This is a genomic window from Delftia sp. S65 (genome assembly GCF_016516495.1).
Taxonomy (GTDB): Bacteria; Pseudomonadota; Gammaproteobacteria; order Burkholderiales; family Burkholderiaceae_C; genus Comamonas; species Comamonas acidovorans.
The window spans coordinates 1-52,112 of record NZ_JACVUR010000045.1; the positions used below are offsets into that span (position 1 = coordinate 1).

Here is a 52,112-nt window from a genome sequence, read left to right on the forward strand (position 1 = left end):
GTGGCGGGTCGCCCACGGGCGGAACCAGCGGCTCTGTGGGCGGCGGGTTGACGGGGGGCGCGACAGGCGGGGTGACAGGGGGTGCAGGTACCGAAGTGATCATGGGAAGTTGCTCCTGTAGGTGGCAGGCCGGGCCGGCCTTGGTGTTGCGGTGGCAAGCGCCATGCCTGGATCCGGGGTAAATGGCCCGGGTAAAAGGTTGGTTGAAGTCCGGCGCGGTGCCATCTGGTGGCAATGATGTGGCGCACGCCGGGGCGGGGGGTCAGGCCAGCGTTCTCAGCTTCGCTTCGCGGGCCCAGAAGCGCTTCTTGGCGCCTTCGATGAAGGGTTCGGGCTTGTCGATGGGGAACACGCCCTCGTCCGGCGTGATGCCGGCCGTCTTCATGATGTGCTGCGTGGCCTTGCAGGCGGCAATGGCCTTGAGGTGGCCGAAGGCGTCGCGGAACCAGTCCTGCGCGGCTGCCTCATGGGCCAGCGCCTGGCCGCGCTCCAGCGTGATGATGGACACCACGGCATCGAACTGCGCGGATGGCGATCCGGCCAGCTGGCCATCGGCCGGCAGGTGGCTGCCGTCGTCCAGCGTGGCGCCGCCGATCTTGGGCGCAATGATCTTCACGCTGGCCTTTTGCGCCACCAGCGCCTTGTGGAAGGCGGCAACGTGCCGGGCGCTGGAGCCTTCGTCCACCAGGATGGCAACGCAGCGGCCCTGCAGCGTGGGTTTCATGCGGTCGATGATGCGCGTGGCCGGGCTGGGCGGCAGCTTTTGCGGGGGCACGGCAGGCTTGGCGGCAGGCGGCAACTGGGGCAGGCCCAGGCCGTCGGCCACGCGCTTTGCCAGGTCGGCGTCTATCACCTGCAGGTGGCCGACCACGGCCAGGCGCACATGCGGCGTCTGTACCTTGGACAGCTCGAACACCAGGGCGCTGGCGATGTGGGCCTGCTCCTGCGCGCTCTGGCTCTGGTAGAACATGCGCGCCTGGCTGTAGTGGTCGGCAAAGCTCTCGGGGCGGATGCGGCCCTTGGCGCCCTCCTGCGCGGGCTGCGCAAAGTGCCGCAAGCCGCGGGCTGCCGAGGCGCGCGGGCTGTCGGCCTGCAGGCTGGAGGGCTCGTAGGCCACGCGGCCCTTGGGCACCTCGGTCTGCATGTGGCCGTCGCGCTGGTGGTGGGCGAACGGGCATTTGGGCGCGTTGATGGGCAGCTGCGTGAAGTTGGGGCCGCCCAGGCGCGACAGCTGGGTGTCCAGGTACGAGAACAGGCGGCCCTGTAGCAGCGGGTCGTTGCTGAAATCGATGCCGGGCGGGATATTGGCCGGGCAGAAGGCCACCTGCTCGGTCTCGGCGAAGAAGTTGTCGGGCCAGCGGTCCAGCACGAAGCGGCCGATCTTGCGCAGCGGAATTTCCTCTTCGGGGATGAGCTTGGTGGGGTCCAGGTGGTCGTAGGGCAGGGCGTCTGCCTGCTCCTGCGAGAACAGCTGCACGCACAGCTCCCAGGCCGGGTAGTCGCCCGCCTCGATGGCCTCGAACAGGTCGCGGCGGTGGTAGTCGTTGTCTGCGGCCTGCAGCTTGAGCGCCTCGTCCCAGACCGTGGACTGGATGCCCAGCTCGGGCCGCCAGTGGAATTTCACGAAGGTGCTTTCACCCTGGGCATTGACCAGCCGGAAGCTGTGCACGCCAAAGCCCTCGATCATGCGCAGGCTGCGCGCGATGGTGCGGTCGCTCATGATCCACATGACCATGTGCATGGACTCGGGCATGAGGGAGATGAAGTCCCAGAACGTGTCGTGCGCCGTGGCGGCCTGCGGAAAGCCCCGGTCGGGTTCCATCTTCACGGCATGGACCAGGTCGGGAAACTTCATGGCGTCCTGGATGAAGAAGACCGGGATGTTGTTGCCCACCAGGTCCCAGTTGCCCTCTTCGGTATAGAACTTGATGGCAAAGCCGCGCACATCGCGCGGGGTGTCCACCGAGCCCGCTCCACCGGCCACGGTGGAGAAGCGCACAAAGATCGGCACTTGCTTGCCGGTTTCGGTCAGGACCTTGGCGGTGGTGTATTGCTCCAGCGAATCTGTCAGCTGGAAATAACCGTGGGCGCCTGTGCCGCGTGCATGGACGATTCGCTCTGGAATGCGCTCATGGTCGAAATGCGTGATTTTCTCGCGCAGGATGAAATCTTCCAGCAGCGTAGGGCCTTTTTCCCAGGCGGTGAGAGAGTTCTGATTATCAGGAACCGGAATGCCTTGCTGCGTGGTCAATCCGGGGTGCTGTCCGTCGGCCTGTTGCTGTAATTCTCCGCCATGGCCCGTGGGGGATTGCTTGGACGATTTCTTTTCACCAGGGGATTTCTTAGCCACGATTTACTCCTTGAAAGAAAGAGGATGGCCTGTTGTATGAGGCAATAATTATTGGAAGAGGCGATTGGCTGAACCAAAGGGCATCGTCAGCAAAGCTCTGGAGATAAAAAAAGGGCCCAGGGGGCCCTTTGCCAGTTCACGCTATCGGCAGCTTAACGCTGCTGATGGCTGCCCTGCTTTTGCTGTTCCCCTGGTTGGTTGCGCTGGGGATTGCTCTGTTGCTGCTGTTGGTTGGGATTGTTCGGGTTGTTGGGATTGCTTTGCTGCTGCTGCCCCGGATTGTTCTGTTGCTGCTGCTGCTGCTTGTTCTTGTCGTTTTGCTGGTTGCTGGCCGTGTTGCCTTGAGGGTTGTTGGTCTGTTGCGTCATTTCCGTACTCCTTAAGTAAACAGCGATGCCGTCATCACTGCAATTTCATTGTGCGACCGTGAATATGGCCGGCTTGTAGGATATTTGGAAGATTACTTTTGGTAAAGCATTGGAATTTGCTATGGAGTAGCTTTGTTCCATTTTGTCGGTACAAATGGATGTATTTCTTATAATGAAATTGCTTTTGTAAAAAATGCAGCCAGGCCAAATATGGGGTTATTTGGCGGCGGGGCGTTTTGCAGGGGCCCTGGCCGGGGTTTTTGTGGATTTTGTCGATTTTCTGGATGCTGGGGTCTTTGCATTTTTTACCGTTGACGCGGTATTTTTTTCCTTGGCTGCGGTGGCGGATGGTCCGCCTGCGCCCTTGCCCAGGCTGTTCTTGAGCAGGGCCGTCAGGTCTAGCACGGCCGCGTTGGCCGGCACGGCGGGTGGGGTCTCCTGTTTTTCCACGTTTTGGACATCGCCCGCATGCGCCTTGGCCTGCACGAGCTGGTGGATTTCCTCGCTGAAGGAGTTGCGGAACTGGTCGGCGTCCCAGGCCTGGCTCATGTCCTTGATGAGGGCCATGGCCATGGTCATCTCGGCGCTCTTGATGCCGGCGGCCTTGGCGTCCAGAGGCGGCAGGTCCAGCTGCTCGAAGGAGCGGATCTCGCCGCCCCAGCGCAGCAGGTTGAGCACCAGCGCCCGGCCGCAGGGGATCAGGATGGCCAGGTGCTGCTTGGTCTGGATGACCACCTTGGCCACGCCCACCTTGTTGCTCTTGCGCAGGGCCTCGCGCAGCAGGGCGTAGACCTTCTCGCCACGGTGCAGGGGGGCGGTGTAGTAGGGGCGTTCCAGGTAGATGAAAGGGATGTCCTGGGCATCGACAAAGGCCTCGATCTCGATGGTCTGCGTGGTCTTGGGAAAGGCGGCGGCAATCTCTTCAGCGCTCAGCACCACGTAGCGGCCCTCCTCGAATTCAACGCCCTTGACGATGTCGGCCGTGGCCACTTCCTTGCCCGTGACCTTGTTGATGCGCTTGTAGCCCACGGGCTGCATGTTGCGCTTGTCCAGCCAGTCGAAGTCGATGTCCGAGCTGGCCGTGGCCGCGTACAGGCCGATGGGAATGTGCACCAGGCCAAAGCTGATGGCGCCCTTCCACATGCTGCGCGCGGAGGTGGACGGGCTGGATTTGGGGGAGGCGGCTTTCTTCATGGCGGTGCTTTCTTCGATTCCTGCAGGACGGTGCTCAGCGCTGCGACTCGAAGCCCAGCGCCTTCATGGCGCGGCCCAGGCCCACGGCGGCCGTGCCGTAGTGCTCCCAAGGGGAGTTGCCCAGGCGCAGGCGCTGGTCTACCGAGCGAATGGTCCAGTGCGCGCCGCCCGTGAGCCTGTCCAGCTCGTTCCAGGCCACAGGCACGGAGATGCCCATGCCCGGCCGCGCCCGGGCCGTCCACGCGCAGGCCGTGGTGGCGCCGAAGCCGTTGCGCAGGTAGTCCACAAAAATCTTTCCCACGCGGTTGCGCGGCCCGCTTTTGGCCACGAAGCGCTGGGGCACGGCATGGGCCAGGTGCTGGACCACGGCCTGCGAGAAGGCCTTGACGGTGTCCCAGTCCAGCAGCCGCTTGATGGGCACGACCACGTGCAGGCCCTTGCCGCCGCTGGTCTTGAGGAAGGCCGGCAGCTCCAGCTCCTGCAGCAGCACATGCAGCAGGCTGGCGGCCTCCTGCACCTGCTGCCAGGGCACGCCTTCGCCGGGGTCCAGGTCGAAGGTCATGCGATCGGGCCGGTCGATGCGGTCCTTGCGCGCGTTCCAGGTGTGCCATTCGATGGTGTTCATCTGCGCCGCTGCCACCAGGCCTTCGCGCCGGGACACCTCCATCAGCGGGGCATGGCCGGGGTCCAGTTCCGGCGACAGGGCGGCGATGCCCTGCAGCGGCGCCTGGTCGAGGTGCTTTTGGAAGAACAACTCGCCCTCGATGCCGTCCGGCGCCCGCACCATGGCCACGGGCCGGGACTTGAGGTGGGTGATCATGAAGGGCGCCACCGTGGCGTAGTAGCGTGCCAGATCCATCTTGGTGATGCCGGTGGAGGGATCGATGACCCGCTCGGGATGGGTGATGGTCATCGAGGCGGGCAGTCGCGCCGCCCTGGCGTTGCGGGTTTCCGGTCGTGCAGCGCCAGGCGTGGCTGCAGCGCTGGCGGAAGATGCGGTCGATGGCACGTGCTGTGGCTCCTCTTTGACAATGCTGCGTGCAGGCTTGTCCGCACGCAGGCCCTGGAATACGGCATGGCGGACCTGGCCGTCCTCGGTCCACTGCGCGAACGAGACCTCGGCCAGCAGCGTGGGGCGCACCCAGTGCACCCCGCTGCCAAGGCCCCTGCTGTCCGCCAGCGGCGAGGTGCCGGTGGCGAGGCGCTCCAGGCGCTGGCGCAGATCGGCCAGGGTGCGCCTGTTGAACCCCGTGCCCACCTTGCCTGCCGCGCGCAGCTGGCCGTCCTCGCCATGCACGGCCAGGACCAGGGCGCCCAGGCCCGTGCGCGTGCCCTGGGGATCGGTGTAGCCCGCGATCACGAATTCCTGGCGCAGGCCGCACTTGAGCTTGATCCAGTCCGCACTGCGCCGCGAGGCATAGGCGCTGCCGCGCCGCTTGCCGATCACGCCCTCCAGGCCCAGCTTGCAGGCGGCGGCCACCAGGTCGGCGGGTGGGGCGTCAAAGGCCTCGCTGAAGCGAAGGCGGTCCGAAGGCGCCTTGTGCAGCAGGGCCTGCAACTGCTGGCGGCGCTGCTCCACGGGCTGGGGCCGAAGGTCCTGGCCGTCCTGCCACAGCAGGTCAAACGCGAAGAACACCAGGTGGTCGGTGCGCTCGCCGTCAAAGGCGTTTTGCAGGGCCTGGAAGTCAGGGCGGCTGTCGCTGTCCAGCATCAGCACCTCGCCATCCACCCAGCCCGATTGCAGGGGCAGCGCGGCAAAGGCGTGGGCCAGGGCGGGCATTTTGGTGGTCCAGTCCTTGCCGTTGCGCGTGAAAAGGCGAACGGCGCCGTCCTCGATGCGCGTCAGCAGCCGGTAGCCGTCGAACTTGCTCTCGAAGATCCATTGCCCGGCATCTGCAGGTGCATGGTCCATCAAGGTTGCTAGCTGCGGGGCGATGCTCTGCGGCATGGGCGCGGTGACGGGCGTAGCGACGGGAGTGGCGACGGGTGTGGTGACGGGCGCTGTGGCGGTGGGCAGGGGAAGGCCGGCCACGCTGTCGGGCATGTCCTCGACCACGTTGAATTCGCTGGCAGCACGTTCCAGGCCGTCGTGCTCCTTGATCAGCAGCCAGGCGGGCTTTTTGGCGTCGTCCTTGCCGCGCATGCGCACCAGGGTCCAACGACCCTGCAGCTTGTGGCCGCGCAGTTCGAACTTGAGCTTGCCCTTGCGATAGCCTTCGGCCGCATCGCCCTCGGGCAGCCAGATGCCACGGTCCCAGATGATGACCTTGCCCGCGCCGTACTGTCCCGGTGGAATCTGGCCCTCGAAGCGGTTGTAGGCCATGGGGTGGTCTTCCACCTGGACGGCCATGCGCTTGTCGGCCGGGTCGTAGCTGGGACCCTTGGGCACGGCCCAGCTTTTCATGCTGCCGTCCAGCTCCAGCCGAAAGTCGTAGTGCAGGTGGCTGGCCCAGTGCTTTTGAATGACGAATTGCAGGGCGCCCGCGCCGGGCTGCCCTGCAATCGTCTCACTGGAAGGTTCTGCCGAAGGTTCCGGTGTGCGCGTGAAGTCGCGCTTTTGCCGGTACAGCGCGAGCGAGGCCTGGGGTGTCGCCGCCTTGGCCGCCCCTTTGGTGGGGCGGGCCGGGCGGGATGCCTGGGACTTGCTGCGCGTGGCCGGCATGGCGGCATCCGTCAGTGGATGAGCGCAATCAGGATGATGATGGGAATGGGAACGCCCAGGAGAAAAAGCAGTATGGATCGCATGGCAAGCCTCCGTTGAATGGATTGAATTGGATTGATTGGGTTTCAGTGCCGGGGATTATCAAAAGGCATCGCGTTGACGACCACCCCAGGTGGCGCACAGGCTGCCCACAAAAGCGCCCAGCATCAAGGAAACAAACAGCCAGAGCATGGAATGGGCCGTGGCCTTGCGTGCCTCTTCGGCTGCCTGCTTGGCCTTTTGCTTGGCTTCTTCAGCCTTTTGCTCGGCCTGCTTTATCTGCATTTGCACGGAATCAAAGGTGCTACGTACTTTCTTTTGCGCATCTTCCACGGACATATCGGAGTTGCGCGCGATCAGCTGGGCCAGGTATTGCTCGTCGGCTGGAGACAGCTGGCCGGTGCGCAGCGACTGGGCAAAGATCACGCCGGCCTCGCGGGTGGCGCTGGCCAGGTCGGCGGGGGTGGCATTGCTGGTGGTGGTTGCGGCGCCGGAATTGCGGAACAGGCTGCCGGTCCAGTAGGCCAGGCCCTGGGGCGAGGCATCGGCGCCCGAGGCACCGGCCATGGCTGCGGCGCCGCCTGCAGCTGCACCGCCGGCGGCGCCGATCGCGCCGCCCACCACGTTGGAGGCGCTGGTGGCTACGGTCTGCGCTGCCTTGAAGGCGCCGGAGACGGCACCGCCTGCAGCGGCGCCCATCAGGGCCACCATGGCCAGCGTGGCCAGTGCCCAGGACAGAAAGCCGTGGGCCGTGTCGCGGAAGTAGACCTCGTCCGTGTGCACGCCTTGCCAGCGTGTGCGCAGCCGTCCGGCCAGATAGCCGCCCACGCCGGCCGAGGCCAGCTGGGTGAAAGCGATCCAGGCCACGGCCGTCAGGCCCAGGGCGCCGGCATCCATGCCTTCGCCGGACCATACCGACACCGACGACAGGCCCAGGCCCGTGCCCAGAATGAACAGCAGCAGCGACAGCGATGCCGCCGCCATGGCGCCGGCAAATATCGCGGCCCATGAAACGCCGCTGCGTGAGGTATCTACGGTGGCGACCGTGTTGACCACTGGCGCTTCAGCCAGGGGCGCGGATTCGGAATAGGCAATGGACATGGCCGACTTTCTTGGAGTTGAGTGCCCCATTCTTGCCAGTCGCAATAGACGCCGCTGTAGGAGGATTGGAAATGCAGGACTGGCAAACGCAGATGAAAAACGTCATCCTTTGCCAGATGACGATTTTCAAGCGAATGCTCAGGCCGGATATGGAAAATGCTGCCTGCAATCGGTAATTCTTGCAGAACATTTTCCAGGGCGGGTATTTGGATTATTCAGGTCAGTGCGGCGATGCTTTTTCCATTGCCGGATATTCATCGCCGCATTGAATCTGCCATCCGGAAAATGCTCAGGGCTGGCGCACGTCGGCCACCACCTGCTCGCCAAAATCGGCACGCTGCAGCCAGCCCAGCACCAGCGCTGCCGCCTGCTCGGGCGTTGACAGCTTGCCGCCCTCCTTGAGCTGGGCGAAGTTGCCTGCATCGGGGAAGGCGGCGGTATCGGCGCTGCGCAGCTGCACCTGCATGTCGGTGTCGATGACGCCGGGCGCCAGCGAGCAGATGCGCGCGCCGTGGGGCTTGAGCGCCTCGTCCAGCGCCACGCTGCGGCTGAAATGGTCCATGCCGGCCTTGGCCGCGCAGTAGGAGGCCTGCGAGGCAATGGCGCGCCGGCCCAGGCCCGAAGAAATGTTGAGCACCTTGCGCGGCACGGCTGTCCAGCCCTCGGTGGCGGCCAGGAAGGCGGCCGTCAGCAGCATGGGCGCCTCCAGCCCCACGCGCATGGCCTGGGCAATGTCGGCGGGCTGCAGCTGAGACAGCGGCGCAATCTGCGGAATCACGCCCGCGTTGTTGATCAGGGTGATGCTGGCGTAGCGCGCGGCGTCCAGGCCGGCCAGCCAGTCGCCCAGCCTGCGGGCAGCGGCCTCGGGCTCGCCCAGGTCCACGCTCCACTGCTGCAGCGGCGCGCCCGCCGTGGCGGCCGCCTGGGCCAGGTCTTCGCTGGTGGAGCGCGACAGCGTGACCAGTTCATGGCCGGCATCCAGCAGTTGCCGGGCCATGGCCAGGCCCATGCCGCGCGAGGCGCCGGTAAGAATCGTCAGGGAAAGAAGAGGCGATGCATTGTTCATGCGGGCGATGGTATCGCTTGTGCCCGTGCTGCCGGCCCGGCCGCTGCCTGGGCGGCGACAGGGTCCGATGGCAGCAGCAGCTCGGCGCTGTGCGCCTGCCGGGTGCGCTCCAGCGCCTGCACGATGCGTTCGCAGGCACGCTCGGCCGCCTCGTGCAGGCTGGCGCCCTGCAGCCAGTGGCCGGTGAGCGCGGCACTGAACAGATCGCCCGTTCCCTTGGGCACCGCATCCACCCGCGCGTGGGTGATCACATGCACGTCATCGCGCGTGACCAGGGCCACGCGCATGCGCTGGGCAGGCTCGCCGTCCAGCTCGGGCGATGCGCTGGTCACGGCCACCCACTGCGTGCGTCCCTTGAGCAGGCTGCGCGCGGCCTGGACCACATCGTCCATGCCGCGCACAGGGCGCGCGGTCAGCCGCTCCAGCTCGAAATGGTTGGGTGTCAGCCCGTCGGCCAGCGGCAGCAGGTGGCGCTGGTAGGCCTCGACCATGGCGGGGTCCACATAGATGCCGCTGTCGTGGTCGCCGATCACCGGGTCCACCACCACGCGCAGGCCGGGCCGCTGCGCCAGCAGGCCGGCAACCCAGTCCGCCAGCAGCGTGGCCTGGGCCGGCCCGCCCAGGTAGCCGGCCAGCACGGCCTGCAACTGCCGCAGCCCGCCGCGCGCGCCCAGGTCCTGCAGATAGCCCGCAAACCACTCGGCGGCAATCGCCCCCCCGTGGATGCTGGGATAGTGCGGCGTGTTGCTGAACACCACCGTGGGCACGGCCGCTGCCGCCAGCCCCAACGCCTGCAGCGTGGGCATGGCCACGTTGTTGCCAACGCGGCCGTAGACGACCTGGGACTGCACGGACACCACGTCGATGGCCAGGGGTTGCAGCATGTCTTGGGGAGCGCAGGCGTTCATGGGCGTGGGGGAGCAATGAGAGGCAGGGACGTGTTTTATAACGCCTGCGCCCAGGCCGCAGACCCCACAATCGGCCGCGCATGACCAGACCACTGTGCGATCTGCGCGTGAAAAGAAAAAGGCCCGCCAAAGGGCGGGCCCGTGGAGCGCCAGGCGCCTGTGCGTTGTCAGGCGCCCAGGTAGGCGCGGCGCACGGCGTCGTTGGTCAGCAGGTTGGCGCCGGTGTCTTCCAGCACCACCTTGCCGGTTTCCAGCACATAGCCGCGGTCGGCGATCTGCAGGGCGCGGTTGGCGTTCTGCTCGACCAGGAAGACCGTGACGCCGGCCGTGCGGATGGTCTGGATGATCTCGAAGATCTGCGCAATGATCAGCGGCGCCAGGCCCAGCGTGGGCTCGTCCAGCAGCAGCAGGCGGGGCTTGCTCATCAGCGCGCGGCCGATGGCCAGCATCTGCTGCTCGCCGCCCGACATGGTGCCGGCGCGCTGGTGGGCGCGCTCACGCAGGCGCGGGAAGAGGCCGAACACATGTTCGATGCCGGCCTCGATCTGCGGCTTGTCCAGGAAGAATCCGCCCATCTTCAGGTTGTCCGTGACCGTGAGGTCCGAGAAGATGCGCCGTCCCTCGGGCGAGACCGCGATGCCCTTGCGCATGATGTGGTGCGAGGGCAGCTGGGTGATGTCCTCGCCCTCGAACGAGATGCGGCCCGAGCTGGCGCGCGGGTTGCCGCACACCGTCATCAGCAGCGAGGTCTTGCCGGCGCCGTTGGAGCCGATCAGCGAGACGATTTCGCCCTGGTTGACGTGCAGGCTCACGCTGTCGACCGCGCAGATGGCGCCGTAGTGGGTGGAGATGTTCTCCAGTTGCAGCATGGCAGGCATCAGGCTTCTCCCAGGTAGGCCTTGATGACCCGTTCATCGTTGCGGATGGCGTCCGGCAGGCCCATGGCGATGGGCTTGCCGTACTCCATGACGAGGATGCGCTCGGACACGCCCATGACCAGGCCCATGTCGTGCTCAATCAGCAGCACGGCAATGCCGTACTGCCGCCGCAGCTGGTCGATCAGGCCCTGCAGGTCCTTCTTTTCCTGCGGGTTCAGGCCGGCAGCCGGTTCGTCGAGCATGAGCACGCGCGGCTTGGTGATCATGCAGCGCGCGATCTCCAGGCGGCGCTGGTGGCCGTAGGCCAGGTTGCCGGCCTCGCGGTTGACGAACTCGCGCAGGCCCATGACGTCCAGCCAGTGCAGGGCGCTCTCGATCTTTTCCTCTTCGCTGCGGCGGTAGCTTGCCGTGTTGAACAGGCCCGACAGCAGGTTGACGCCCGAGCTGCGGTGCTGTGCCACCAGCAGGTTTTCCAGCACCGTCATGGACTTGAACAGCCGCACGTTCTGGAAGGTGCGCACCACGCCGTGGTTGGCCACGTGGTGGCTGCTGCGGCCCTCGATGGCGCTGCCGTCCAGCGTGACGGAGCCGCTGCTGGGCTGGTAGAAACCGCTGATGCAGTTGAACACCGTGGTCTTGCCGGCGCCGTTGGGGCCGATGATGGCAAACACTTCCTGCGGGCGCACGTTGAAGCCCACATGGTCCACGGCCAGCAGGCCGCCGAAGCGCATGCACAGGTCTTTGACTTCTAGCAAATACTCGCTCATTGCCGGCCCTTGCTGCTTTCTGTTGTCCCAAAAATCATGGTGTCGGCATGCCTCATGAGCGCACCTCCACATGGTGGCGGCGCATGGGCAGCAGGCCCTGCGGGCGCCAGATCATCATCAGCACCATCACCAGGCCGAAGATCAGCATGCGGTACTCGGAGAACTCGCGCGCCAGCTCGGGCAGCACCGTCAGCAAGATGGCTGCGATGATCACGCCCAGCTGCGAGCCCATGCCGCCCAGCACCACGATGGACAGGATCAGCGCCGATTCGATGAAGGTGAACGATTCGGGGTTGACGATGCCCTGGCGCGCCGCGAAGAAGGCGCCGCCCAGTCCGGCGAACATGGCGCCCAGCGTGAAGGCAGACAGCTTGATCTTCATGGGGTTCAGGCCCAGGGAGCGGCAGGCGATCTCGTCCTCGCGCAGCGCCTCCCAGGCGCGACCTATGGGCATGCGCACCAGGCGGTTGGAGATGCACAGCGTGACCACGGCCAGCAGCAGCGCCATCAGGTACAGGAAGATCACCATGTGCAGCGAGCTGAACTCCAGCCCCAGGAACTGGTGGAAGGTCGTGCCGCCCTCGGTGGAGGGGTTGCGCGTCATCTCCAGGCCCAGCACCGTGGGCTTGGGGATGCTGGAGATGCCGTCCGGCCCGCCCGTGATGCTGGTCAGGTTGACCAGCATCAGGCGGATGATTTCGCCGAAGCCCAGCGTCACGATGGCCAGGTAGTCACCGCGCAGCCGCAGCACCGGAAAGCCGAGCACGAAGCCGAACATCGCGGCGGCGGCGCCAGCCAGCGGCAGCGCTTCCCAGAAGGACCAGCCGGCCCAGTGGAACAGCAGCGCATAGGTGTAGGCGCCCACGGCGTAGAAGCCCACGAAGCCCAGGTCCAGCAGGCCGGCAAAGCCCACGACGATGTTCAGGCCCAGGCCCAGCATCACGTAGATCATGGCCAGCGTGGCGATGTCCACCGCGTTGCGGCCCGCGAAGAAGGGCCAGGACACGGCGATCAGCAGGGCGGCCAGGATCAGGCCGTTGCGGTGGCTGGGGCGTGCGTGTGGCAGCGAGGGCAGCGAGACCTTGGGCATCTTCGCTGCGATCAGCGGGCGCAGCAGCTGCACCAGGAAGACCAGGGCGCAGGCCCAGGCCACCACCGTCCAGTCGGGGTTGATGATGGTGCGGGTGCCGGCGCGCTCCAGGTGCAGGCCGAAGATGGGCGTGACGACCACGGCCGTCATCACGGTGGCGATCAGGGCGTCGCGCAGGTTCAAGGTGGGTTTGGCTTTCATCAGACCTTCTCCACTTCAGGCTTGCCCAGCAGGCCCGTGGGGCGGAACAGCAGGATCAGCACCAGCAGGCCGAAGGCCACGATGTCCTTGTACTCGGACGAGATGTAGGCTGCCGCAAAGGTCTCGGCCACGCCCAGCAGCACGCCGCCCAGCATGGCGCCGGGGATGGAGCCGATGCCGCCCAGCACCGCCGCCGTGAAGGCCTTGATGCCGGCCAGAAAGCCGATGAACGGGTTGAGCTTGCCCACGGCCAGCGCGATCAGCACGCCGCCCACGGCCGCCAGCATGGCGCCCAGCACGAAGGTGAACGAGATCACGCGGTTGGTGTCGATGCCCAGCAGGCTGGCCATGTGCATGTCCTGGGCGCAGGCGCGCGAGGCACGGCCCATGCGGGAATGGCGGATGTACAGCGTCAGCAGCACCATGAGCACGATGGCGACCACGATGATCAGGATGCGCGAGTAGGGCACATAGATCTCGAAGCCACCTTCGGCGCCGAAGCGCAGCGCGCCCGGCAGCAGCGAGGGCACGGCCATGTCGCGCGCGCCCTGGCCCAGGGCCACCCAGTTCTGCAGGAAGATGGACATGCCGATGGCCGAGATCAGGGCCACCAGGCGCGGGCTGCGGCGCAGCGGCTTGTAGGCCACCTGTTCCACCACCAGGCCGTAGACGCCGGTGACGAAGACCGACACCACCAGCATCAGGCCGATGATGGCCCACACGGGCAGGCCGCTTGTCGTGCCGATGGCCGACAGCGTGACCAGGCCGATGTAGGCGCCGATCATGTAGATGTCGCCGTGGGCGAAGTTGATCATCCCGATGATGCCGTAGACCATTGTGTAGCCGATGGCGATCAGGGCATAGATGGCGCCCAGGGACAGTCCGTTGAACAGCTGCTGTATCAGCTGAGGTAAGAGTTCTGACATGGTGTAATGCCGCCCCAAAACAGGAAAAGGCCTAAAAGGCCAGGATGCAGACAACCGGGACACGCGCAAGCGTGCCCCGGCCAGTCAACGAGGGGGATTACTTGGCAGCGACCGACTTGCTGCCGTCCTTGTGCCATTCGAACACCTGGAAGTCGAAGGACTTCAGGTCGCCCTGCTTGTTCCAGCCCACCGAGCCCAGAACGGTCTCGAAGTTGGACTTGTGCAGGTGGTCAGCCACCTTGGCGGGGCTGTCGCCCACGGCCTTGATGCTGTCCAGCAGCACTTGCGTGGCGGCAAATGCGGTCAGCTGGAAGGCGCCCGAGGGATTGCGCTTCTTGTCCTTGAAGGCCTTGACCACGGCGGCGTTCTTGGGGTTGGCCGAGAAGTCTGCAGGCAGGGTCACCAGCATGCCTTCGACGGCGTTGCCGGCGATGGCGTTGACTTCGGGGTTGCCCACGCCCTCGGGGCCCATCATGCGGACCTTCAGGCCCTGCTCGGAAGCCTGGCGCAGCAGCAGGCCCATTTCAGGGTGGTAGCCGCCGTAGTAGACGAAGTCCACGCCGGCGCTCTTGAGCTTGGTGATGACGGCGGAGTAGTCGCTGTCGCCGGCGTTGATGCCTTCGAACAGGGCCACTTCCACGCCGGCCTTCTTCAGGTCGTCACGCACGGAGGAGGCAATGCCCTGGCCATACGACTGCTTGTCGTGCAGCACGGCAACCTTCTTGGGCTTGGCCTTGTCCAGGATGAACTTGGCGGCGGCCGGGCCCTGCTGGTCATCGCGGCCGATGGTGCGGAAGATGAAGTGGTAGTTCTTGCCGTCGGTCAGGGCCGGGGAAGTGGCCGAGGGGGTCACGACGACCACGCCTTCGTTGTTGTAGATCGGGGCGGCGGCAATCGATGCGCCCGAGCAGACGGGGCCGATCACGTAGCCGATCTTGGCGTTGACCACGCGGTTGGCGGCCACGGGGCCTTGCTTGGGTTCGCAGGCGTCATCGACGGACACCAGCTCGATCTTCTTGCCATTGACGCCGCCAGCCGCATTGGCCATTTCCACGGCGGTGTTCACGCCTTCCTTGACCATGTCGCCGTACTGCGTCAGCGGGCCGGTGGTGGGAACCACCATGGCGATCTTGATTTGCGCATGCGCTGTGGAGAACAAGGCGGCACCAGCCAAACCCAGGGCGGCGACGACGGTGTGCATGCGGAACGGAATGCTCATGAGTACTTCCTTCAACTTTGGGTAAAGCGTTCTGAAAAACGCGGTGGCTCCTGTAGGGGCGATCCGCGCAAAGAAGCACAGATTAATCTCCTGGTTACCAATGGCAACAGGGTATCCCGGGGCTGGCGCGCATGCAGGCTTTTCGCTAAGGGCTGGATGCCATCGCAGGCCGCTTGTCAACGCCGGTTTTGGGCGACGAAAACGCCTGATGCCGACGGTGCACCCAGACGGTGCTGCATGAAACCAATATGACCGACTGCAAGAAGGGGAAACACGTACACGGAATGTTGCATTGCAGCAACGCGCCAGAGGGCGCCGGTTTGCGTGTTTCTGCGGTGGATCAAAACGGCACGGCGGATTCGAAACGCAGCGTTTGGCCCGACAGGGGATGGGCCAGCTCCAGCTGGTGCGCATGCAGCAGCAGGCGCGGCGACAGGGCCTGCACGGCGGCATCGGCATAGAGCGCATCGCCCAGGATGGGATGGCCCAGCGCCGCCATGTGCACGCGCAACTGGTGGGTGCGGCCCGTCACGGGCTGCAGCTGCACCCGCGTGGTGGGTGTGCCCTGGCCTTCGGTGGCTGCGGGCATGGCGCGCCACAGGGTCTGGCTGGGCTTGCCCTGCAGGGCGTCGATGATGCGCAAGGGGCGCCGCTCCCAGTCGGCGGCTATCGGCAGGTCGATGCTTTGCCAGGCGTCGGCCTGCTGGGCGTCCGGGCGGCCGGCGACCACGGCCACATAGCGCTTGTGCACGCGGCGCTGCGCAAAGGCTTCGCTCAGGAGGCGCTGGCTGGCCAGGCTGCGCGCCATGACCACCAGGCCCGAGGTGGCCTGGTCCAGCCGGTGCACGACCAGCGCATCGGGCCAGCGCTGCAAGGCGCGGCCGCTCAGGCAGTCCTGCTTGTCGGGGCCGCGCCCGGGCACGCACAGCAGGCCGGAGGGCTTGTCCAGCACCAGCAGCTCGGCGTCCTCGTACAGGCAGGAGACACCTGCATCGGTATCTGCATCGGCATCGGCAGCAGTACCAGCACCGGGGCACTCCTGCAGCCGTTCAGCGCTTGAGCCGCTCACCGTTCATTCAGGAGCCTGTGCACGGTGGCGCACAGCTCCTCCACGTCATTGGGCTTGTGCACCAGGGCCCGGGCGCCAGCGGCCATGGCGGCCTGCTCGATCTCGGCGGTGATGTAGCCCGAGGCCAGGGCGATGGGCAGCAGGGGCTGGATGGACAGCGCCTCATACACCAGGTCAATGCCGCTGTAGCCGGGCATGTTGTAGTCGGTGACCAGCAGGTCGTAGTCCTGGGGGGCGGCGCGCAGCGCCTCGGTGGCCTCGTGCGGATCGGTGAAGCCGCTGACCTGGTAGCCGCGACGGCGCAGCAGGCGCTGCACGAGGAAGACCAGGGCCTGGTCGTCGTCCACGTACATCACATGCTGCTGTGCGGCCTGCGGGTCGGGCAGCAGGGCGAACTGCGGGCCGGTCGGGGTTTCTGCGGCTGCCAGCGGCTCCGGCAGGCTGGGCGGCGTTTCGGCTGCGGGCGCCTGGGGTGGTGCGTACTCGGCGGGCGCCAGGGCGTCGGCCGGGGGAAAGTACAGCGTGAAGCGGCTGCCTTGCCCTGGAATGCTGTACACGTCCACGGCGCCGCCGTGGTTGCGCATGACGCCGTGCACCACGGGCAGGCCCAGGCCCGTTCCCTGGCCCACGGGCTTGGTGGTGAAGAAGGGCTCGAAGATGCGCTGCAGCGTGCGCGCATCCATGCCGGGGCCGTTGTCCTGCACCGACAGCGCCACGTAGCTGACGGGCGGCAGGCCCAGGCGCTCGCACAGGCGCTGGTCGGGGCGCACCAGGTCGGCGTCCATCTGGATCAGGCCGCGCCGCTCACCCAGGGCGTGCATGGCGTTGGTGCACAGGTTGAACAGGGCCTGCTCCACCTGCATGGCGTCGGCCAGCATGGGGGGCAGCTGCGGCGGCACATGCACCTGCAGTTCCACGGCGGGCGGCAGGGTCACGCGCAGCAGCCGCGCCGTATCGCCCATGACTTCGCGCGCCTGCACGGGCTTGCGCTGGGGTGGCTCGTTGCGGCTGAAGGTCAGGATCTGGCGCACCAGGTCGCGCGCGCGGCGGCCGGCCTTTTCGATCTCCTGCAGGCTTTCGATGGCTGCGGCATTGCCGCCGCAGTCGGCCTTGGCCAGCTCCACGTTGCCCAGGATGGCGCCCACGATGTTGTTGAAGTCGTGCGCAATGCCGCCGGCCATGGTGCCCAGGGCCTGCATCTTGTGCGATTCGCGCAGCTGGTCTTCCAGCTCGTTGCGCTGGGCCTCGGCCTTCTTGCGGCTGGTGAGGTCGCGCGCGAACACGGTGGTGGTCTCGCCGCCGCTGTGGTGCTCGAAGGAGACACTGACCTCGACCGGAATCTCGCGGCCGCTGGCCGTGCGCGCCGTCATCTCGCCCAGTACGGCCTGCGTGGTCAACGGTGCAAAGGACAGGGCCTGTGCCGCATCGGGCAGGAAACGCTCCAGCGGACTGCCCAGCGCGTCGTGCGGCGGGCACAGGAACAGGGCGGCGGCCGTGGGATTGAAGACGGTGATGCGCTGGTCCGAGTCCAGGCAGATGATGGCGTCCAGCGCCGAGTTGATGACCGATTCCAGCCGCCGCTCGCTCAGGAACAGCTGGTGGTTGCGCTGCTGCAGCGCCAGGCGCTCGGCCAGCAGCGGGCCCTGGTCCACCACGGCGCACAGGTACTGGGCAATGGGCGGGCCGCTTTGCTGGGGGATGGCGATGCAGGCCACGTGCAGGTCGGCGCGCAGCTGGTGCTGCTCGGTGATCTCGAAGCAGACCTCGTGGGCCTCGGTGCGGCCCAGCTCGCGTGCGGCGGAGAAGGTCTCGCGCACGCGCTCGGCGTCGTCCGGGTGCACGAAGGGCGCGAAGTTCACCAGCAGCCGGTCATGCTCGGAGGGCTGGAAGGCGCTGTGCGCCATGGCGTTGGCCTGCACCACCATGTCGTGCTCGTCCACCACCAGCAGGGGCAGGGGAATGCTGGCGAACAGGGCCTCGAAGCGCTCGGAGGCGCTTTCGGCCACGGCCTGGCTGTAGTCCAGCACGCGGTTCTGGATTTCCAGTTCGCGCTGGTAGTTGCGCAGCTCGGCCACCAGGGCCTGCAGCGGGTCGTCTTCGGGCTGGAAGAGGGGAAAGCGTTCGACGGGGGGCAGGTCGGCGCCGGGCGCCAGCAGCGCATGCAGGGGCAGGTGCTCGTCGTCGCGAGGCGGATCGGAATGGTCTGGGCTGCTCATCGCGGGCTGGCGCTGGGGAAAGCGGCACATGCCGCACAAATCCTGGTGGCCCGCGCCCGGCGTCCGGCAGATTACCGGAGCCCGGCGCGGGCAGGGCCGCAGTGTACGCGCGCCAGGCGGGGCGCCACAAGCGCCCCTTTCGGTGGCAGGTGCTTCAGCTCAGGTAAGCGTCCACGGGGATGCAGCTGCAGTACAGGTTGCGGTCGCCGTAGACGTTGTCCACACGGCCCACCGGGCACCAGTACTTGGACTGGCGCAGGGCGGCCACCGGGTAGGCAGCGGCCTCGCGGCTGTAGGGGTGGGCCCATTCCGAGGCCAGCAGCGTCTCGGCCGTGTGCGGCGCGTTCTTGAGCGGGTTGTCGTCCTGGGGCAGGCGGCCCTGCTCGATGGCGCGGATTTCCTCGCGGATGGCGATCATCGCGTCCACGAAGCGGTCCAGCTCGTACAGGCTTTCGCTTTCGGTGGGCTCCACCATCAGCGTGTTGGGCACGGGGAAGGACAGCGTGGGCGCATGGAAGCCGTAGTCGATCAGGCGCTTGGCCACGTCCTCGGCCATGACGCCCGTGCTTTCCTTGAACTGGCGCAGGTCCAGGATGCACTCGTGCGCCACATGGCCGTGCTCGCCCGCGTACAGCGTGGGGTAGTGGTCGCGCAGCCGGGCGCTGATGTAGTTGGCGCTGAGGATGGCGGTCTCGGTGGCCAGGGTCAGGCCCTGGGCGCCCATCATGCGGATGTACATCCAGCTGATGGGCAGCACGGCCGCATTGCCCAGCGGCGCGGCGCTGATGGCACCCGTGCCGCCCGCAAGGCCCGCCGTGGCATGGCCGGGCAGGAAGGGGACGAGGTCCTCGACCACGCAGACGGGGCCCACGCCCGGGCCGCCGCCGCCGTGCGGAATGCAGAAGGTCTTGTGCAGGTTCAGGTGGCTGACATCGCCGCCGAAGCTGCCCGGCGCGGCCAGGCCCACCAGGGCATTCATGTTGGCGCCGTCCACGTAGACGCGGCCGCCGTGGTCATGCACCAGCTTGCACAGCTCTTTGACCTGGGTCTCGAACACGCCGTGCGTGCTGGGGTAGGTGATCATGATGCAGGCCAGGTTGGCACTGTGCTGCTCGCACTTGGCCGCCAGGTCCGCCATGTCGACGTTGCCGTTGGCATCGCAGGCGGTGACCACCACCTGCATGCCCACCATCTGCGCGCTGGCGGGGTTGGTGCCGTGGGCGCTGCTGGGAATCAGGCAGACGTTGCGGTGCGACTGGCCCCGGCTCGCATGCCAGCCCTTGATGGCCAGCAGGCCCGCGTACTCGCCCTGGCTGCCGGCATTGGGCTGCAGGCTGATGCCGGCGTAGCCCGTGGCCTGGCACAGCCAGTCGCGCAGCTGCTTGTCCAGTTCCGCATAGCCCTGCTGCTGGTCGGCCGGGGCAAAGGGGTGCACCTGGGCGAACTCGGGCCAGGTGATGGGAATCATCTCGCTGGTGGCGTTGAGCTTCATGGTGCAGGAGCCCAGCGGGATCATGCTGCGGTCCAGCGCCAGGTCCTTGTCCGACAGCTGGCGGATGTAGCGCAGCATGGCGGTCTCGGAGCGGTGGGTGTTGAACACCGGGTGCGTGAGGAAATCGCTGCTGCGGCGCAGGCCGTCAGGGATCAGCGGCTCCACGCCCTTTTCGAAGGCGGCGAAGCTGGGCAGGGCCTGGCCGTCCCGGGCGAAGATCTTCCACAGCAGCTCGACATCGGCGCGCGTGGTGGTCTCGTCCAGCGAGATGCACAGGTATTCCTTGAAATACACGCGCAGGTTGGCGCCCAGGGACACGGCACGCTCCACGATGGCCTGCGTGGCCGCACCCGTGTGCAGGCTCAGCGTGTCGAAGCTGGGCACCTCGCGCAGCGGCGCGCCCAGCTCGGCCAGGCCGCGCGCCAGGATGGCCGTGTACGAGGCCACGCGGCGGGCGATGCGCTCCAGGCCCTCGGGGCCGTGGTAGACGGCATACATGCTGGCCACCACGGCGGGCAGCACCTGGGCCGTGCAGATGTTGGAGGTGGCCTTCTCGCGGCGGATGTGCTGCTCGCGCGTCTGCAGTGCCAGGCGGTAGGCGGGCTTGCCATGCACGTCCACGCTCACGCCGACCAGGCGGCCGGGCAGGGAGCGCTTGAACTCGTCGCGGCAGGCCATGAAGGCGGCATGCGGGCCGCCCGCGCCCATGGGCATGCCAAAGCGCTGGGTGGTGCCCACCACGATGTCGGCACCCCATTCGCCCGGCGGCGTGATCAGCGTCAGCGCCAGCAGGTCGGTGGCCACGATGAAGGCGGCCTGCTTGCCATGGGCCTTGTCCACGTCGGCGCGCAGATCGTCGATGCGGCCGCTGGTGGCGGGGTACTGGGCCAGCACGGCGAAGTAGTCGCCCTCCATCAGCTGGTTCCATTCTTCCAGCGAGTTGGCCAGCAGCACCTCGATGCCCAGCGGCGCGGCGCGCGTCTGGATGACTTCGATGGTCTGCGGGTGGGCATCGCCCGCCACCACGAAACGGTTGCTCTTGCTTTTGACGGAGCGCTTGGCCAGCGTCATGGCCTCGGCGGCCGCCGTGGCCTCGTCCAGCATGGAGGCGTTGGCAATCGGCATGGCCGTCAGGTCGCAGACCATGGTCTGGAAGTTGACCAGGGCCTCCATGCGGCCTTGCGAGATCTCGGCCTGGTAGGGCGTGTAGGCCGTGTACCAGGCGGGGTTCTCCAGAATGTTGCGCAGGATGACGCCGGGCGTGTGCGTGCCGTAGTAGCCCTGGCCGATGAAGCTTTTGAGCAGCTGGTTGCGGCCTGCCAGCGCCTTGAGTTCGGCCAGTGCCTGGGCCTCGGTGGCCGCTGGCGGCAGCGCCATGGGCTGGTGGCGCCGGATGGAGGGCGGGACGATGGCGTCGATCAGCGCATCGCGCGATGCCGCGCCGATGGCGCTGAGCATGTGGGCCTCGTCTTCGGGCGCAATGCCGATATGGCGGGCCACGAATTCGGTGGCGTTCTCGAGGGCGGCAAGGGGCTGGGTGGAGGACATCAGCATGGAGGGACCTGTCTCAAAAGCTGAAAAGCGCCAGGGCGGGCCCTGGCGCCCGTCCTGGCCGGAAAGTGGCGTCAGTTGCTCTGTGCGAAGGCCGTGTAGGCGGCTTCGTCGAGCAGCGCGGCCAGCTGGCCTGCGTCGCTGAGCTTGACCTTGAAGAACCAGCCTTCGCCCAGCGGGTCGCTGTTGGCCAGGGAGGGGTCGTCGCGCAGGGCTTCGTTGACTTCGACGATCTCGCCGCTGACGGGCATGTAGACATCGGCGGCGGCCTTGACGGACTCGACCACGCCGGCCACATCGCCCTGGTTGAAGCTGGTGCCCACGGCGGGCAGATCGACGAACACCACGTCGCCCAGCGCATCCTGCGCGTGGAGGGTGATGCCGACGATGGCCGCGTCAGGGTTGGCGGCGTTGATCCATTCGTGGTCCTTGGAATACTGGATGCTCATGGCTTGCTCCGATAGAAACTGAAAAGAAACCTGTGAAAGGCGGTTTGAGAAAGGTCAGTGCGCACTGTAGCGGCATGCGATGGCAGGAAAAACGAATCCGCCGAACTCGATCCACGCCAAGCGCGCAGGCTGTCCTCAACCGCGGTGATAGCGGGGCGCCACGAAGGGCGTGGCCTGCACCTGCATGGGCACGGCCTTGCCGCGCACCATGGCCTGCAGCGTGGTGCCGACGGCGGCGCTGCCCGGCTCCACGTACGCCAGGGCCACGGGCTGGTTCAGCGTGGGCGACAGCAGGCCGCTGGTGACCTGGCCGACCTTGCGGCCGCTGGCATCCAGCAGTTCCGTGCCTTCGCGCACGGGTACGCGCTCCAGGGCCACCAGGCCCACGCGCTTGCGCGTGAGCAGCTCGGGCAACTGCAGCTGGGCCAGCACGGTGGCCGCGCCGGGAAAGCCGCCTTCGCGCTCGCCACCAATGCGGCGGACCTTCTGCACGGCCCAGTTCAGGGCGGCCTCGGCCGGGGTGGTGGTCGTGTCCAGATCGTTGCCGTACAGGCACAGGCCGGCTTCCAGGCGCAGCGAATTGCGCGCGCCCAGGCCCACGGGCCTGACTTCGGGCTGGGCCAGCAGGGCACGGGCAAAGGCCTCGGCGTGGCTGGCGGGCAAGGAGATCTCGAAGCCGTCCTCGCCGGTATAGCCGCTGCGCGTGATGTACAGCTCGGCGCCTTCCCAGTCGAAGTGGCCGCCCGTCATGAACACCAGCCCGGCCGTGTCGGGCAGCAGGCGCTCCATGGCGGCTGCTGCCTGCGGGCCCTGCAGCGCCAGCAGGCCCCGGTCGAACTGGGGCTCGATTTCACAGCGCTGGCCGATGCGGGCCTCTATGTGCGCCAGGTCTTCGTGCTTGCAGGCGCCGTTGACGATCAGGAACAGGTCGTCCTCGCGGCGCACGAACATCAGGTCGTCCAGAATGCCGCCCGCGTCGTTGAGCAGCAGGCCGTAGCGCTGGCGGTGTTCGCCCAGGCCCAGCACGTCCATGGGCAGCAGCGATTCCAGCGCCGCGCCGGCATCCGGGCCGCGCAGGCTGATCTGGCCCATGTGCGAGACATCGAACAGGCCTGCCGCCTCGCGGGTGTGCAGGTGCTCGGCCATCAGCCCCTGCGGGTATTGCACGGGCATGGAGTAGCCGGCAAACGGCACCATGCGCGCGCCCAGTTCCTGGTGCAGGTCGAACAGCGGGGTCTTGAGCAGATCGGTGGTGGAGGCAGCGGTCAAGGAGGGACTCTCTTTTCGGCAAGGGGCAAGGCACAACGCCATCCCGGAATCCCGGGATGTCCTGCCCTGCTGTCCGCTTTACCTGAGAGATTCACCCGCACCTTCCATGCGTGGGGCTTGCTCCTTCGGTGGATGGGGCACGCCGCCGTGCCCTGCATCTCTCTCCAGCTAGGAACGCCTGCGGCCGTGGCGGCAGGCGGTGCCAGTCCTTTTGCCTGAGCGTTCGGGACGAACCCTGCGCCTTCGGCGGTGCCGCTGCCTGTGACCATTGCGGCCGGGCGGGCACTCTCTCCTGACCGGCGCATTCTAGCTGCGGCCAGCGCCCGTGCGGCTTCGGGATTTCCGCGGGCCGGCCGCAGCTCCATGCGCTTGCCTGCATGGATGCATTTGCAAATTGCATAACTGTCTAAAAAATCTCCTACATTGAGATGCATCGATATATGAAATCTCGTGAGCGAGAAGGAAGAAGCGCACATGCAGCAGACGCTGGGAGACACATTGGCCTGGCCGGCACGTTACCTGCCGAACAAGGAAGCCCTGGTCGCTTGGGAGGGCGGCGAGCGCCGCGCCTGGACCTACGCCCAGCTCGATGCCGAAGTCAACCGCCACGCCCACGGCCTGGCCGAGCTGGGCATAGGCCATGGCGACGTGGTCGCGGCCTTTCTCTACAACACGCCGGCCTTTGTCTTCACCATGCTGGCGGCCGCGCGCCTGGGCGCCATCTTCAACCCCATCAACTACCGGCTGGCGGCGCAGGAACTGGCCTTCATCCTCAAGGACGGCGCAGCGCGCGCCCTGGTGTTCGAGCAAGAGGGCGGAGAGGTGGCCGCACGCGCCCAGGCCCTGCTCAAGGCCGAAGGCGGCGGCACTGGCACGGGCATCGAGCACTGGATCTTTGCCGACGATGCCCCGGCCGACCCGCTGCCGGTCTGGGCCACGCAGCGCCTGTCCGCACTGGCCAGGGGCCGCAGCAGCGCGCCGCCCCAGGCCCATGTGCGCGAGAGCGACCCCTGCATCCTCATGTACACCAGCGGCACCACGGGCCGGCCCAAGGGCGTGCTGCATACGCACCGCAGCAAGCTGGCGCACAACGCCCTCATGCACCAGACCATGCAGTTCACGCGCGACGACGTGGGCCTGGCCATGGCGCCGCTCAACCACACGGCCGAGCTGCACACCAGCTTTTTGCCGCGCCTGCAGGCCGGGGCCACCCAGGTGTTGCTGCGCCGCTTTGACGTGACCGAGGCCTGGCGCCTGATCCGCGAAGAGCGCGTGAGCTTCTTCTTCGCGGCGCCCACCATGGTCACCATGCTGCTGGCCGACCCCATCGCCTCGCCTGAGCAGGCGCCCGCGCTGCGGCTGGTGGAGTACGGCGGCGCCTCCATGGCGCCGCACCTGATCCGCGAATGGACACGCAAGGTCGGCAGCGACCTGGTCCAGGTCTACGGCACCACCGAGATGGGCCCCTGCATGTCCATCCTCCTGCCGCGCGAACAACTCTCGCACGCGGGCTCGGCCGGGCTGCCCTCCATGGGCCATGACCTCATCGTGGCGCGCCTGCGCGAAGACAACGCCCCCACCGATCCGGCTGAGGCCTGCCTGCCCGGCGAGGTGGGCGAGATCCTGGTGCGCGGCCCCTGCATGATGGCCGGCTACCTCAACCGCCCCGACGCCAACACCCGCGCGCTGGCGCACGGCTGGTACCACACGGGCGACCTGGGCCACATCGACGACGACGGCTATCTGTGGATCCGTGACCGCATCGACTACATGATCAATTCGGGTGCCGAGAACGTCTATCCCCGCGAAGTGGAAGACGCCCTGGTCGAGCACGCCGATGTGCTCGAAGTTGCCGTCATCGGCGAGGCTGATGAGCGCTGGGGCCAGATCGTCGCCGCCCACGTGGTTGCCAAGCCTGGCGCCACGCCCACGGCCGAGGCGCTGGACGCCTTCCTGGTCCACGGCGACCGCCTGGCCGCCTACAAGCGCCCGCGCCGCTACCACTTCCGCGAGGCCCTGCCCAAGACGGCCAGCGGGAAGATACAGAAGCAGTTGCTGCGGGTGGTGGTGGCAGCCTGAGGCTGCGGCCTGCGTTTACTTCTGCGCAGTACAGCACTGCGCCATCGAGTTGCGCAGCCACCGATGCATGGCATCCCCCTGCTTGCGCACATGCCAGGCCTGCTGGTAGGCGAACTCGGGCAGCTCCAGCGGCGGAGCGAAACGGCGCAGCGTTTTGTGGCGGCGCAGGTCGCCAATGGCGCGGCTGCCCACGGTCAGCACGAGGTCGGTGCCTGCCAGCACCTCCAGCGCCGCGCTCCAGTGGGGCAGGGCCAGCACCACGCGGCGGCTCAGGCCTTGGGCGGCCAGCGCCTTCTCGATTTCCTCGCTGGCGTCGGGCCGCATGGCCAGCATGACGTGCGGGCGCTGCAGCCAGTCCTGCAGTGACAGCCCGCCGCGTGCCGGCAGCACGGCCTGGTCGGCCACGCTCACGAATTGTTCCTGGAACAGATCCTGCACCTCGATGCCTTCGGGCAGGTCGGGTGCGTCGGGGAAGGGCCCCAGGGCCAGGTCCAGTTCGCCATCGGCCAGCTGGGCCAGCATCACCTCGCGCGTGGACTGGCTGATGGCCAGGTCCAGCCCGGGTGCGTGCTGGCGCAGATGCCGCATCAGCGGCGGCAGCACGATGCGCGATGCGTAGTCCGACAGCGCCAGCCGCAGCCGTCCGCGTGCGTGGGCCGGGTCGAACTCCGCCTGTGCCAGCAAGCCGTTGAGGCTGCCCAGCGCATCCGCCAGCGGTTGCACCAGGCCTTGCGCGCGTGCCGTCAGCGCCATGCGGCCACCGCGCCGCACCAGCAACGGGTCGCCCAGATGCTCGCGCAGCTGCGCCAGCGAATGGCTCATGGCCGGCTGGCTCTTGTGCAGACGCAGGGCCGCACGCGTCACATGTTTTTCGGCCAGCAGGGCGTGCAGGGCCAGCAGCAGGTTGAGGTCGATCCGGCGCAGTTCATCCATGCCATGAATATAGACCGTGCACACAAACGATTTCCATCAACACGCTGGATGCGAGAGCATGCAGGCATCGATTGACAGAAGAAGAAAGGTCTTGCTGCATGACAGGTAAAAGCACATTCACCGCCCTTGCTCCCGTGGCCCTGGCGCTGCTGGCGGGGGCCATGCTGCCATTCCAGGCTGCCAGCAATGCCCTGGTGGGCCGCCTGCTGGGCCACCCGCTGTGGGGCGCGCTGGTCTCGCTGGCCGTGAGCGTCATGGTCGTGGTGCCTGCACTGTGGGTGCTGCGCGCGCCCGCTCCGGCCATGGCCCAGGCGGCAGCGGGGCCATGGTGGCTATGGATAGGCGGTGTGCTGGGTGCCATCTATGTGGCCAGTGCGGCCGCCGTGACACCCAAGCTGGGCGCGGGCGGCTTCCTGGTTTGCGTGGTGGCGGGGCAGATCGTGGTCTCGGTGCTGGTGGACCATTTCGGCCTGATGGGCCTGGGTGCTCGGCCGGTCAATGCGACGCGCCTGGCCGGCGTGGCCTTGATCCTGGGTGGCGTGCTGCTGGTGGTGCAGGGCGGGACGGCCCGTGCAGCGGCGGCTCCATGAGCGCCGCGAGCACGCCCTGCTTCAGCGGCGAAGGCCCCGGCCTTGCCCGCGTCAGGCAGGCATGCCCGGCGGCACGGCGGCCGGCCTTGCCGCTGGCGGACGTTCCTGGCGGGCATCTGCCGTGCCGGGCAGGAACCGGCCCAGCCGGATGACAAAGCAGGCCCCGCCTCCGGCAGCCGGCTGGAAGAACGCGTCGCCTGCGTGCAGCCTGGCGATGCGCCTCACCACGGACAGGCCCAGGCCATGCCCGTTGAGGTGCCGGGTGGCGCTTGCGCGTTCATAGGGCTCGAAAACCTGTCCTGCCGCTTCGGGCGCAAGGCCCGGTCCCTGGTCGCTGACGGAAATCAGCAGGTCACCGGACGCATCGCAGCGGGCGGCCAGTGTGATGTCGCCCGCCTTGGCATATTTGATGGCGTTGCCGACAAGGTTGGAGATGGCGATGCGCACCAGGACAGGGTCGCATTGCCATTGCTGCGGGCCGTGTTCCAGATCCAGTTTCAGGCGATGCCGCCGGGACCAGCCGACGAGCTCTGCAGACTCCTCCAGGAGTTCATCCAATGGCGTCTGCTCCAGTTGCAGCCGGAACGCGCCCGCGTCCAGCCGGTCGCTGATCAGGCAGGTGTCCACCAGGGTCATCAGCCGGCGCGAGGCCCTGCGTATCTGGGACGCCTGCTCGAAGAGGGAGTCCGCGTCCGTCGTCGGGAACGTCTGCAGCTCGGTCGCGGCGCCGTCCACGATGGTGAGCGGGGTGCGGAACTCGTGGTTGATCATGTTGAAGAACTGGCGCTGTTCCAGCCGCATCTCGCGCTCGCTGTGCAAGGCCGTCTGCAAGGCCTGCTGGGCCGTTTGCAGCTGTGCGGTGCGCTGCAGGACCTTGGATTCCAGCTCGCGCTCGGCAGCCTGGGCGCGTGACAGGGCCTGCATCCGCTCACTGCGCAGGGCGCGCTCCGCCACCCGCGTGCGGTTGGTCACCGCCATTCCCAGCAGGATGGCCTCGGAAACACGCCCGGCAAACCAGAGCATCTGGGCCGATGGCAGCGCAACATCCGGCAGCAGGCCCTGGGTTCTCAGCAGGTTCAGGATGCCCAGGGCGGAAGGCACCGCAAACGCCAGCGCGCCCGGCAGGTATTGCCACTGCCTTCGAACCACCAGCAGGTACAGCACGAAGACCGCGCCGAACGATGTGGACACCAGGGCCGTGAACACCACGGCACGCGAGATCTGCGCATAGCCACCCAACAGTGCCAGGCCCAGTGCGATGGCATTCAGCCAGGCCACCACGCTGAAGAGGTGCGCAGCCCAGATCCAATGGCGGCGGAACTCGAACAATTGGCTGAAAAACACCGTCGCCACCACACAGAAGCTGCAGTAGGCGATGGACAGCGCATGCTGGGGCTGGTCGGCGCCGGGCAGCCACAGGCCTTCGGGCCGGTACCGGAAGGCGGCGTAGGCAAAGCCGGCTGCCAGGAGCGCGGCGCAAAGAATGTAGAGCCTTTCCCTGAGCCAGCACCACAGGATCAGGCTCATCAGCGTGATGGCCAGGGCCGAGCCCATGTACGCGTAAAGCAGCATGGCGGCCGGCGCCATGCTCCTGCCGGGAAAGACCGCAATGCCCTGGGCGGCCTGGGGGCTGGGCAGCAAGCGGGTGAGCAGTGCCAGAAGCGCTGCGGCTGCCAGGGCTTGCACCAGGACCTGCATCAGCCATTGCGCTGCAGCACCCGTTGGCCAGTGCCTCCGGCCGCCCTCGGTGGGATTGTCTTGGGTGTGGATCAAGGGTCCGATTGGTTGATGTGGCGTGCGCCCGTATATGTCCGCCGTGCGGGCTTGCGGGGGGCCATTGTGCACCGGCGGCCATTGCGGGAAAGCGCTGTCTGTCGTCTGCCAGGTGCCCCAATGCAACAGGCCGCCCCGCTGCGGATAAGCGGGGCGGCCTGTAACGGGCTCCTGGTCTGGATCACGCATCCGGGCGCTGGCGGTAGTCGGCGGGGCTGGGTGAATGGTTTTGCTGCGCCGGTAAGCGTGCTTCCATGCAGACAAGTGTGCGCGTTTGGTCTCAGAAAATGCTGCTTTATTTCTTCAAAACAGGCGTTGCTACAGAAAATTATTCTGCGCCTGCCTGTTTTGCAGTAGATTGCCGGCCATGGACATCCTCGACAGAAAGATTCTTTCCGCCCTGCAGGCCAACGCGCGCGCCAGCCTGCAGGAAATCGGCGCCGCCGTGGGCCTGAGCGCCTCGCCCTGCTGGGCACGCATCAAGAAGCTGGAAGAGGCGGGGGTGATCGAGGGATACACGGTGCGGCTCAATCCGCTGGCCCTGGGCCTGGGCGATACGGTGCTGGTGCAGGTCACGCTGGACAGCCATTCGGACAACACGCTGGAGAAATTCGGCGAGATGCTGGCGACCATTCCCGAGGTGGTGGAGGCGCATCTGGTCTCGGGCGAGTACGACTACCTGCTGCGCGTCGTCGTCAAGGACACGCGTGACTACGAGCGCCTGCTGCGCGAGAAGCTCTACAAGATCAAGGGCATACGCCACAGCCAGTCCAGCTTTGTGCTGCGCACGCTGAAGAAGGCCGACCTGCCGTTGGGGGTCTGAAGTCCATGCCCTCTGGCCAGGCGCCGCCGCCCGCTCCCTACCGCGAACACTCCCCGCCGCCCGCCTTGCGGCCGCACTTCCAGTGCCTGTGGAGCAGCACCGTGGCCCCGGACTATGCCGGCGGCTTTCTCGTGGTGCCCGATGGCTGCGTGGACATCGTCTGCAAGGGCGGGCGGCTGCTGGCCGTGGGGCCTGACAGGGTGGCTGCGCGGCCCGCGCTGGTGCCGGGGTCCGAGGTATGGGGGGCGCGCTTCGGCCCCGGTGCGGCCAGCGCCTGGCTGGGCCTGCCCATGGACGAGATCGTGGGGCAGGCGGTGGAGCTGGGCGATCTGCTGGGGCCGCGCGCGCGGGAGTGGGTGCATCGCATCAACGATGCGCAGCCGGGCGCAGGGCAGGCCGTGTTCATCCATGGACTGGTGCAAATGGGCCGCGACGCCCCGGCGCCGGACCGGCAGGCCATGGAGCTGTTCAATGTGGCGGCTGCAGCCGGGCGGGATGAATCCGGTGTGCTGGCCGCCATGCGCGCGCAGCTGGACATGCCGGAGCGCAGCCTGCGCCGCTTGTGCCACGCACAGTTTGGCTACGGCCCCAAGACGCTGGAGCGCGTGCTGCGCTTTCAGCGCCTGCTGGCCCTGGCACGGTCTGACCGGCAGGCAGGTCTTGCGGCGCTGGCGGCGGACGTCGGCTATGCGGACCAGGCGCATCTGTCGCGCGAGGTGAGGGCGCTGTGCGGCATCACGGCGCAGGCTGCCATGGCGCAGCTGCTGGATTGAGCAGTCCGGCTGGCCATTTTGTTCAAGATGCCGTGCCCCTGCGTGGCCGATGATGGCGGCCTACCGACATTCAATGGAGCATCACATGGGCATCAGGGGCAAGAACCACCAGATCGACAACATCGAGTTCAACGTGGCCGACATCGCACGCAGCAAGGCGTTCTACGGCGAGGCCTTCGGCTGGACCTTCACCGACTACGGGCCGGCCTACACCGAGTTCAGCGATGGCCGGCTGACGGGCGGCTTCACCACCGGCGAGGAGGTGCGGCCCGGCGGCCCGTTGGTCATCCTCTACGCCGACGATCTGGCCGAGGCACAGCGCCGCGTGGAAGCAGCCGGGGCCGGGGCCGTGATCAGCCGCGCGGTGTTCGCGTTCCCGGGTGGCCGCAGGTTCCACTTCACCGATCCGGACGGCTACGAGCTGGCCGTGTGGTCGGCAGAGGCCTGAAAGCCAACAGCCCGCATCTGCGGGCTGTTTTTCATGGGGACTGGGCCGGGCGTCAGTCGACGTTGGAACCCAGCTGCATGTCCTTGTACTTCACGATGTGCGTGCCCTTGACCAGGCGGTAGCCGCCCCAGATCAGCAGGAACAGCGGCAGGCCGATGTAGGTGGCGACCACGCCGGTCCAGTCGATGCGGTCGGCCATGAAGGCCTCGTAGTTCTGGCCCAGCGTGATCACCATGCACAGCACGAAGGCGAAGATGGGGCCGAACGGGAACCAGGATGCGCGGTAGGGCAGCTGGTTCAGGTCCAGGCCCTGGGCCTCGAAGCCCTTGCGAAAGCGGTAGTGGCTGATGGCAATGCCCAGCCAGGCGATGAAGCCCGTCATGCCCGACAGATTCAGCAGCCAGATGTAGACCAGTTGCGGGCTGAAGATGTTGGTCAGGAAGCACAGGGCCGCCACCACGGTGGTGGCCAGCAGGGCCAGCGTGGGCACGCCGCGCTTGTTGACATACGAGAACATGCGCGGCGCCATGCGCTGGCAGGCCAGCGTGTAGAGCATGCGCGTGGAAGCGTACATGCCCGAATTGCCGGCCGACAGCACCGAGGTCAGCACCACGGCGTTCATCACGGCGGCGGCCGACAGCAGGCCAGCGCGCTCGAAGACCAGGGTGAAGGGGCTCACGCTGATGTCGCCCAGATCATTCTTGAGCAGGTGCGGATCGGTGTAGGGGATCAGCAGGCTGATGACCAGAATGGCGAAGACGTAGAACAGCAAAATGCGCCAGAACACCTGGCGCACGGCGCGGGGCACGTTCTTGGCGGGGTTCTCGGATTCGCCAGCGGCAATGCCGATCAGTTCGGTGCCCTGGAAGGAAAAGCCCACGATCATGGCCACGCCGATCAGCGCCGAGAAACCGCCCGCAAAGGGCGCGTCGCCCTGGCTCCACAGGGCAAAGTTGCCCCAGACGCCTTCAGGCGCGCCGCCCCGCACGATGCCCAGGATCATGAGCACGCCCACGCCGATGAAGAGGATGACGGTGGTCACCTTGATGGCGGCGAACCAGTACTCGGCCTCGCCGAAGCCTTTGACCGAGATGGCGTTGAGGCCGAACATGATGGCCAGGAACAGGGCGCTCCACAGCATGCCGTTGCCGTCGGGGAACCAGTAGGCCATGACCAGCTGGGCGGCCACCAGGTCCACGGCAATGGTGACGGCCCAGTTGTACCAGTAGTTCCAGCCCAGCGCGAAGCCGAAGCCTTCGTCCACATAGCGCGCGCCGTAGGTGGCGAACGAGCCCGAGACGGGCAGGTTCGCGGCCATTTCGCCGAGGCTGGTCATGAGGAAGTAGACCATCAGGCCCACGATCATGTAGGCCAGCAGGGCGCCGCCGGGGCCGGCCTGCGAGATGGTGGCGCCCGAGGCAACGAAGAGGCCGGTGCCGATGGAGCCGCCGATGGCGATCATGGACAGATGCCGCGCCTTGAGTTCGCGCCTGAGCGCGGTGGGAGCGGCATTCTTGGAGTTGTCTGCTGCCATGGATGTGTCGATTGGTGGATCAGATCCCGCGCGGCCGCTGGCCGGCGCGGGGGCAGGAATGCAAAACAGGAAAAACAAAAGAGCCGCTGTGTCGCGGCCCCATCAAGGTGCATGCACCACGAAAAGGCGTGATTGTCCGAGAACGCTGCCATCGTGGAAAGGCAGGAGTTTAATCCCCCTTCACCCACATAAGCGGAACTGAATCCGAACCCACTGTGGGCATGGCGCCACGCCGTCTGCGGCCCGCCTGCCTGCCTACCACTGTGTCTGCGCCAGCAGCAGCTGGGCCAGTGCCTTGATGCGCGGCGAGGCCTGGCGTGTGCGCGGGTAGACCAGGGACAGTTCGCGGGCGCGGCCCTCGTGCTGGGGCAGCAGCCGCACCAGCCTGCCCGCCTGCAGGTGCTCGCGCACCGCGAACTCCATGACCTGGGCCACGCCCAGGCCGCCCAGCGAGCCTTCCACCAGCGGGTCGCCGCTGTCGAAGGTCACGGTCTGCGGCGCAGGCCAGTCCAGCATCTCGCCATTGCCCGCCAGGAACTGCCAGGGCACGCGCCGGCCCAGGTAGTGGTTGTAGACGGCCATGCAGTTGTGCTGCGCCAGCTCCTGCAGCGTCTGCGGCGTGCCGCGCGCCGCCAGGTAGGCGGGCGAGGCCACGGTCACCCAGCGCAGCGGCGGCAGGGCGCGGGCAATCATGCGGCTGTCGGCCAGCGGGCCGATGCGCACGGCGGCGTCAAAGCCTTCTTCCACCATGTCCACCATGCGGTCGGTGAAGCTGGTGTCGATCTGCAGCTGCGGATGCTCGCGCAGCAACTGCCCCAGCAGCGGCACCAGCACGATGCGGCCCAGCATGGACGGCGCCGTCATGCGCAGCACGCCGCTGGGGGCGCAGCGCCGGTCGCTGACCAGCTGGCGCGCCTCTTCCAGTCCGGCGATCAGCGGGGCGCAGCGGTCCACCAGCGCACAGCCATCAGGCGTGAGCGAGACGCTGCGCGTATTGCGGTGCAGCAGCCGCGTGCCCAGGTCCTTTTCCAGCTGGGCCACGGCGCGCGAGATGCGTGGCTGGCTGGTGCCCAGCAGCGTGGCGGCCTGGGTGAAGCTGCGGCTTTCGGCCACCTTGATGAGCAGGTGCACGGCATTGAGATCCATGGCATGTCTCCAGATTCGATTAATGCAGTTTTGCATAAGAAAAATGAAAATCTGCTGTTTATCTTCACAAGTGCATTAATTAGGATCGGCGCCATGCCAATGACCGATTACCCCGGCGCCCTGCGCCATCCGCGCGCCGCGCTGGCGCTGCTGTCCCTGTCCCAGCTGCTGATTGCGCTGGATGCCACCATCGTCTTCGTCGCGCTCGACGCCATGGGCCAGCAGTTGCAGATGGACGCGCACCATCTGCAATGGGTGGTCAGTGCCTACAGCGTGGCCTTTGGCGGCTGCCTGCTGCTGGGCGGGCGCTGCGCGGACCTGCTGGGCAAGCGGCGCATGTATGTGGCGGGCATGGCGCTGTTCGGCCTGGCCTCCCTGGTCGGCGGCTTTGCCTCGCAGCCCTGGCAGCTGGTGCTGGGCCGCGCAGGGCAGGGCGTGGCCGGGGCGCTGCTGTTTCCGGCCACGCTGTCGCTGATCAACACCTTGTATGCGGCAGGGCCCGAGCGCAACCGCGCCCTGGCCGTGTGGAGCATGGCGTCGGCCGGCGGGCTGGCGGCCGGCGCGCTGCTGGGCGGCGTGCTCACGCAGACACTGGGCTGGAACTGGGTGCTGTGGGTGCTGGTGCCCGTGGCCTGGCCGTGTGCCATGGCAGCGCTGCGCTTTCTGCCGCCCTCGGCCCATACCGGGCGTGCCGCACCGGGCCAGGGCTTTGATCTGGCCGGCTGCCTGAGCGTGACCGTGGGCAGCAGCCTGCTGGTGACGGCCCTGGTGCAAGGCCCTGAATGGGGCTTTGCCAGCGCCGCCACGTTGGGGACGCTGGCCGTGCCGATCGCGGCGCTGGCGCTGTTCTGGCGCATCGAGGCGCGCATCGCCTCGCCGCTGATGCCGCTGTCCCTGCTGCGCGTTCCCAGCCTGCGCGCGGCCATGCTGCTGACCATGATCTTCATGAGCAGCTTTGGCGTGCAGTACTACTTTCTGGCGCTGTATTTCCAGCAGATCTTCGGCTGGAGTCCGCTGCAGGCCGGCATGGCCTTTTTGCTGCCCACGGCGGTCTGCACGCTGGGCATCCGCTGGGCCGAACACTGGCTGCACCGCTCCACACCGCGCGCCGTGCTGATGGGGGGCTGGGCCGCAGGCACCATCGGCCTGGCCTACATGGCCTGGGCGCTGCCGCTGGGCGGCAGCTATGTCTGGCTGGTGCCCGGCTTCGTGGTGCTCAGCCTGGGCCAGGGCGCGTGCTGGACCGCCATGTGGGTGGTGGCCGGCCAGGGCGTGGCGGCTGCGCAGCAGGGCGTGGCCTCGGGCATTGCGGCCACGGCCCAGCAAGTGGGCGCGGCGCTGGGGTTGGCCCTGCTGGTCATGGTGGCCACGGCGCCGCTGGCCGGCATGACTGCGCCCGATGCTCTGCGCGAGGCCACGGCCCGGGGGCTGCAGCAGGCCGAATGGGGTGCTGCACTGATCGCGCTGCTGGGGTGGGTGGTGTCGGCGGGCATGCGCCGCGCACCGGCAATCCAGGCCGTGCCGGGCGCGGAGCAGCCAGCCTGCTCGCCTTGAGGTCACTGGCCCGCAGTTACCATCTGCGGCGTGCTTTGCACACCCCTCACCACCAACCCACATGGCAGAAACGAGCATCTCCAGCGACTGGGTCCGGCATTCGCAACTGGGCGCAGGCCTGGAGCGCATCGAGGCCTACTTCGGCGGGCACGGCTATGCGCCCCACAGGCACGACACCTACGCGCTGGGCCTGACGCTGTCCGGCGTGCAAAGCTTTGCCTACCGCCGCAGCCAGCGGCACAGCCTGCCGGGCGGTGCCATGGTGCTGCACCCTGACGAATTGCATGACGGCCACGCGGGCACCGACGCAGGTTTTCGCTACCGCATGGTCTATGTGGAGCCGGCCCTGATCCAGCAGGTGCTGGGCGGCAGGCCCTTGCCCTTTGTCGAGGGCGGGCTGTCTGCCGATCCGCGGCTCAAGGCCGCGCTGCTGCCGCTGCTGCAGGGCCTGGATGAAGACCTGGAGCCGCTGGCGCGCGACGACGCCATCTACGACCTGGCATGGGCGCTGGACGCCGTGGCGGGCCGGCGCAAGGTCCGGCGCCTGCCCGACCTGGGGGCCGTGGAGCGCGCCCGCGCCTGCATCCACGACGCGCTGGTGCAGGGCGTGACCCTGGAGGACCTGGCGCGGGCCAGCGGCCTGGACCGCTGGCGGCTGTGCCGTGACTTCCGCGCGCTCTACGGCACCAGCCCCTACCGCTACCTGACCATGCGCCGGCTGGACACCGTGCGGCGCCTGCTGCTGGCGGGGCAGGGCGTGGCCGATGCCGCACTACAGGCCGGCTTCTTCGACCAGAGCCACATGGCGCGCCAGTTCGCCATGGCCTATGGCGTGCCGCCCGCACGCTGGCTCAGGCGCCTGGGCGCGGCCTGAGCTGCACGATCGTGCAAGACCGAAGGGAAGGCGCTTCCTAGCATGGAGGCTTCACACGCTTTCATAAGGTCTGCCCATGACGTTCCCCGTTGAAAACCGCCCCTACGAGGCCATCAACTTCCCCGAGAAATTCAGCCGGTTCACCGGCCAGTGGAGCCCCCGCGTCGTCGCCGAGATGAACGACTACCAGTTCAAGATCGTGCGCGTGCAGGGCGAGTTCATCTGGCATTCGCATGCCGAAACGGATGAAGCCTTCCTGGTGCTGGACGGCGAGCTGCGCATCGACTTCCGTGATGGCCATGTGCTGCTGCGCCAGGGCGAGCTCTACGTGGTCCCCAAAGGCACGGAGCACAGGCCCAGCGCCGAGCGGGAAGCCCGCCTCATGCTGATCGAGCCGCGCGGCGTGCTGAACACCGGGGAGGAAGGCGGCGAGAGGACGGCGATGAACGATGTGTGGGTTTAGCCAGCCCGTAGCCATCCCATGAACAAGGGGCGCCGCAGCGCCCCTTGTTCCCGGAAGTGCGGAGCGCTCAGCCCAGCAGCAGCGCGTCGTCGGCCAGCTTTTCGCCGCGCACCTTCTCGAACATGTGCAGCAGGTCGGGCACGTCCATGCGGGCGCGTTCCTCGCCGCTGACGTCGAGCACGACCTGGCCTTGGTGCAGCATCACCGTGCGCTCGCCCACGTCCAGCGCCTGGCGCATGCTGTGGGTGACCATCATGGTGGTGAGCTTGGCCTCGGAGACGATGCGCGCCGTCAGCTGCAGCACGAAGTCGGCCGTGCGCGGGTCGAGCGCGGCGGTGTGCTCGTCCAGCAGCAGGATGCGCGAAGGCTGCAGCGCTGCCATCAGCAGGCTCACGGCCTGGCGCTGGCCGCCAGAGAGCAGGCCGATGCGGTCGGTCAGGCGGTTTTCCAGGCCCAGGCCCAGGATGGACAGGCGCTCGCGGAAGTTGTCGCGCATCTCGGCCTTGACGGCGCGGCTCAGGCGGCGGAAGGTGCCGCGGCGCTGGGCCAGGGCCATGTTTTCCTCGATGGTCAGGTCCTCGCAGGTGCCCGCCATGGGGTCCTGGAAGACGCGGGCCACGCGTTCGGAACGTGCCCACACGGGCAGGCGCGTCATGTCCTGGCCGGCGATCTCGATGCGGCCCTTGTCCACGGACAGGTCGCCCGAGACGGCGTTCAGGAAGGTGGACTTGCCGGCGCCGTTGGAGCCGATGACGGTGACGAACTGGCCGTCGGGAATGTCCAGCGACATGCCGCGCAGCGCCCGCGTTTCGATGGGCGTGCCGGGGTTGAAGGTGATTTCGAGTTGTTGTGCGCTCAGCATGAGGGTTCTCCGGCGATCAGGACTTGCGCTGTGCAAATTTGCGCTTCAGTTGGGGGATCACCAGGGCGACGGTCACCAGCAGGGCGGTGACGAGGTTCAGATCCTGGGCCTTGAGGCCGATGAAATCGCTGTTGAGGGCCGCTGCAATGAAGAAGCGGTAGACGATGGCACCCACCACCACGGCCAGCGTGGCCCAGACGATGCGGCGCGAGGGCAGGATGGACTCGCCCACGATCACGGCAGCCAGGCCGATGACGATGGTGCCGATACCCATGGAAATGTCCGAGCCGCCCTGGGTCTGCACGAACAGCGCGCCGGCCAGGCCGACCAGGCCGTTGGAGATCGCCATGCCCAGCAGGATCATGGCGCCGGTGTTCACACCCTGCGAACGGGCCATGCGGGCGTTGGAGCCCGTGGCGCGGATGGCCAGGCCCCGCTCGGTGGCGAAGAACCAGTCCAGGCCCAGCTTGGCCAGCACGACGATCACGAACAGGATGACCGGGCGCATCACATAGTCAGCCACGCTGTCGGGCTGCAGCAGGGTGAACAGCGTGGTCTCGTTGATCAGCGGCACGTTGGGGCCGCCCATGATACGCAGGTTGACCGAATACAGGCCGATCATCATCAGGATGGAGGCCAGCAGATCCATGATCTTCAGGCGCACATTGAGCCAGCCCGTGATCAGGCCCGCGACGGCGCCCGCGGCCGTGCCGGCCAGCGTGGCCAGCCAGGGATTGGTGCCCGTGGAAATCAGGATGGCGCAGACGGCGCCGCCCAGCGGGAAGCTGCCGTCCACCGTGAGGTCGGGAAAGCGCAGCAATCTGAACGAGATGAAGACGCCCAGCGCCACCAGGCTGAAGATCAGGCCGATCTCGACGGCACCGAGCAATGAGAAAAGAGACATAGGAGGAGCGACAGGCGCGTGGGACAGAAAACGACTTAAAAAAAGGGCAGGGCCATGTTGCCATGGCGCCTGCCACCGTGGGCGCACTGCCCGGGTTGGTCCCGGGCAGGCAAACCCCGGGTATTACTTGATCACCTGGGCGGCCGACTTGACCAGCGCGTCGGACAGCTTGACGCCTTGCTTCTCGGCGGCGCCGGGATTCACGAACAGCTCCATCTTGGTGCTGACTTCGGTCTTCATGTCGCCGGGCTTTTCGCCCTTGAGGATGCGCACGACCATGCGGCCGGTCTGCTCGCCCAGATCGCGGTAGTTGATGCCCAGGGCAGCCACGGCGCCGCGCTTGACGGAGTCGGTGTCCGAGGCCACCAGCGGGATCTTGGCGTCCTGGCCGACCTTGACCAGCGACTCGTAGGCCGAGACCACGTTGTTGTCGGTGTTGGTATAGATCACATCGACCTTGCCGACCAGGCTGCGCGCGGCGCTGCTGACGTCCACGGAACGGGGTGCGGCGGCTTCCACCAGGGTCATGCCCAGCTTGGGCAGCAGGGCCTTGAGTTCCTTGACCACCACGGCGGAGTTGGCCTCGCCGGGGTTGTAGACCATGCCCACGCGCTTGGCGTTGGGCACGACCTGCTTGACCAGATCCATCTGCTTGTCCAGGGCCAGCAGGTCGGACACGCCGGTCACGTTGTTCTTGGACGGCTCCCAGCTGGGCACCAGCTTGGCGGCCACGGGGTCGGTCACGGCGGAGAACACCACGGGCACGGTCTTGGTCGATGCGACCACGGCCTGGGCCGAGGGCGTGGCGATGGCCACGATGGCGTCAGGCTTGTCGCCCACGAACTTGCGTGCGATCTGCGCGGCCGTGCCGGTGTTGCCCTGGGCACTCTGGTACTGCCACTTGAGGTTCTTGCCGGCTTCGTAGCCTGCTTCCTTGAGCGCGGCCTGCACGCCGTCGCGCACGGCGTCGAGTGCAGGGTGCTCGACGATGGCGGTCACTGCGACCGACTTCTCGTCAGCGGCGTGGGCGCCGCCCGCGATGGCGGAAATTGCCAGGGCCAGCGCGCCCAGGGGCGCCCAAGACAAGTGCTTCATACGTGTATCTCCAACGTGCTTGTGTTTGTTCCTGTTTGCTCAGCAGAAGGCCGCACAGGACGGTCGCGGCGCTTCGCGGCAAAGTCTACTGCAGCCGCCCTGTACGCCTTGGCGTTTGGACGACCCGGTTTTCACCTATAGGTTTGTATCTAAAAATTGGCATGAAATCTGCGGGGAATGCCCTAGGTGCAACTTTTTCATGCGTGTTGGACAGGTTTGGCGGTGCAGGTTTGCGTCTTCAGGGGCTTGTTTTTGGCTTTGCCGTGCATTTTTATTGCGTGCAAGCGCCTTTCGGATGGCCTTCTATGCTTTCTGGGCCTGCATGGCTTTGACGGCGCTCAAAGAAAAAGCCTGCACAAGCAGGCTTGGGCAGGCTTCAGAGGAGGGCCGGTGTGGCGTGCGGATCACATGCCCGCGTAGTTCGGCCCGCCGCCGCCTTCGGGCGTGACCCAGACGATGTTCTGCGTGGGGTCCTTGATGTCGCAGGTCTTGCAGTGCACGCAGTTCTGGGCGTTGATCTGCAGGCGCTTGCCGCCCTGGGCCGTGTCGTCCACGAACTCATAGACGCCGGCCGGGCAGTAGCGCTGCTCGGGGCCTGCGTACTTGGCCAGGTTGATGGCCACGGGCACCGAGGCGTCCTTGAGCGTCAGGTGGGCGGGCTGGTCTTCGGCGTGGTTGGTATTGCTGATGAAGACGCTGGACAGGCGGTCGAAGGTCAGCTTGCCATCGGGCTTGGGGTAGTCGATGGGCTTGCACTCGGCCGCAGGCTTCAGGTAGGCGTGGTCGGGCTTGTCGCGGTGCAGCGTCCAGGGAATGTTGCCCTTGAGCACGAACTGCTCGATGCCGTTCATCAGCGTGGCCGTGGTCAGGCCCTTCTTGAACCAGGCCTTGAAGTTGCGCGACTTGTTCAGCTCTTCGTACAGCCAGCTGTTCTCGAAGGCCTCTACATAGGCGCCCAGCTCGTCGCCCTGGCGGCCTGCGACGATGGCGTCATAGGCGGCCTCGGCGGCCAGCATGCCGGTCTTGATGGCGGCATGGCTGCCCTTGATGCGGCTGACGTTCAGGAAACCTGCGTCGCAGCCCACGAGCGCGCCGCCCGGGAACACGAACTTGGGCAGGGACAGCAGGCCGCCGGCCGTGATGGCGCGCGCGCCGTAGCCCAGGCGCTTGGCCGGCTTGATGCCCTTGGACTCGTCGCCTTCCAGGTAGTAGCGGATGTTGGGATGGGTCTTCCAGCGCTGGAATTCCTCGAAGGGGCTCAGGTAGGGGTTGGCATAGTCCAGGCCCGTGATGAAGCCCAGCGTGACCTTGTTGTCGTCCAGGTGGTAGAGGAAGGCGCCGCCGTAGGTCTTGCTGTCCATGGGCCAGCCGGCCGTGTGCATCACGAAGCCGGGCTTGTGGCGTGCCGGGTCGATTTCCCACAGCTCCTTGATGCCCAGGCCGTAGCTTTGCGGGTCCTTGCCGGCGTCCAGCTGGTACTTGGCAATGATCTGCTTGCCCAGGTGGCCGCGTGAGCCTTCGGCAAAGATCGTGTACTTGGCGTGCAGCTCCATGCCCAGCTGGAAGTCGCCCGTGGGTTCGCCGTCCTTGCCGATGCCCATGTTGCCGGTGGCCACGCCCTTGACCGAGCCGTCCTCGTTGTAGAGCACTTCGGCAGCAGCAAAGCCCGGGAAGATTTCAACGCCCAGTGCCTCGGCCTGCTCGCCCAGCCACTTGACCACGTAGCCCAGGCGAACGATGTAGTTGCCATGGTTCTGGAAGCAGGCCGGCAGCAGGAAGTTCGGCGTGCGCAGGCCGGATTTCTCGCCCAGGAAGACCATGGCGTCGTCGGTGACGGGCTGGGTCAGGGGCGCGCCCTTTTCCTTCCAGTCAGGGATCAGCTCGGTCAGCGCACGCGGGTCCATGATGGCGCCCGAGAGGATGTGGGCACCGGGCTCCGAGCCCTTTTCCAGCACGACGACGGAGACATCCTGGCCTTTTTCGGCCGCCAGCTGCTTGAGGCGGATGGCCGTGGCCAGGCCGCCGGGGCCGCCGCCAACCACCACCACGTCGTATTCCATGGCTTCGCGCGGCCCGTACTGGGCCAGGATTTCTTCGTTCGTCATCGGGGTGTCTCGCTTGGATATTGAAAAAACAGGATGTTCGGCAGACCGAACGTTCGTTCGGCTGCAGCGCAAATGCCGCAATGCGGTGGATTCTATGACGTGCGTGGACCCCGTCGTTGCTGATAGGTGACAGCGCGGGAATCCGCCCTGCTGCACAGTGACCGGGGGCTGCGGGGCATGGTGCCTTGCGGTGGCGCTACAACAAGGAGACTGCAGGCATGCGCATAGAGATTCCAGAATATAAAAAATGCGTTCACGAGATGCGATTCAAAGTGCGCTGGGGCGACATGGACGCCATGGGCCATGTCAACAACGCCATGTACTTCCGCTATCTGGAGACTGCCCGCATCGACTGGATGGTTGAAGCGGGCATGGCGCCTACGCCGGGCGGGCAGGGGCCGGTCATCGTCAATGCGTTCTGCAACTTCCACCAGCAGCTGGCCTATCCCGACGAAGTGCTGCTCAAGATGTACGTCAGCGACCCCGGCCGCACCACCTTCGAGACCTGGGGAACCATGGAACGCATCTCCGAGCCCGGCGTCATCTGCGCCGCCGGCGGCGGCACCGTGATCTGGGTGGACTTTCCCAGGCAGAAGGCCATCGAGTTGCCGGACTGGGTGCGGGAGATGGTGGGATAGCGGCCCTGGCGCCCTTCAGATGATGTGCCTGGGCACTGCACGCCAGGCCATGACGCCCGGAGTGCCTGCGGGCGAGGGAGCCTCGCGGATCATCGGATGAACGACACATGCCGTGTCGTCCATGCCCGCATTCCCCAGGAGGTTCGATATGGATTGGTTGCAAAAGCTGCTGTGCCGGCTGTTTGGCTATCGCTGCCCGTTGAGCATCGAGCTCAACGGTGACAGCATTCTCAACGGCTACGGCGTGGACATCACGCCGGTGCAGCGCATCCAGGCGGCACGCCCCTGGTGGACGCTGGATGACAGGTGCATCAACGGCCTGCGGCTGCAAAAACTCATGCTGACGTTTGCCGATGTGCCGCACAACAGCCGCGTCACGGTCATCGCCCTGGGCGCCAATGACGGCTTCGGCCTGGTCCCGCCAGACGAGTACCGGGCCGACCTGCTGGAGGCCGTGCGCATCAGCCGGGAATGCGGCTCCACTCCCGTGTTCACGGGCCTGCCCGGCATGCCGCTGGGGCGCTTTCCCGTGGAATGGACGGACAACCTGGACGCCCTGAACGCGGTGATGCACGACATCGCCACGCAACAGGGCATACCGCACGCCGGCTGGGACGCCGATTTTCGCGGTGACGAGGATCTGAACCCGGATGGCGTGCACCGCACCCAGGCCGCCAGCGACAGGTTGGCGCAACTGCTGATCCAGACGATTGACGGGCTACCGCGCTGAGCCTGCAGAGCCGGGCCAGTTCCGACCGAGCCGCGGTCTTCAGGCTGACTGGCGCAGCACCAGCTTGGGCCTGGCCAACAACTGCTGGCGGGGCTGGCCCGGATGCGCCATGCGTGCCAGCAGCAAGGTGGCAGCCTGTTCGCCAAGCTCGGCGGGGCGCACGTCCACCGTGCTCAGGGGGGGATGGGAATGCGCGGCATCGAACACGTTGTCGAAGCCCATGAGCGCGAAGTCTTTGCCTGCGCGCAGTCCGTTTTCGTCCAGGGCAGACAGTGCGCCAAAGGCCACCAGATCGTTGTAGCAGATGGCCGCCTTGATGGCTGGTTGCGCGGCCAGCAGGCTGCGCATGGCGTCATGCCCTCCCGTGCGCGTGGGGCTGGCGGAGAAAACCAGGTCTTCATCGAAAGCCAGGCCCGCATCGGCAAAGGCGGCCCTGCAGCCGCTCAGGCGCTGCTCCAGCATCAGGCCGTCCAGCCCTCCCAGAAAACCGATGCGGCGATGCCCGGCCGCCAGCAGGTGGCGCGTGGCCGCCATCACGCCATGGGCGTTGTCGGCGCCTGCGAAGTCGTAGCTTCCCTCACCCAGCGTGCGGATCATGACCACCAGGGGAATGCCCCATGACTGCAGGTCCTGCGCCAGCGAGGCCGGCGTGTCCAGCGCCGGGCACAGCGCAATGCCGGCCGCGTTGTGCTCACGCATGGCGGTCAGCACTTTTTGCTGGCGCTCCAGGCTTTCGCTGGTATGGGCCATGAGCGTAATGAAGCCGGCATCGGCCAGCCTGCGCTCCAGCCCTGCCAGCACCTCGGCAAAGAAGGGGTTCATCAGGTCGTTGATCACGACACCGACCATGTTGGACGACTGGCGCCGCAGCTCTCCGGCGCGGCGGTTGTAGACGTAGCCGAGCTGCGCTGCCGCTGCACGCACGCGCTCCGATGTCTCGGCCGGAATCAGGGGGCTGCCCTTGAGCACCAGCGACACCGTTGATTTGGAGACCTGGGCCGCAGCCGCCACGTCAAGGATGGTCACGGCGCGCACGGAAGGGGGCTTGTTCATCATGGTTCGGTGTTTTCCCTGGGTCGGCGCGATTGTGCTTGATCTTCTTTTGGAACGTTTCAATAATCAATTAGAACGTTCCAATAGAAATTATCAATACAAGGAGGGAGACCATGAGCGAGGTCGGTTGGGGATTGATAGGGGCCAGCACCATTGCTGCCGATCACATGATCGGTGCCATCCGCGCGCAGCGCGGGCACACGGTGGCGGCGGTCGCCAGCCGCAGTGCAAAGCGCGCGGCGCAGTTTGCTGCCGAGCAGGGCATTGCCCGCGCCTACGACTCGGTGCCCGCCCTGCTGGCCGACCCGTCAGTCCAGGTGGTCTACGTCAGCTCCGACAACGAACTGCGCCACGCCCAGGTCCTTGCTGCGGCAGCGGCCGGCAAGCATGTCCTGTGCGAGAAGCCATTGGCGCTGACCGTGGAGCATGCGCTGGACATGGTGAGGGCATGCCGGGCCGCAGGCGTGGTGCTGGGCACCAACCACCACCTGCGCAACGCGGCAACGCACCGCAGGATGCGCGAGCTGGTGCGCGATGGCGCCGTGGGCCAGCCGCTGTTTGCGCGCGTCTTCCACGCCATCGAGCTGCCGCCCTCTGTGCAGGGCTGGCGGCTGGAGCGGCCCGAGGCCGGTGGCGTGATCCTCGACATCGGCGTGCATGACGTGGATGCGCTGCGCTTCATCCTGGGGGCTGAGCCGGTGGAGGCGGTGGCGCTGGAGCAGCAAGGACCGCTGTCCCGCAACGGCGTGGCAGACGGCGTGATGGCCGTGCTGCGGCTGGACAACGGCGTGCTGGCGCAACTGCATGCGGCATTCACCGTGGCGCATGCGGGAACCGGCATCGAGATCCATGGCACCTCGGGCTCGCTCATCGGGCGCGATGTGATGACGCAGCGGCCGGGCGGCGAGGTGCTGCTGCGCAATGGGGTCGGCGAGCAGTCCATTGCCGTGGAGCACCACGGTCTCTACGCGCATGGGGTGGCCGCGTTCTGCGCCGCGCTGCGTGGCGAAGGCCTGCCTGCCGCCACCGGCGAGGACGGCGTGCGCTCGCTGGCGGCGGCGGTGGCCATGGCCCAGGCCTGCCGCACGGGCCGGGCCGTACCCATAGCCAATCCCCTTGCACGGGAACGGGGGGCAGCCGCATGAGCAAGCACATCACCGCCGCACAGGCTGCAGCCTTGCTGCGCGACGGCGACATCGTCAGCGTGAGCTCGTCCAGCGGGCTGGGCTGCCCCGACAAGGTGCTGGCCGCCATTGGCGAGCGCTTCGAACGCGAGGGTGCTCCGCGCAACCTGACCACGCTGCACCCGATTGCGGCCGGCGATATGTACGGCATCAAGGGAATGGACCATCTGGCCCGGCCCGGGCTGCTGTCGCGTGTCCTGGCCGGCTCGTATCCCAGCGGCCCGTCCTCGCTGCCCATGCCTGCGATCTGGCGCATGGTGGTGGACAACCAGATCCAGGCCTACAACATCCCCAGCGGCATCCTGTTCGACATGCACCGCGAGGCGGCTGCGCGGCGCCCGGGCGTGCTGACCCAGGCGGGCATGGGCACCTTTGTCGATCCCGCACAGCAGGGCTGCGCGATGAACGAGCCGGCCAGCCGCCATCCGGTAGTGCGCCTGCAGCATTTCGACGGGCGCGACTGGCTGTTCTTTCCCGCTGTGGCGCCCGACGTGACCGTCCTGCGCGCCACCACGGCCGATGAGCGCGGCAACCTGGGCTATGAGCACGAAGGCGCGCTGCTGGGTGCGCTGGAGCAGGCGATGGCCGCACGCAACAACGGTGGCATCGTCATCGCCCAGGTCAAGCGCATCGTCAGGGCCGGCCACCTGAGGCCGCACGATGTCCGCGTCCCCTGCCATCTGGTGGACCATGTGGTGGTCGATGCCGATCAGTGGCAGACCACGCAGACGGTGTACGACCCGGCCATCAGCGGGGAGGTTGCGCAACCGCTGTCCGGCTTCGAGCCCCAGGCCTGGGGGCCCGAGAAGGTGATTGCGCGCCGCGCCGCCATGGAACTGGCGCACGGGCATGCCGCCAACCTGGGCTTTGGCATTGCGGCCAATGTGCCGCGCATCCTGCTCGAAGAGGGCCTGCATGGCGAGGTGACCTGGGTCATAGAGCAGGGCGCCGTCGGCGGCATGCCGCTGCTGGGCTTTGCCTTTGGCTGCGCGGCCAATGCCGATGCCATCGTGGCCTCGCCCCAGCAGTTCACCTATTTCCAGGGCGGGGGCTTCGATGTGACGCTGCTGTCCTTCTTGCAGGTGGATGGCGATGGCAGCGTCAATGTCTCGCGGCTGGGGGCCAGGCCCTATCTGACGGCCGGCTGCGGCGGCTTTGTGGATATCACGGCCCATGCGCGGCGCATCGTCTTCTGCGGACTTTTCACGGCCGGCGCCAGGCTGCGCGTGGGCGACGGGCGGCTGGACATCCTCGAGGAGGGCGGCACGCGCAAGTTCGTCGGCACGGCCGAGCACATCAGCTTCAGCGGCCTGGTCGGGCGCCAGCGCGGGCAGCGGGTGCGCTATGTGACCGAGCGCTGCGTCATCGACCTCGAAGACCAGGGCCTGGTCGTGCGCGAGATCGCGCCCGGCGTGGACCTGCAGCGCGATGTGCTGGAGCGGGCCGGCATGGCGCTGCAGGTGGCGCCCGACCTGCGGCGTATGGATGAGTGCCTGTTCCACGATGCGCCCTTTGGCCTGGCCCTGCAGGCCCGGGAGGTCCGCCGTGGCTGAGACCCTGGTTCAACTGGTGCGCCAGGGCCCCGTGGCCCAGGTCACGATAGACCGGCCCGCGCGGCTCAACGCGCTGACCCCCTGCATGCTTGACGCACTGGAGCACATGGCGCGCGAGATCGAGGCCGATGGCGCCATCCGTGCCGTGGTGCTGACCGGCCGTGGCGACAGGGCCTTTTGCGCGGGCGCCGACATCCATGCCTGGGCCGCGCTGCAGCCCCTGGACATGTGGCGGCAGTGGGTGCGCCGTGGCCACCAGGTGTTCGACCGGTGGGCGCGGCTGCGCCAGCCCGTGATTGCGGCGCTCAACGGCCATGCGTTCGGCGGCGGGCTGGAGCTGGCCATCACCAGCGATGTGCGCATCGCCGTCGATACGGCGCAGTTCGCGCTGCCAGAGGCATCGATCGCCACCTGTCCCGGCTGGTCCGGCTCGCAGCGGCTGGTGCGGCTGATCGGCCCCGGCCACGCGAAGTACCTGGCCCTGGGCGGCGTGCGGCTGTCCGCCGATCAGGCGCTGGCCTGCGGGCTGGTGCATGAACGGGTGCCGGCCAGCGAACTGGGCCTGCGCGCTGCTGCGTTGGCCCACGACATGGCAGGCCAGGCGCCCGTGGCACTGCAGCTGACCAAGCAACTGATCAATGCCGCCGCCGGCGAAGACGCACCCGCCGCACTGGAAGCCATGGCCGCAGCCCTGGCCGCGAGCACGGCCGATGCAGCCGAAGGCCTGCGCAGCTTCAAGGAAAAGCGCGTGCCGCGCTACCTGGGCCGCTGAATCTGCGCCGAACTGCCGATTCGCCGTCCCGCCCTTGCCCCCTGAACCACCCAAGGAGACCGCCACCATGACTGCCGCGAACCCGCCTCCAGCCCATGCAACTGCAGTGAATGCAGGGGCCATGGCCGGCCTCATCCACAGGCCCCCGTTCCATGGCCGGCTGCTCATCGATGGCGCCTGGGCCGATGCGGCCGACGGCGCGACGCTGGAACGCCGCTCCCCGGCCCACGGCACCGTGGCCAGCATCCATGCGCGGGCCGGGCGGGCCGATGCCGCGCGTGCCATTGCCGCAGCACGCCGCGCTGCGGACCACGGGCCCTGGCCCCGCATGAAGGGTGCGCAGCGCGCCAGCGTGCTGCGTGCCGTGGCCGAATGCCTGCTGGACCGCAGGCAGGAATTGGCGCGGATGGAGACGCTGGAGACCGGCAAGCCGCTGGCCCAGTCGCTGGACGAGGTGGGCGCGGCGGCCGACCTGTGGCACTACGCCGCCGCACTGGCGCGCAACCTGCATGGCGACAGCTATGACACGCTGGGCGAGCAGACGCTGGGTGTGGTGCTGCGCGAGCCGCTGGGCGTGGTCGGCATCGTCACGCCCTGGAACTTTCCCCTGCTCATCGTCAGCCAGAAGCTGCCCTTTGCGCTGGCCGCCGGCTGCACGGCCGTGGTCAAGCCGGCCGAGGAAACATCGGCCACCACGCTGATGCTGGGCGAGATCCTCATGAACGCCGGCCTGCCGCCCGGTGCCGTCAACATCCTGCCAGGCGGCGGTGGCGCTGTCGGCGAGGTCCTGGCCGCGCACCCGGACATCGACATGCTGTCCTTCACGGGCTCCACGGAAACAGGCCGGAAGGTGGCCGCAGCATCGGCGCCGACGCTCAAGAAGCTGTCCCTGGAGCTGGGCGGCAAGAACCCCCAGATCGTCTTTGCCGAATGCGACTTCGAGGCGGCCGTCGATGCCACGGTGCTGGGCATGCACTTCAATGCCGGCCAGTGCTGCAACAGCGGCAGCCGCGTGCTGGTGCAGGCGGCCATCGCCGAGCGCTTCGTGGCCGCCGTGGCCGAGCGCGTTCGGCAGGTGCGCGTGGGCGATCCGCTGGACCAGGGCGTGCAGGTGGGCGCCATCACCACGCAGCGCCAGCTGGACGCCATCCTCACCCACATCGAGGCCGCGCGCCAGGCCGGCGCTCGCGTGGTGCTGGGCGGCGGCCGCATGGCGCGCCCGGGCCTGTATGTGGAGCCCACGGTGCTGGCCGGCGTGACGCCGGACATGGCCATTGCCAGGCAGGAGGTCTTCGGGCCCGTGCTCGCGGTGCTGGTCTTCGAGGACCTGGACGATGCGATCGACCTGGCCAACGCCACGCTCTACGGCCTGTCGGCCGCCGTCTGGAGCCGTGACTTCAGCACCTGCCTGGCGGCGGCGCGGCGCATCAAGGCCGGCACGGTCTGGGTCAATACCTTCCTCGAAGGCCATGCCGAGCTGCCTTTCGGCGGCTACCGCCAAAGCGGCCTGGGCCGAGAGCTGGGCCGCCGTGCCGCCGAGGACTACACCCAGGCCAAGACCCTGCACATGCACCTGGGTGCGCGCAGCCACTGGTATCTGCCCATCCACGAAGGAGACACGGCATGAAGCGGCCACTGACTGCCATGGCGCTGGCCATGGCCCTTGCCACACCGCCGGCCGCCATGGCCGGGCAGAGCGTCGAGGTCCTGCACTGGTGGACCGCTGGCGGCGAGGCCGCCGCGCTGAACCTGCTCAAGAGCGGGCTGGAAAAGCAGGGCGTGCGCTGGAACGACATGCCCGTGGCCGGTGGCGGCGGCGAGGCGGCCATGACGGCGGTGCGCGCCCGCGTGACCTCGGGCAACCCGCCCACGGCGGTGCAGATGCTGGGCTTCGACATCCTGGACTGGGGCGGCCAGGGCGTGGTCGCCGACCTGGATGCCCTGGCCGCGCGCGAGGGCTGGGACAAGAGCGTGCCGCAGGAGGTGCAGAAATTCTCGCGCTACCAGGGCCGCTGGATCGCGGCGCCGGTCAACATCCATTCGACCAACTGGCTGTGGGCCAACCGGCAGGTGCTGGCCCAGGCGGGCGTGACGGCCGAGCCAGCGAGCTTTGACGAATTCATCGCGGCGGCGCGCAAGGTGCGCCAGGCCGGCCTCATCGCCATCGCCCATGGCGGCCAGCCCTGGCAGGAGGCCATCGTGTTCGACAGCGTGGCCCTGTCCACGGGTGGCGCCGACTACTACCGCAAGGCCTTCATCGAGCGCGATCCGGCCACCATCCGGTCGGCGACCACGCGCAAGGTATTCCAGCGCATGGCGCAGATCCGCAGTCTGGTGGACAAGGATTTTTCGGGGCGCGACTGGAACGTGGCCTCGGGCATGGTCATCGCCGGCAAGGCGGGCTTCCAGATCATGGGCGACTGGGCCAAGGGCGAGTTCCTCAACGCCGGCAAGCAGCCCGGCAAGGACTTTGCCTGCTATCGCTTCCCGGGCACCCAGGGCATGGTGGCCTTCAGTACCGACCAGTTCGTGATGTTCAGGCTGTCCGATGCGGGCAAGGCGGCCGCTCAGCGCAAGCTGGCGGCCGCCATCATGGAGCCGGCCTTTCAGTCGGCGTTCAATGTCGTCAAGGGTGCGGCGCCTGCGCGCCTGGACGTGGCGGATACGGCCTTCGACGAATGCGGCAAAAAGGCCATCCGCGACGTGGCCGAGGCCGATGGCCGGCGCAGCATGCTGGGCTCCATTGCGCTGGGCCATGCGACGGCCGCATCGGCCAAGAACGCCATCTATGACGTGGTCACGCGCCACTTCAACGGCCAGATCGACGATGCCAGGGCCATGGCCGAGCTGGCCTCGGCCCTGGCCGACTGATGGAGGGCCCTGCCATGAAGGCCGGCTGGCTCCCCAGGCTGCTGCTCAGCCCCAGCGTGCTGCTCACGCTGGTGTGCGTGTACGGATGCATTCTGTTCACGGTCTATCTGTCGTTCACGGCATCGACCCTGCTGCCGCGCCATGAATGGGCCGGCACCGCTGCCTACACGCGGCTGCTGGGGCTGGAGAACTGGAAGATCTCGGCGAACAACCTCGCGGTGTTCGCCAGCCTCTACATCGCCATTGCCATGGCGCTGGGCCTGGTACTGGCCATCCTGATCGACCAGAAGATCCGCGCCGAGGCCGTGCTGCGCTCCATCTTCCTGTACCCCATGGCCCTGTCCTTCATCGTCACGGGAACGGCGTGGAAATGGCTGCTCGACCCCGGCGTGGGCCTGGAAAAATCCATGCACCTGCTGGGCTGGCAGGGTTTTGCGTTCGGCTGGATCAAGGACGGCGACATGGCCATCTACTGCGTGGTCATCGCCGCCGTGTGGCAGACCAGCGGCTTTGCCATGGCCCTGTTCCTGGCGGGCCTGCGCGGGGTGGACTCCGAGCAGATCCATGCGGCGCGGCTCGATGGCGCGCGCACCTGGCAGGTCTACTGGCGCATCATCCTGCCGCAATTGGGGCCGGTTTTCGTATCGGCCTTCGTGATCCTGGCGCACATGGCCATCAAGTCCTATGACCTGGTGATTGCGCTGACCAATGGCGGGCCAGGCCGCTCGACCTGGCTGCCCTCGGTGTTCATGTACCAGTACTCGTTCACCCGCAACGAGATGGCCGTGGGCGCGGCCAGCTCGGTGCTGATGCTGCTGGCCGTGGGCGCCATCGTCCTGCCCTATCTCTGGGGCGCCATGCGCAGCGCAGGAGGTCGCCATGACTGAGCTGCGCACACCCTGGTCCGTGACACGGCGGCTTCAGCCCTGGCGCGTGCTGCTGTATGCGGCGCTGGTCCTGCTGGCGGCGGTCTTCCTGCTGCCGGTCTATGTGATGCTGGCCAATTCGTTCAAGCCGCTCGACGAGATCCGCAGCGGCCACCTGCTGGCGTTGCCCGGCCAGTGGACGCTGGCGCCCTGGCGCAGCGCCTGGAGCACGGCGCAGATCGGCGTGCAGGCCACGGGGCTGAGGCCGTTCTTCCTCAATTCCTTCCTGGTGGCCGTGCCATCCGTGCTGCTGTCCACGGCCCTGGGCGCGCTCAACGGCTGCATCCTGACCCAGTTCCGTTTCCGGGGGGCGGACCTGCTGTTCGGCGCCATCTTGCTGTCGGTCTTCATTCCATTCCAGATCGTGCTGATCCCCATGGCCAAGATGCTGGGGGCGCTGGGCCTGGCGGGCAGCCTCAAGGGCCTGGTCTTCGTCAACACGGTGTACGGCATAGGCTTCACCACGCTGTTCTTTCGCAACTACTACGCGGCCTTCCCGGCCGAGCTGGTGCGCTCGGCGCGCATGGATGGCGCGGGGTTCTTCGGGCTGCTGTGGCGCGTGCTGCTGCCCAACAGCCTGCCCATCGTCGTGGTGGCCGCGATATGGCAGTTCACCAGCATCTGGAACGAGTTCCTGTTCGGCGCCTCGTTCAGCGATTTCAGCTCCTACCCGCTGACCGTGGCGCTGAACAACCTGGTCAACAGCAGCACCGGCGTCAAGGAATACAACGTCCACTTCGCAGGGGCGTTCATTGCGGCCTTGCCGACGCTGGCCGTGTACCTGGTGTCGGGCCGGTTCTTCGTGCGCGGGCTGATGGCCGGCGCCGTCAAAGGCTGATGCCCAGCATCTTCCAGTGAGGCATTCCATGGCATTCCTTGATCTCGACCGAATCCACAAGCGCTTCGGCGCGGCCAGCATCCTGCAGGACATCAGCATTGCCGTGCAGGAGGGCGAATTCCTGGTCCTCGTCGGCCCGTCGGGCTGTGGCAAGAGCACACTGATGAACATCATCGCGGGCCTGGAGCCGCCCAGCGGCGGCCGCCTGGCGCTGGGCGGCCGCGACATCACCCACGCGGCGCCGGCCGAGCGCGACATCTCCATGGTGTTCCAGTCGTATGCGCTGTATCCCAACATGACCGTGGCGGGCAACATCGGCTTTCCGCTGGAGATGCGCAAGGTGGACAAGTCGCGGCGCCTTGCGCGGGTACAGGAGGTGTCCAGGCTGCTGCAGATAGAGCACCTGCTGGGGCGCAAGCCGCGCCAGCTGTCGGGCGGCCAGCGCCAGCGCGTTGCCATAGGGCGGGCGCTGGCGCGCGAGCCGCAGCTCTACCTGTTCGACGAGCCGCTGTCCAACCTCGATGCCCAGCTGCGCGTGGACATGCGCGCCGAGATCAAGAAGCTGCATCAGCGCCTGGGCGCCACCATCATCTATGTCACGCACGACCAGATCGAGGCCATGACCCTGGCCACGCGCATCGCCGTCATGAAGGGCGGGGTGCTGCAGCAGCTGGGCACGCCGCAGCAGGTCTACAACCGGCCGGCCAACACCTTTGTGGCGGGCTTCATGGGGTCGCCGCGCATGAACCTGCTGCCTGCGCGCGTGGGTGAGGGGG

44 protein-coding genes and 2 riboswitches are annotated in these 52,112 nt (G+C 67.2%); of the genes, 18 read left to right on the top strand and 26 right to left on the bottom strand.

Annotated elements, in window-relative coordinates; translation table 11 throughout:
* Positions 1-262: 262 nt before the first annotated feature.
* The 17 genes from IAE24_RS25205 to gcvT form a co-directional block, all read right to left on the bottom strand.
* Positions 263-2,350 (bottom strand): catalase, encoded by a 2,088-nt coding sequence (locus IAE24_RS25205; protein ID WP_013801927.1) that lies wholly within the window; start codon positions 2,348-2,350, stop codon positions 263-265.
* Between the two features lie 152 nt (positions 2,351-2,502).
* Positions 2,503-2,718 carry a 1,4-beta-xylanase gene (locus IAE24_RS25210; protein WP_065347134.1) on the bottom strand — a complete coding sequence of 72 codons (216 nt, stop codon included), beginning with the start codon at positions 2,716-2,718 and terminating at the stop codon, positions 2,503-2,505.
* Between the two features lie 216 nt (positions 2,719-2,934).
* On the bottom strand, positions 2,935-3,912 hold the full coding sequence (gene ku / locus IAE24_RS25215) for a non-homologous end joining protein Ku (protein ID WP_199960971.1): 978 nt from the start codon (positions 3,910-3,912) through the stop codon (positions 2,935-2,937).
* 34 nt (positions 3,913-3,946) lie between these two features.
* Positions 3,947-6,574, bottom strand: coding sequence for a DNA ligase D (gene ligD, locus IAE24_RS25220; RefSeq protein ID WP_199960972.1), 2,628 nt, complete (start codon positions 6,572-6,574; stop codon positions 3,947-3,949).
* Between the two features lie 141 nt (positions 6,575-6,715).
* Positions 6,716-7,714, bottom strand: coding sequence for a hypothetical protein (locus IAE24_RS25225; protein WP_199960973.1), 999 nt, complete (start codon positions 7,712-7,714; stop codon positions 6,716-6,718).
* 289 nt (positions 7,715-8,003) lie between these two features.
* Positions 8,004-8,780, bottom strand: coding sequence for an SDR family NAD(P)-dependent oxidoreductase (locus IAE24_RS25230; protein ID WP_199960974.1), 777 nt, complete (start codon positions 8,778-8,780; stop codon positions 8,004-8,006).
* Positions 8,777-9,688 carry a pyridoxine/pyridoxal/pyridoxamine kinase gene (gene pdxK, locus IAE24_RS25235; RefSeq protein ID WP_013801933.1) on the bottom strand — a complete coding sequence of 304 codons (912 nt, stop codon included), beginning with the start codon at positions 9,686-9,688 and terminating at the stop codon, positions 8,777-8,779. The genes IAE24_RS25230 and pdxK overlap by 4 nt, the downstream gene beginning before the upstream one ends.
* Positions 9,689-9,855: 167 nt before the next feature.
* Positions 9,856-10,557, bottom strand: a complete 702-nt coding sequence (locus IAE24_RS25240; RefSeq protein ID WP_034398706.1) for an ABC transporter ATP-binding protein — start codon at positions 10,555-10,557, stop codon at positions 9,856-9,858.
* An 8-nt stretch (positions 10,558-10,565) separates the two neighbouring features.
* The gene (gene livG, locus IAE24_RS25245) at positions 10,566-11,333 is read right to left on the bottom strand and encodes a high-affinity branched-chain amino acid ABC transporter ATP-binding protein LivG (RefSeq protein ID WP_034394891.1); all 768 of its coding nucleotides are present in this window, start codon (positions 11,331-11,333) and stop codon (positions 10,566-10,568) included.
* A gap of 52 nt (positions 11,334-11,385) precedes the next feature.
* Positions 11,386-12,624, bottom strand: a complete 1,239-nt coding sequence (locus IAE24_RS25250) for a high-affinity branched-chain amino acid ABC transporter permease LivM (RefSeq protein ID WP_034394889.1) — start codon at positions 12,622-12,624, stop codon at positions 11,386-11,388.
* Positions 12,624-13,550, bottom strand: coding sequence for a high-affinity branched-chain amino acid ABC transporter permease LivH (gene livH / locus IAE24_RS25255; RefSeq protein ID WP_012206135.1), 927 nt, complete (start codon positions 13,548-13,550; stop codon positions 12,624-12,626). The genes IAE24_RS25250 and livH overlap by 1 nt, the downstream gene beginning before the upstream one ends.
* 97 nt (positions 13,551-13,647) lie before the next feature.
* Positions 13,648-14,769, bottom strand: a complete 1,122-nt coding sequence (locus tag IAE24_RS25260; protein WP_012206134.1) for a branched-chain amino acid ABC transporter substrate-binding protein — start codon at positions 14,767-14,769, stop codon at positions 13,648-13,650.
* A gap of 340 nt (positions 14,770-15,109) precedes the next feature.
* Positions 15,110-15,814 carry an RluA family pseudouridine synthase gene (locus IAE24_RS25265; protein WP_233626237.1) on the bottom strand — a complete coding sequence of 235 codons (705 nt, stop codon included), beginning with the start codon at positions 15,812-15,814 and terminating at the stop codon, positions 15,110-15,112.
* 20 nt (positions 15,815-15,834) lie between these two features.
* A complete protein-coding gene (locus tag IAE24_RS25270) occupies positions 15,835-18,054 on the bottom strand; it encodes a PAS domain-containing hybrid sensor histidine kinase/response regulator (protein WP_199961025.1) in 2,220 nt (739 codons plus the stop codon).
* A gap of 154 nt (positions 18,055-18,208) precedes the next feature.
* Positions 18,209-21,100: an aminomethyl-transferring glycine dehydrogenase gene (gene gcvP / locus IAE24_RS25275; RefSeq protein WP_199960975.1), complete on the bottom strand. Its 2,892-nt coding sequence runs from the start codon at positions 21,098-21,100 to the stop codon at positions 18,209-18,211.
* Positions 21,101-21,171: 71 nt separating this feature from the next.
* Positions 21,172-21,546: a glycine cleavage system protein GcvH gene (gene gcvH, locus IAE24_RS25280; RefSeq protein ID WP_012206130.1), complete on the bottom strand. Its 375-nt coding sequence runs from the start codon at positions 21,544-21,546 to the stop codon at positions 21,172-21,174.
* A 135-nt stretch (positions 21,547-21,681) separates the two neighbouring features.
* A complete protein-coding gene (gene gcvT, locus IAE24_RS25285; protein WP_442778742.1) occupies positions 21,682-22,815 on the bottom strand; it encodes a glycine cleavage system aminomethyltransferase GcvT in 1,134 nt (377 codons plus the stop codon).
* Positions 22,816-22,874: 59 nt separating this feature from the next.
* Positions 22,875-22,993, bottom strand: a riboswitch (glycine riboswitch).
* 15 nt (positions 22,994-23,008) lie between these two features.
* Positions 23,009-23,120: riboswitch (glycine riboswitch) on the bottom strand.
* Positions 23,121-23,289: 169 nt separating this feature from the next.
* Here gcvT and IAE24_RS25290 point away from each other — a divergent pair.
* Positions 23,290-24,894: a fatty acid--CoA ligase gene (locus tag IAE24_RS25290; protein WP_199960977.1), complete on the top strand. Its 1,605-nt coding sequence runs from the start codon at positions 23,290-23,292 to the stop codon at positions 24,892-24,894.
* Positions 24,895-24,909: 15 nt separating this feature from the next.
* Here the strand turns inward: IAE24_RS25290 and IAE24_RS25295 are convergent, their stop codons facing one another.
* A complete protein-coding gene (locus tag IAE24_RS25295; protein ID WP_199960978.1) occupies positions 24,910-25,827 on the bottom strand; it encodes a LysR family transcriptional regulator in 918 nt (305 codons plus the stop codon).
* A gap of 98 nt (positions 25,828-25,925) precedes the next feature.
* Between IAE24_RS25295 and IAE24_RS25300 the strand changes: the two genes are divergently transcribed.
* A complete protein-coding gene (locus tag IAE24_RS25300; RefSeq protein WP_099750705.1) occupies positions 25,926-26,417 on the top strand; it encodes a DMT family transporter in 492 nt (163 codons plus the stop codon).
* A 51-nt stretch (positions 26,418-26,468) separates the two neighbouring features.
* Here IAE24_RS25300 and IAE24_RS25305 read toward each other — a convergent pair whose 3' ends face one another.
* Complete coding sequence (locus IAE24_RS25305) at positions 26,469-28,190, bottom strand: sensor histidine kinase (protein ID WP_442778743.1); 1,722 nt, start codon at positions 28,188-28,190, stop codon at positions 26,469-26,471.
* Positions 28,191-28,557: 367 nt separating this feature from the next.
* On the opposite strand from IAE24_RS25305, the gene IAE24_RS25310 reads away from it, so the two are divergent.
* From IAE24_RS25310 to IAE24_RS25320, 3 genes are all read left to right on the top strand, one after another.
* Positions 28,558-29,013, top strand: a complete 456-nt coding sequence (locus IAE24_RS25310) for an Lrp/AsnC family transcriptional regulator (RefSeq protein WP_012206124.1) — start codon at positions 28,558-28,560, stop codon at positions 29,011-29,013.
* A gap of 5 nt (positions 29,014-29,018) precedes the next feature.
* Entirely contained in the window at positions 29,019-29,786 is a 768-nt protein-coding gene (locus IAE24_RS25315; protein ID WP_199960979.1) for a helix-turn-helix domain-containing protein, read from the top strand.
* A gap of 85 nt (positions 29,787-29,871) precedes the next feature.
* Entirely contained in the window at positions 29,872-30,234 is a 363-nt protein-coding gene (locus tag IAE24_RS25320) for a VOC family protein (protein ID WP_199960980.1), read from the top strand.
* Between the two features lie 52 nt (positions 30,235-30,286).
* On the opposite strand, the gene IAE24_RS25325 is transcribed toward IAE24_RS25320, so the two are convergent.
* Together IAE24_RS25325 and IAE24_RS25330 are read right to left on the bottom strand one after the other, a co-directional pair.
* Complete coding sequence (locus tag IAE24_RS25325) at positions 30,287-31,768, bottom strand: amino acid permease (protein WP_013801947.1); 1,482 nt, start codon at positions 31,766-31,768, stop codon at positions 30,287-30,289.
* Between the two features lie 255 nt (positions 31,769-32,023).
* On the bottom strand, positions 32,024-32,914 hold the full coding sequence (locus IAE24_RS25330; RefSeq protein WP_199960981.1) for a LysR family transcriptional regulator: 891 nt from the start codon (positions 32,912-32,914) through the stop codon (positions 32,024-32,026).
* A gap of 93 nt (positions 32,915-33,007) precedes the next feature.
* Here IAE24_RS25330 and IAE24_RS25335 point away from each other — a divergent pair, with 93 nt between their 5' ends.
* From IAE24_RS25335 to IAE24_RS25345, 3 genes are all read left to right on the top strand, one after another.
* Positions 33,008-34,468 (top strand): MFS transporter, encoded by a 1,461-nt coding sequence (locus IAE24_RS25335; protein ID WP_199960982.1) that lies wholly within the window; start codon positions 33,008-33,010, stop codon positions 34,466-34,468.
* A gap of 61 nt (positions 34,469-34,529) precedes the next feature.
* The gene (locus IAE24_RS25340; protein WP_199960983.1) at positions 34,530-35,342 is read left to right on the top strand and encodes an AraC family transcriptional regulator; all 813 of its coding nucleotides are present in this window, start codon (positions 34,530-34,532) and stop codon (positions 35,340-35,342) included.
* A 76-nt stretch (positions 35,343-35,418) separates the two neighbouring features.
* Positions 35,419-35,805 carry a cupin domain-containing protein gene (locus IAE24_RS25345; protein WP_096916615.1) on the top strand — a complete coding sequence of 129 codons (387 nt, stop codon included), beginning with the start codon at positions 35,419-35,421 and terminating at the stop codon, positions 35,803-35,805.
* A gap of 67 nt (positions 35,806-35,872) precedes the next feature.
* On the opposite strand, the gene IAE24_RS25350 is transcribed toward IAE24_RS25345, so the two are convergent.
* The 4 genes from IAE24_RS25350 to IAE24_RS25365 all read right to left on the bottom strand — a co-directional run bounded on the left by IAE24_RS25350 (position 35,873) and on the right by IAE24_RS25365 (position 40,771).
* Complete coding sequence (locus IAE24_RS25350; protein WP_012206116.1) at positions 35,873-36,667, bottom strand: ABC transporter ATP-binding protein; 795 nt, start codon at positions 36,665-36,667, stop codon at positions 35,873-35,875.
* 16 nt (positions 36,668-36,683) lie between these two features.
* On the bottom strand, positions 36,684-37,571 hold the full coding sequence (locus IAE24_RS25355) for an ABC transporter permease (protein ID WP_034394853.1): 888 nt from the start codon (positions 37,569-37,571) through the stop codon (positions 36,684-36,686).
* Between the two features lie 123 nt (positions 37,572-37,694).
* The gene (locus tag IAE24_RS25360; protein WP_012206114.1) at positions 37,695-38,666 is read right to left on the bottom strand and encodes an ABC transporter substrate-binding protein; all 972 of its coding nucleotides are present in this window, start codon (positions 38,664-38,666) and stop codon (positions 37,695-37,697) included.
* Between the two features lie 404 nt (positions 38,667-39,070).
* A complete protein-coding gene (locus IAE24_RS25365; RefSeq protein ID WP_199960984.1) occupies positions 39,071-40,771 on the bottom strand; it encodes an electron transfer flavoprotein-ubiquinone oxidoreductase in 1,701 nt (566 codons plus the stop codon).
* A 218-nt stretch (positions 40,772-40,989) separates the two neighbouring features.
* Between IAE24_RS25365 and IAE24_RS25370 the strand changes: the two genes are divergently transcribed.
* Together IAE24_RS25370 and IAE24_RS25375 are read left to right on the top strand one after the other, a co-directional pair.
* Positions 40,990-41,409, top strand: a complete 420-nt coding sequence (locus IAE24_RS25370) for an acyl-CoA thioesterase (protein ID WP_199960985.1) — start codon at positions 40,990-40,992, stop codon at positions 41,407-41,409.
* A 148-nt stretch (positions 41,410-41,557) separates the two neighbouring features.
* Positions 41,558-42,139 (top strand): GDSL-type esterase/lipase family protein, encoded by a 582-nt coding sequence (locus tag IAE24_RS25375; RefSeq protein WP_013801954.1) that lies wholly within the window; start codon positions 41,558-41,560, stop codon positions 42,137-42,139.
* 39 nt (positions 42,140-42,178) lie between these two features.
* On the opposite strand, the gene IAE24_RS25380 is transcribed toward IAE24_RS25375, so the two are convergent.
* Positions 42,179-43,195 (bottom strand): LacI family DNA-binding transcriptional regulator, encoded by a 1,017-nt coding sequence (locus IAE24_RS25380; RefSeq protein WP_013801955.1) that lies wholly within the window; start codon positions 43,193-43,195, stop codon positions 42,179-42,181.
* A 110-nt stretch (positions 43,196-43,305) separates the two neighbouring features.
* On the opposite strand from IAE24_RS25380, the gene IAE24_RS25385 reads away from it, so the two are divergent.
* From IAE24_RS25385 to IAE24_RS25420, 8 genes are all read left to right on the top strand, one after another.
* Positions 43,306-44,337 carry a Gfo/Idh/MocA family protein gene (locus IAE24_RS25385; protein ID WP_199960986.1) on the top strand — a complete coding sequence of 344 codons (1,032 nt, stop codon included), beginning with the start codon at positions 43,306-43,308 and terminating at the stop codon, positions 44,335-44,337.
* A complete protein-coding gene (locus tag IAE24_RS25390; RefSeq protein ID WP_199960987.1) occupies positions 44,334-45,929 on the top strand; it encodes an acyl CoA:acetate/3-ketoacid CoA transferase in 1,596 nt (531 codons plus the stop codon). The genes IAE24_RS25385 and IAE24_RS25390 overlap by 4 nt, the downstream gene beginning before the upstream one ends.
* Positions 45,922-46,701, top strand: a complete 780-nt coding sequence (locus IAE24_RS25395; RefSeq protein WP_065347150.1) for an enoyl-CoA hydratase/isomerase family protein — start codon at positions 45,922-45,924, stop codon at positions 46,699-46,701. The genes IAE24_RS25390 and IAE24_RS25395 overlap by 8 nt, the downstream gene beginning before the upstream one ends.
* 67 nt (positions 46,702-46,768) lie before the next feature.
* Entirely contained in the window at positions 46,769-48,328 is a 1,560-nt protein-coding gene (locus IAE24_RS25400; protein WP_199960988.1) for an aldehyde dehydrogenase family protein, read from the top strand.
* Positions 48,325-49,572 (top strand): ABC transporter substrate-binding protein, encoded by a 1,248-nt coding sequence (locus IAE24_RS25405; protein WP_199960989.1) that lies wholly within the window; start codon positions 48,325-48,327, stop codon positions 49,570-49,572. The genes IAE24_RS25400 and IAE24_RS25405 overlap by 4 nt, the downstream gene beginning before the upstream one ends.
* A gap of 14 nt (positions 49,573-49,586) precedes the next feature.
* On the top strand, positions 49,587-50,459 hold the full coding sequence (locus IAE24_RS25410; RefSeq protein WP_016446303.1) for a carbohydrate ABC transporter permease: 873 nt from the start codon (positions 49,587-49,589) through the stop codon (positions 50,457-50,459).
* The gene (locus IAE24_RS25415) at positions 50,452-51,336 is read left to right on the top strand and encodes a carbohydrate ABC transporter permease (RefSeq protein ID WP_016446302.1); all 885 of its coding nucleotides are present in this window, start codon (positions 50,452-50,454) and stop codon (positions 51,334-51,336) included. The genes IAE24_RS25410 and IAE24_RS25415 overlap by 8 nt, the downstream gene beginning before the upstream one ends.
* A gap of 28 nt (positions 51,337-51,364) precedes the next feature.
* Positions 51,365-52,112 (top strand): ABC transporter ATP-binding protein (locus IAE24_RS25420; RefSeq protein ID WP_200016398.1); only part of this gene is annotated, 748 nt, incomplete at its 3' end.

Coding starts and splice junctions, on each gene's coding strand:
- IAE24_RS25415 (WP_016446302.1), top strand. CDS start 50,452: ATGACTGAGCTGCGCACACCCTGGTCCGTGACACGGCGGCTTCAGCCC.
- IAE24_RS25335 (WP_199960982.1), top strand. CDS start 33,008: ATGCCAATGACCGATTACCCCGGCGCCCTGCGCCATCCGCGCGCCGCG.
- IAE24_RS25290 (WP_199960977.1), top strand. CDS start 23,290: ATGCAGCAGACGCTGGGAGACACATTGGCCTGGCCGGCACGTTACCTG.
- IAE24_RS25310 (WP_012206124.1), top strand. CDS start 28,558: ATGGACATCCTCGACAGAAAGATTCTTTCCGCCCTGCAGGCCAACGCG.
- IAE24_RS25295 (WP_199960978.1), bottom strand. CDS start 25,827: ATGGATGAACTGCGCCGGATCGACCTCAACCTGCTGCTGGCCCTGCAC.
- IAE24_RS25250 (WP_034394889.1), bottom strand. CDS start 12,624: ATGAAAGCCAAACCCACCTTGAACCTGCGCGACGCCCTGATCGCCACC.
- IAE24_RS25330 (WP_199960981.1), bottom strand. CDS start 32,914: ATGGATCTCAATGCCGTGCACCTGCTCATCAAGGTGGCCGAAAGCCGC.
- IAE24_RS25370 (WP_199960985.1), top strand. CDS start 40,990: ATGCGCATAGAGATTCCAGAATATAAAAAATGCGTTCACGAGATGCGA.
- IAE24_RS25400 (WP_199960988.1), top strand. CDS start 46,769: ATGACTGCCGCGAACCCGCCTCCAGCCCATGCAACTGCAGTGAATGCA.
- IAE24_RS25225 (WP_199960973.1), bottom strand. CDS start 7,714: ATGTCCATTGCCTATTCCGAATCCGCGCCCCTGGCTGAAGCGCCAGTG.
- IAE24_RS25340 (WP_199960983.1), top strand. CDS start 34,530: ATGGCAGAAACGAGCATCTCCAGCGACTGGGTCCGGCATTCGCAACTG.
- ligD (WP_199960972.1), bottom strand. CDS start 6,574: ATGCCGGCCACGCGCAGCAAGTCCCAGGCATCCCGCCCGGCCCGCCCC.
- IAE24_RS25300 (WP_099750705.1), top strand. CDS start 25,926: ATGACAGGTAAAAGCACATTCACCGCCCTTGCTCCCGTGGCCCTGGCG.
- IAE24_RS25230 (WP_199960974.1), bottom strand. CDS start 8,780: ATGAACAATGCATCGCCTCTTCTTTCCCTGACGATTCTTACCGGCGCC.
- IAE24_RS25270 (WP_199961025.1), bottom strand. CDS start 18,054: ATGAGCAGCCCAGACCATTCCGATCCGCCTCGCGACGACGAGCACCTG.
- IAE24_RS25355 (WP_034394853.1), bottom strand. CDS start 37,571: ATGTCTCTTTTCTCATTGCTCGGTGCCGTCGAGATCGGCCTGATCTTC.
- IAE24_RS25345 (WP_096916615.1), top strand. CDS start 35,419: ATGACGTTCCCCGTTGAAAACCGCCCCTACGAGGCCATCAACTTCCCC.
- gcvP (WP_199960975.1), bottom strand. CDS start 21,100: ATGCTGATGTCCTCCACCCAGCCCCTTGCCGCCCTCGAGAACGCCACC.
- IAE24_RS25315 (WP_199960979.1), top strand. CDS start 29,019: ATGCCCTCTGGCCAGGCGCCGCCGCCCGCTCCCTACCGCGAACACTCC.
- IAE24_RS25390 (WP_199960987.1), top strand. CDS start 44,334: ATGAGCAAGCACATCACCGCCGCACAGGCTGCAGCCTTGCTGCGCGAC.
- ku (WP_199960971.1), bottom strand. CDS start 3,912: ATGAAGAAAGCCGCCTCCCCCAAATCCAGCCCGTCCACCTCCGCGCGC.
- gcvH (WP_012206130.1), bottom strand. CDS start 21,546: ATGAGCATCCAGTATTCCAAGGACCACGAATGGATCAACGCCGCCAAC.
- IAE24_RS25365 (WP_199960984.1), bottom strand. CDS start 40,771: ATGACGAACGAAGAAATCCTGGCCCAGTACGGGCCGCGCGAAGCCATG.
- livH (WP_012206135.1), bottom strand. CDS start 13,550: ATGTCAGAACTCTTACCTCAGCTGATACAGCAGCTGTTCAACGGACTG.
- IAE24_RS25350 (WP_012206116.1), bottom strand. CDS start 36,667: ATGCTGAGCGCACAACAACTCGAAATCACCTTCAACCCCGGCACGCCC.
- IAE24_RS25325 (WP_013801947.1), bottom strand. CDS start 31,768: ATGGCAGCAGACAACTCCAAGAATGCCGCTCCCACCGCGCTCAGGCGC.
- IAE24_RS25405 (WP_199960989.1), top strand. CDS start 48,325: ATGAAGCGGCCACTGACTGCCATGGCGCTGGCCATGGCCCTTGCCACA.
- IAE24_RS25380 (WP_013801955.1), bottom strand. CDS start 43,195: ATGATGAACAAGCCCCCTTCCGTGCGCGCCGTGACCATCCTTGACGTG.
- pdxK (WP_013801933.1), bottom strand. CDS start 9,688: ATGAACGCCTGCGCTCCCCAAGACATGCTGCAACCCCTGGCCATCGAC.
- livG (WP_034394891.1), bottom strand. CDS start 11,333: ATGAGCGAGTATTTGCTAGAAGTCAAAGACCTGTGCATGCGCTTCGGC.
- IAE24_RS25360 (WP_012206114.1), bottom strand. CDS start 38,666: ATGAAGCACTTGTCTTGGGCGCCCCTGGGCGCGCTGGCCCTGGCAATT.
- IAE24_RS25410 (WP_016446303.1), top strand. CDS start 49,587: ATGAAGGCCGGCTGGCTCCCCAGGCTGCTGCTCAGCCCCAGCGTGCTG.
- IAE24_RS25260 (WP_012206134.1), bottom strand. CDS start 14,769: ATGAGCATTCCGTTCCGCATGCACACCGTCGTCGCCGCCCTGGGTTTG.
- IAE24_RS25375 (WP_013801954.1), top strand. CDS start 41,558: ATGGATTGGTTGCAAAAGCTGCTGTGCCGGCTGTTTGGCTATCGCTGC.
- IAE24_RS25210 (WP_065347134.1), bottom strand. CDS start 2,718: ATGACGCAACAGACCAACAACCCTCAAGGCAACACGGCCAGCAACCAG.
- IAE24_RS25385 (WP_199960986.1), top strand. CDS start 43,306: ATGAGCGAGGTCGGTTGGGGATTGATAGGGGCCAGCACCATTGCTGCC.
- IAE24_RS25240 (WP_034398706.1), bottom strand. CDS start 10,557: ATGCTGCAACTGGAGAACATCTCCACCCACTACGGCGCCATCTGCGCG.
- IAE24_RS25320 (WP_199960980.1), top strand. CDS start 29,872: ATGGGCATCAGGGGCAAGAACCACCAGATCGACAACATCGAGTTCAAC.